The organism is Luteipulveratus mongoliensis, from assembly GCF_001190945.1.
Classification (GTDB): domain Bacteria; phylum Actinomycetota; class Actinomycetes; order Actinomycetales; family Dermatophilaceae; genus Luteipulveratus; species Luteipulveratus mongoliensis.
On record NZ_CP011112.1, the window covers coordinates 1191358 to 1248668 of the forward strand.

Consider the following 57311-nt stretch of genomic DNA (forward strand, 5'->3'; position numbering starts at 1 on the left):
CTCCGCGGCGGATCCGGCTTCGCCGACGACCTCCAGGTCCGGCTCGGCCTCGAGCAGCTCGCGTACACCCCGGCGAACGATCTCGTGGTCGTCCAGGAGGAAGAGTCGGATCGTCATGTGGCCCCTCGAATCAGTGGCTGTCGGTGTGGTGCTGGTCATGCCGGCACCGTCGCCAGCGGTGCCGAGCGCAGCCCGAGGTGCTCCCAGGTGGTCTCGTCGAGGACGACGCGGTCGATGGAGGATGTCGTATCGCGCAGGTTGGCAGCTGGATCATCGGTCAGTGTGACGTCGACACGGACCAGGCATGGCTGCGTCGGTTCAGTGAGCAGCGCCAGGTGCACGGCGTCCCAGGTCTGGGCTAGGACGCATCCGACATCGTGGCGGCCGTCGGCGGCGGCGATGACACGCAAGGGGCGGCCCTGACCAACGGCCTCATGTGCGGCGTACTCCAGCAGGGCGAGGTTGGGTCTGCTGGCATCGTGGGGGACGACGATTGCGCCGGCGTCCTCCGCGTGTCTGGGCCGCCTGGCAGATGGGGGCGTGGGGAACAGCAGGTCTCGCGTGATGAGCGCAGGTGCGTTGGACATTGTGGCCTCCACTCACGTTCAACAGGACTGAGTGCGAGCCTGCGGCCGCCGGCGGCGTCTACACAGGGCCCTTGGTCCCGGCTTGTGCGTTCTCGAGCGGGATGCTCCACACCAGTCGGGTGCCCTGGCCGTGGGAGTCCGTGAGCTCCAGTGTTCCGCCCCGGGTGGTGGCCCGTTGGCGCAGGTTGGCCAGGCCGCTGCCGGGATCGCTGGCCCTGAGGCCTTTGCCGTCGTCGACGATCTCGGTGGTCAGGCGGTCTGGCGATCGATGTAGAGCGACCTGAGCATGCTGTGCATGGGCGTGCCGGGCAACGTTGGCGAGACCTTCGCGGACCACTGCCAGCACGTCGGACTCGACGTCGGCGCCCAGATCGGTCAGGTCGTCGTTGACCTGGAGATCGGGCAAGAACCCGAGGATGTCCGTCGAGTCCTCGACGATGACCTTCAGGTCCTGGCTGAGGTCCTGCGGGGCGTGTGCCCGGTGCAGCTCGAAGATGGTGTGCCTGATGTCCTTGATGGCGCGGTCGAGGTCCTCGACGGCTTCGTCGAGGCGTTCGCGAACGGTGGGATGTGTCGCGAGCCGGCCCGCGGCCTGCAGCGACAGCCCGGTCGCGAAAAGGCGCTGGATGACGTGGTCGTGCATATCTCTGGCGATGCGGTCACGGTCCTCCAGAAGCGCCAGTCGCGACCGGTCCTGTCGGGCTCGAGCGGCCACGAGGGCGAGGCCCGTCTGGTTGGACAGCACGGAGACGAGCTCGACCATCTCCGCAGCGACGGTCTCGCTATCGGGCGGCCAGACCAGGACCAGCACGCCCAGGTTGTCATCACCGATCACGACGGGCAGCAGCGCGGCCGGACTCGTGTCTTCCATGTTCAGGAGCTGTCGTGCCTGACGGGCGAGAGCGTCGTTGCGACCGGACTCCTCGGGCGGCGCCAGCACAGCCCGATGCTCTGAGATCAACAGGTGCCAGCCGGGGTCTCGCAGCCGCGCGCCGACCTCGGAGTCCTTGCCAGAGGAGGAGAGGCTGACAACCCGCAGGTCGCCAGCCGCGTCGTACAACGCGACCAGTCCGCCTGCGGCATATGTGTGTTCGCACGCCTGAGCGACCAGGAACGCCATCGCATCCCGCTCCGCTGTGCCTTCGAGCAGACGTTGGCCGAGCTCGCCGGCTACCTCGAGCAACGCCCGCTGCCGGCGAGACCGCTCGTAGAGGCGGGCGTTCTCGATCGCGATCCCAGCCGCGGCAGCCAGAGCGACGAGGATCGTCTCGTCGTCATCGGTGAAGTCGCCTCCACCGTGCTTCTCCGTCAGGTAAAGGTTGCCGAACACCCGGCCCCGGATGCGGATCGGTGCACCCAAGAAGGTGCGCATCGGCGGGTGGTCGGGCGGGAACCCGGATGCCGCTGGGTGCGCTGACAGGTTGCTGAGGCGGACTGCGTGGGGTTCGCGGATCAGGAGGCCAAGGACGCCGTGGCCGTGCGGGAGCTCGCCGATGGCGGCGCGTTCCTGATCGCTCAGGCCTTGGGTCACGAACTCCACGAGGTGCTCGCGGCCTCGGTCGAGGACGCCCAGTGCGCCGTACTTCGAGTCCATGAGCTCGCACGCCGCTCGAACGATGCGGGTGAGCACGTCGCTGAGCTGGACGTCTGCGGTGACCGCCATCACCGCGTCGAGCAGTGCCGCCACCCGCTGCTGTGCCTGTGTGGAGGCCAGCGCTCGGTGACGGAGTTCTTGGATCAGGTCATCCAGGTCGAGCGCCGCTGTCACGAGCGGCGGCGTCCGGCGTGGATCCGTTGAGGAATCCACCACGCGGCCATCTTATGAGCCCGAGGTCCGGGGCCAGGACCAATGGCCCTGTAGCAGGGCTCGTGGGACGGCCACCGTCATGACTAACAACGCGCTCGTGGGGACGACGACGTTCTGACCGGCGAGGCACGAACGCCCATCGAACGTGTGGACCCGAAGGGGTTGGATCTGAATGACCGACATCATCCGCTGGATCGTCGTTGCCGGCCTCGCGGTCCATGGGCTCATCCATCTGCTCGGGGCGGTCAAGGGCTTCGGTTGGAACGAGGTTGCCCAGCTCAGCGCACCCGTCGGACCTACTGCAGGCGTTCTGTGGCTCGTAGCGGCGCTTCTCGTTCTTGCGGCCGCGGGCCTTCTCGCTGCGGGTGCGCCGACGTGGTGGTGGGCGGTTGCGCTGACCGGCGTGCTGGCCTCTCAGATGGCCATCGCGACCGCCTGGAGTGACGCGAAGGCGGGCACGGCCGTCAACGTCCTGCTCCTTCTCGCCGCCGGCTACGCCTTTGCCGCGGCGGGCCCTGGCAGCTTCCACGCCCAGTGGAGCCAGCAAGCGACCCGCGCCCTGGCCGAAGCCGGACCCACACCGTCACTGCTCACCGAGAGCGCACTGCGGGGCCTGCCAGAACCGGTCGCTGCCTACGTGCGGCGCTCCGGGGCCGTAGGACGACCACGGGTGACCAACTTTTCGGCCACCTTCCATGGCCGGATCCGCGGTGGTCCCACCCAGGCGTGGATGCCGTTCCATGGCACGCAGGTCAACACGTACTGGCCACGGCCACAGCGGGTCTTCATCATGGACGCCACCAAGTCCGGTCTGCCGGTTACCGCGCTGCATCTGTTCGCCGCTTCAACGGCCACCATGCGCGTGAAGCTGCTGTCGTTGGTCACGGTCGTCGACGCGGCCGGACCGGAGATGAATCGCGGTGAGACCGTCACTGTGTTCAACGACCTCGTCGTGTTCGCGCCGGGCGCGATCATCGGTGCCCCGATCCGATGGACACTCTTGGACGCGCAGCACGTTCGTGGTGTCTTCACCGATAATGACCAGAGCGTCTCCGCCGTCCTGACCTTTAACCCTCAGCACGACCTGGTCAATTTCACATCGCAGGACCGGTCGCGGGCCTCCAGCGACGGAAAGTCGTTCACCCGGCAAGGCTGGTCCACGCCCTTGTCGGAGCATCGAGACGTACGCGGTCGACGGGTGCTCGCCGCGGGCGAGAGCCGCTGGCACGCGCCACCACCCGAGGGTGAGTTCACCTACGTGGAGCTCGCCGTCGACGACATCGCGTACAACGTGCATAGCGTCGGCAGCGGATACGAGTCCGGCTTGCGGACTCTGACTGGAACATCGCCGTGACCTCCCCGGGTGTCGACCTCTACCGGATCCCGCTCGGAACCGGCGACCAGGGCGGTGGGTGCGATGGCGCCGGTCTGGGCGCTCGAGGAGCCCGACCGCGGAGTCGTGACCGAAGGTCCAGTCGGCCTGCGATGGCTGGGTCGAGCTCGCCTCTTTCGCTACGAGGTTCGGTGCTGGCGCAACGTCACGATTCCTGACCTGCGGTCGGCGATCGACAGTCCGCGGCGGGTCGGCACCGGCAACCTACAGGCCCATCGTGTGCTCGATCTGGTGCCCTCGTTCCCGTCGGTCATGTGGGGACGCGACGAACAACGTACGGGCGAGATGTGGAACTCGAACTCCCTCACCTCTTGGCTCCTCGCGAGCAGCGGTCACGACGTCACCGCGCCGAGCGCCCAACCGCCGGCATCTGGTCGCGCACCCGGATGGTCGGCCGGCCTGGTCGTCGCTGCCCGCACCGAGCAGTCCGTTCGGGGCTGATGTCCGGTCCCGGGACCAATGGCCCTGTGAGGGCCGCCGTTTGAGGGGCAGCGTGGGGTGGCACAGCACAGATGACTCAAGGAGTACGCCATGACCAGCAGCCCTATCCCTCCCGGAGCGATCGTTGTCGGCCTGGACGGGTCGTCCGAGAGCGTCAACGCACTGGACTGGGCGACCGCCTACGCCGCTGACCGAGACCTGCCGTTGCACCTCGTGCACGCCGACAATCCCGACTGCCTGCCGGAGGATGCGGACGAGGAAGCGCGCTCGATGGATGAGATCTGCCGACGCGGGCTGAGCAGGGTGCAGCGGCGCGAACCCGGTCTGAGCCTGACCTGGAGCCAGCCGCAGACCAGGCCGGCGTCGGCTCTCGTCGCCGCTGCAGACACGGCCACCACCGTTGTCGTGGGTTCCCGGGGTTCCGGAGCTCTGCAGGATGCCCTGCTCGGCTCGGTGCCAATCTCCGTGTCTGCCCTGGCTCGCTGCCCAGTCGTGGTGGTCGGCCCGTCGATATCCGCCGGCCACTCGGCCGGCCCAGTCGTCGTCGGTGTCGATCATGGCCACCGGACTCAACCAGTCCTGCAGTACGCCTTCGAGGAGGCGCGGCGTCGCAGCGTCCCGCTCGTTGCCGTGCACGCCTGGCTGATGGACCCGTTCGCCTACGCGACCGTGCTGCCCACGAGTGCCGAGGACGGAACCGACACGGTCACCCGAGCTCACCACGACCTCGAGCAGATCCTCACCGGCTGGGCCGAGCGCTTCCCGACCGTCGAGCTCCGCCGCCGCGTCGTGCGATCAGACCCGACCGAGGCCCTGGTGAAGTACAGCGCGGACGCCGGCCTGCTCGTCGTGGGCACCCATGGGCGCCGCGCGGTCGGCGGTCTTCTGCTGGGCTCAGTCAGCCAAGGCGCCATGAGAAACGCCAGCTGCCCCGTCGTGGTGGTCCCGACACCGACCGCGGTGGATCAGTCCGTCGCGGACCGTGTCGCGGCCGCGGGCGTCTGAGCAGCAGGCATTTCCCGGTCGCACTGTCCACCAGGACGGTGCGACCGGGACTTTCAGCGCAGGCTCGCGTGGCGCGAGATGACCGGTAGACCCTGCCACCACTGACCGAGTCCCAAGGTGTTGCCCGCGTGTAGGAGTGGCAGTGCGAGCAGGACCATCGCGTAGATGAGGTGCTCGTCCATGAACGGGTTGTTGGCCGGCGGTAGAACCACGGTCCACATCACCACGAGCATCAACGCCCCGGACCATGCTGCGACACGGGTAGCGACACCGAGCACCAACGCGATGCCGATACCGGCCAGGCCGATCATGAACAGCCAGTCTGCCCAGGCGTCCCCGGCGATGCCGTGGTAGAAGCCCTTGAACGGCCCGGCCGCCGAGAAGTGCAGGAACCCGTACGTCGGGTGCCCGCCGTTGACCCAGGCCTGAGCGTTGGTCGTCTCGTGGCCGAGCCCGAAGGTCTTGTCGAGGAAGGCCCACAAGAAGATCCATCCGAGGCTGATCCGGGTGATGGCGGTGAGCCAGTGCAGAGCGGTCGGACTCGGTCGAGCGTGCGAGGGGCGATCGACGGAAACCGAGTCACGATGGACGAGGTGGTTGATGGCATTCACGGGGAGCTCCCTAGCTAGACGCCACGGTGGGCGCATGAATCCTTGATAGGCCCCACGATCCGCCGCTGAGAGGCGACCCGGTAGGGGCCAAGGTCCCTCCCAATAGCGTTCTCTGCCAACGCCATTCGAGAGACATGTCGCGATGTCGACGGTCGCTCAAGACTGATCAGATCGCTCGGGCTCCGGCGACGGTCGCCTCACCGCTCGTGGCATCCGTACGCCCCTGCGGCGTCCGGATGACGACGACCGGGCACGACGCGTGCCGCACCGCCGCGCTGCTGACCGGACCCAGCAGGAACCCACCCCGCGGGCGTCGCCCGCGAGTACCGATCACCAGGAGGCAAGCGTTCTCGCTCTGCCCGATGAGCGCTTCCACGGCACTGGTGCTGACCGTCAGAGGACGGACTTCGACCTCCGAGTACATCTCGACCAACCCCGCCAGTGCCTGCTCGAGGATCGTGTACGCGCCGGCCGGGTCATCATCGGCGTTCGCCTCCTCCTGCCCGCCGGTGGGCGCGTCAGGCTCACGGTCCACTGCGTGCACGGCAACTAACGGCACCCCGCGTGAGGATGCCTCTCGGAAGGCGTACTCGAGCACGCCGGTCAGTCCCTCCCCCTCGTCGACTCCGACCACAACGGGCGCATTCGGGGCTGCTTGCTGCACCGGGGTTCGCACCACGACAACCGGACAGTGCGCGTCTGCTGCCAGCTGCACCTCGACCGAACCCATGAGCGCGCGTTGAATCGCTCCTGCGCCGCTGCAACCAATGACGACGGCCTCCGCAACGGCCGACGCGGAGATCAAAGACCGGATCGCCTTGCCGTGGTCAGGGGCGCGCAGGAGATGAACGGCCAATCCACGCCGCTCACCCTCGAACGTCGCCCATCGCACGGCTGCGTCGCTCTCCGGCGATCCGTCGACCCCGACGACAAGGGATCCGCGTGGAACTTCGTGGGTCTGCATGGCTGGTTCCTTTGCTCGGGCACCACCACCCTGGGCGTGATGTCCGGCCAGCTACAGGGCCGTTGGTCCCGCAGACGGAAGCAGGGCATCAATCGCGCCGATGAGGGGGACCTTGTGCCCTGGGCGTGGCCGTGCTGCGAGTGCACTGTGGACGCACGTTCGCTGAGCTCAGGAGGAACACGATGGCCGCACACGCCGAGGTTCTACCCCGCCCTGCCTATCCCGTACATGTCGACGGTGCCGACAGCCCCGATGCGTCTCGCTGGCTGTGGCTGGTCAAGTGGCTGCTCGTCCTGCCGCACGTCGTCATCCTGCTGGCGCTCTGGGTCGCCTTCATCGTGACCAGCGTTATCGCCTTCTTCGCGATCCTGGTCACCGGGCGCTACCCCCGGGCGTTGTTCGACCTGAACTCCGGCGTGCTGCGCTGGACCTGGCGGGTCGGGTACTACGCGTACAGCGCCAACGGCACCGACCGCTACCCGCCGTTCACCCTGGCAGATGTCCCGGACTACCCCGCTCGCCTCGAGATCGACTACCCCGAACAGCTGTCTCGCGGGCTGGTCCTGGTGAAGTGGTGGCTGCTCGCGGTGCCGCACTACCTCATCGTGGGAGTGCTTCTCGGCGGCGGATCCTGGGCGGCGCGGTCCGATGGTGTCCACTCAGGGAGCGCTGGACTGATCAGTCTCCTGGTCCTGATCGCCGCGATCGCTCTGGCCTTCACCGGCACGTATCCGAGGTCGCTCTACAACCTCATCCTCGGCCTCAACCGGTGGGTGCTGCGGGTGGCGGCGTACGCCGCACTGATGACCGATGTGTATCCGCCGTTCCGTCTCGACATGGGCGCGCACGATCCGGACCTGTCCCTGAGCAACCCGGACAGCCCGATCAGCTGATCGGTGACGACGGCTGAGTGATGCAGGTCACGGAACAATCGAGCCTTCGACAAAGTTGAGCCTAGTAGTAGCAACTTTGCGGAGCGCGGTTTTGACAAGGACCGTTCCGAGGAGTTGAGTCAGATCCGGTCAACCGTGAGGTGACGTACGACGTCACGCGAGCGGCGACGTACAGCATCACCCCACACGCAAGGAGCACACACAACATGGCACGTGCGGTAGGCATCGACCTCGGCACCACGAACTCTGCCGTCTCCGTTCTGGAGGGCAACGACCCCACGATCATCGCCAACGCCGAGGGCGGCCGTACGACGCCGTCCGTCGTCGCGTTCGCCAAGAACGGCGACGTGCTGGTGGGCGAGATCGCCAAGCGTCAGGCGGTCACCAACGTTGACCGCACCATCCGGTCGGTCAAGCGCCACATGGGCACCGACTGGAACACCGAGATCGACGGCAAGAAGTACACGCCGCAGGAGATCTCGGCCCGCATCCTGCAAAAGCTGAAGCGCGACGCGGAGTCCTACCTCGGCGACACCGTCACCGACGCGGTCATCACCGTGCCGGCGTACTTCGACGACCACGAGCGCCAGGCCACCAAGGAGGCCGGTGAGATCGCGGGCCTCAACGTGCTGCGCATCATCAACGAGCCCACTGCGGCCGCGCTCGCGTACGGCCTGGACAAGGGCAAGGAGGACGAGCTCATCCTCGTCTTCGACCTCGGTGGCGGCACGTTCGATGTGTCCCTGCTCGAGGTGGGCAAGGACCCCGAGGACGGCTTCTCCACCATCCAGGTCCGCTCCACCAGCGGTGACAACAAGCTCGGTGGCGACGACTGGGACGACAAGATCGTCCAGCACCTGCTGACGACTGTGAAGAACACCTCCGGTGTCGACCTGTCCAAGGACAAGATCGCCATGCAGCGTCTGCGCGACGCCGCGGAGCAGGCCAAGAAGGAGCTCTCGTCCTCGACGAGCACCAACCTCTCCCTGCAGTACCTGTCGATGGGTGAGAACGGTCCGATCCACCTGGACGAGACCATCACTCGCGCGCAGTTCGAGCAGCTGACCAAGGACCTGCTCGAGCGCACCAAGGCGCCGTTCAACCAGGTCATCAAGGACGCCGGCATCAAGGTGTCCGACATCGACCACATCGTGCTGGTCGGCGGCTCGACCCGCATGCCCGCCGTGGCCGAGGTCGTTAAGGAGCTCACCGGTGGCAAGGACGCCAACAAGGGCGTCAACCCGGACGAGGTCGTCGCCGTCGGCGCGAGCCTGCAGGCCGGCGTCCTCAAGGGCGACCGCAAGGACGTCCTGCTGATCGACGTCACGCCGCTGAGCCTCGGCATCGAGACCAAGGGTGGTCTGTTCACCAAGCTCATCGAGCGCAACACCGCGATCCCGACCAAGCGCTCGGAGGTCTTCAGCACCGCGGAGGACAACCAGCCGTCGGTCGAGATCCAGGTCTTCCAGGGTGAGCGCGAGATCGCCAAGGCCAACAAGCCGCTCGGCAACTTCGAGCTGACCGGCATCGCGCCGGCACCTCGGGGCATCCCGCAGATCGAGGTCACCTTCGACATCGACGCCAACGGCATCGTGCACGTGTCCGCCAAGGACCGCGGCACCAACAAGGAGCAGTCGATGACCATCTCGGGCGGCTCGGCGCTGCCCAAGGAGGACATCGAGCGCATGGTCAAGGAGGCCGAGGAGCACGCGGCCGAGGACGCCAAGCGTCGCGAGGACACCGAGGCGCGCAACACCGCCGAGCAGCTGGTCTACTCGACCGAGAAGTTCCTCGAGGACAGTGGCGACAAGGTCCCTGAGGACACCAAGACGGAGGTCAACACCGCGCTGACCGACCTCAAGGACGCCCTCAAGGACGAGAACACCACGCCCGAGGACATCTCGGCCAAGAGCAAGACGCTCTCCGAGGTCTCCCAGAAGATGGGCGCCGCGATCTACGCCGCGTCACAGGCCGAGGGCGAGGCCGCTCCGGGTGCCGATGCCGGTACGCCGGGTGCTGAGTCGGCGTCCGACGCCGGGTCCTCGTCCTCTGACGATGACGTCGTCGACGCCGAGGTCGTTGAGGACGACGACGCCGAGGGCGACAAGAAGTGACTGATGGACGTTCCTCGGCCGGCTCGCCTGAAGAGCCGGCCGAGGGGCCCATCATCCGCGACAAGCGACGTATTGACCCGCAGACTGGTGAGGTACGCGATCAGACAGCAGAAGGGAGCTCGCCAGTGACGGACGACGAGACCCAACCGCCCGAGGACGAGACTGCAGCCGCACAGCCAGCCGCGGACGTACCGGAGCCCGAGACGGCATCCCCGACCTCGGAAGAGGCTGTTGCCCCTGCCGACACCGACGTGGCCGGGGCCCTGCAGGACGAGCTGCTGCGTGAGCGGGCGGCGTTCCACAACTACCGAGAGCTGATGAAGCGCGAGCGGCCCAAGGATCGCGAGCAGGCCATCGGCACGGTCGTGGAGTCGCTGCTGCCGGTGCTGGACGACATCTATCTCGCCGAGCAGCACGGTGATCTCAAGGACAGCCCGTTCGAGAAGATCGCGGTCAAGCTCGAGACCACGCTGGGCAAGCACGGTGTGCAGCGCTTTGGCGAGGTGGGCGAGGCGTTCGACCCGCAGCACCACGAGGCGCTCATGCACATCGAGGCTGAGGTGCCCGAGGGCAGCGAGGGAACCACGGTCGTACAGGTCATGCAGCCGGGCTACCGGGTGGGGGAGCGCGTCGTGCGTCCCGCCCGCGTCGCGGTCGCGGATCCGCAATAGCAACAACACAACTCGCCGGTCGAGTAGCGCTCCAGTGCTACTCGACCGGCGGGGTTGAAGATGACGGGAAGGAGGCAGGGCTGAGTGGCTAGTCAGGACTGGTTCGAGAAGGATTTCTACGCGACCCTCGGTGTTGCTGAGGACGCGTCCGAAGCCGACATCAAGAAGGCGTACCGCAAGCTCGCCCGCAAGTGGCACCCCGATCAGAACCCGGGTGACGAGGCGGCAGAGCGGAAGTTCAAGGAGATTGGCGAGGCCAACGCGGTCCTGTCCGATCCCGAGGAGCGACAGCAGTACGACGCCGTACGCCAGATGGCCCGTGGCGGAGCGCGATTCACCGCCGGCGGCCCCGGTGGCAATGGCGCGGGCTTCGAGGACGTCTTCGGCTCGATGTTCAACGGTGGAGCGCCCGGTGGTGGCGGCCAGCGCGTCCGTTTCTCCACCGGCGGCGGTGGCCAGCAGGGCATCAACCTCGAAGACCTGCTCGGCGGATTCGCTGGGGCGCAAGGTGGTTCGCCGTTCGGTGGTGGCGGCTACGGCCAGTACGGCGCGCCCGCAGGACCGCGTCCGGGCCAGGACATTCAGGCTCGCACGTCGCTCACGTTCCGCCAGGCCGCGACGGGCGACACCGTCACATTGCAAGGCGTCGACGGCAAGTCGATCACTGCGCGAATTCCCGCTGGTGTCAAGGACGGTCAGAAGATCCGCCTCCGCGGCAAGGGCCACGCCGGCGATCCCGGCGCGCCCAAGGGCGACCTGTTGCTGACGGTCTCCGTGCAGCCGCACCCGGTCTTCGGACGCGACGGCAACAACCTGACGCTCGAGCTCCCGGTGACCTTTGCCGAGGCCGCGCTGGGTGCGACCGTCGAGGTGCCGACGCTGGAGGGCAAGCCGGTCAAGGTACGCGTGGCGCCGGGCACTCCGAGCGGTCGCGTGCTGCGTGTCAAAGGGCGTGGCATCAAAGCGAAGTCGGGCGCGGGCGACCTGCTCGCCAAGGTGAGCGTCGTCGTACCCCAGCGTTTGACCGACGAGGCGAAGGCGGCGCTCGAGGCGCTGCAGGCGCAGGAGCAGGACGTCAACCCGCGCGATGAGCTGAAGGCCAAGGCTTCCTCATGAACAGCAGCGTCGACGATGCCGGATCGACGGAGCCTGCGACGTCGACCGGAGGAGGAGCGGTGCGAAAAGACACAGGGAACCAGCCGGTCTATGTGATCTCGGTGGCGGCCGAGCTCGCGGGCATGCACGCGCAGACGCTGCGGCAGTACGACCGGCTCGGGCTGGTCACGCCGTCCCGGACTCGGGGCGGCGGCCGTCGCTACTCCGCGCACGACGTCGAGCTGCTCCGCGAGGTGCAGCGCCTCTCACAGGAAGAAGGCGTGAGTCTCGCTGGTATCCAACGGATTATGGAGCTCGAGCACCAGGTCGAGGCGCTTCGGTCACGGGTCGCCGAGCTGACGGCCCAGGTCGAGCAGCTGCGTCACCAGCCGGGCACCCGCATCTTCGCGGCCGGCCCGGACGGGCAGATCGTCGCCCTTCGTCCGGGCGAGCGGCCGACCCGACGCCCGGTCAGCACGTCGCTGACCGTATGGCGTCCCGAGCAGTAGGCGTGCGGTAGCGCCAACCTGGGTCAATTCTTGGTCAGGACAATGTCGGTCTCTTGACCAAGTCGTGCGACCTACCTCACACTCGGCGGAAGTCGCCCTGCCGAGGAGAGCTGATGCCACAGCCAAGCCCACGACCTACCCGTCCACCGGCTGGTCTCATGCGAGCCAACCGGCGCAGGCGATCTGAACGGCCGCTCATGCGCAGGACACGGTTGACGGTCGCCTTGTCCACGATGGCGCTGCTGGCGGGCGGTGCGGCCGCCAGCCCGGCTACCGCGAGCACCTCGACACCCACCTATCGCGAGTACGTCGCGTTGGGTGACTCGTGGAGCGCCGACGTCTTCACCACGTTCCCGCCGACGACGGAGTACACCCCGTTCGACTGCGCGCAGTCCAGCAGCAACTATCCGCACCAGGTGGCCACGCTGCTGGGGGTGCAGACCTTCCGAGACGCCACTTGTGGCAGCGCTACGACCGAGGACATGACGCAGCCACAGAGTGGACTGCCACTGGGTGGCACGAACCCGCCGCAGTTCAACCGGCTGACCCCGACCACCGACCTGGTGACGCTAGGCATCGGCGGCAACGACAGCGACTTCGAGGGCGCCCTCGTGAAGTGCCTCAATCTGATTCCGGTGCCGTTGCCGTTGCCGAGCCCGTTGGGCGGATCGTGCAAGACGGCGCTGACCGCTGGTGGTGTCGACCGGGTTTCCCAGGCGATCAGCAAGACCGGGCCGAAGGTGGCCAAGACCATTGCCGGAATCCGCGAGCGCTCACCGCGCGCCCGCATCCTGCTGGTCAACTACCTCAATGGCCTTCCGGCCAACGGCGTCGGCTGCTGGCCGATCGTGCCCATCACCAACGTTGACATGGGCTACCTGCAGACCAAGTTCGTGGAGATGAACAAGATGCTCAGCAGCGTTGCGGCCAGCAGCCACGTGCAGCTGGCGGACACGTACACACCCACTCTGGGACACGACATGTGCAAGTCGCCGACGGTGCGTTACGCCGAGGGGCTGATCCCGCTGTCGGTCCAGAATCCTTTGCTGCTCGCGTTCCCGTTCCACCCCAACCAGGGTGGCGCCGACGCTCAGGCGAAGGCTGTCTACGGCGCCATCACCTCCGGCACGACCTGGCGTGAGCGCTACACCGGTGGTGACAACGGCCGTCAGAAGGTGGGGATCAGGAGCTGATCGCGCGCTGTCCGCGTGGTCGTACTTCCCTGCGATCACGCCGGGGAGTGCAGCTCGGCCGCTCGGTGCCGTGCGATCTTCTTGAGACCGGCCGCAGGTCGAATGGCCTCGGGCCACTTCGGGGCCAGCGCGTCGCCTTCGCGGACGCCGCGCATCCGACGACGCACCAACGGGATCACCTCGGTGCGCACGAACACTCGCTCCTCCGCAACGGCCTGCCGCCAGGTGCGTGGTTCCCACGCCGGCAGCTCGGGCAGCTTGAGCGTGTGCGGGATGCCGAGCGCGTCGAGCACGTGCCCGGCGAGGCGCTTGTGCCCGACCTTCGACATGTGGATCCGGTCGGCGCTCCAGAGGCGACGGTCGTCGTACTCCCGCAGGAGCGTGTGGTCCAGCAGCTGTGCGTCATATGTGCGGGACAGCTCGCGAACACCGTTGTTGAATATGCGGATTCGCCGACGCAGCGGCTCGAGCATCGAGGAGACCTTCATGTCGAACGTCGTGAACACCACCACCCGCGCGCCTGACGAGCTCAGCCGGCCGAGAGCCGCTTCGTAACGCTCCATCACCGACTGCATGTCGACCCGCAGCGACAGGATGTCGTTGCCACCCGCATAGAACGTGATGAGCGTCGGCCGCAGTGCGATGGCGGCGTCGAGCTGTTCAGCGACGACCTCGTCCAGGACCTTGGAGCGGATGGCAAGGTTGGCGTACTCCCACGTGGGGTCGTGCCGCCCCATCTGACGCGCGACCCGATCAGCCCAACCGCGCACGCCGTTGGGATACATCACGTTGTTGTCGCCCACACCTTCGGTGAACGAGTCACCGACGGCGACGAATCGCCCGCCCATCAGGGCCAGACGGTACGCCGGCCGGTCGCCATCACGGAGAACCTCAGGTGACGTGTGGGCGAGTGTCTGGCAACGAGCCGGGGTTGTCGAAAGCGGACACGAATGGTCCGCCTGTCGCTCTAGCGTGAGCGCCATGGACATGAAACTCGAGCTGGTGGCCGTACCCGTGAGCGATGTCGACCGGGCCAAGGAGTTCTACGTCAAGGTCGGCTTCAACGCCGACCACGACAAGGTGGTGACCGACGACCTGCGGTTCGTGCAGCTCACACCTCCCGGGTCGGCCTGCTCGATCTGCATCGGCACCGGACTGACCCAGATGAAGCCCGGCTCGATCGAGGGGCTGCAGATGGTCATCGCGGACGCGGACGAGGCGCACGCCGACCTGAAAGCCCGAGGTATCGAGGTCAGTGACGTCGATGACCAGCCGTGGGGTCGGTTCGTCTACTTCTCCGACCCGGACGGCAACCGATGGTCACTGCAGGAGCTGCCGGACTGGTCGACCGGTGCCGGCGGCGACGGCACCAACCCTTACGTCGCCGACGACAAGGCTTAACCCACCCACCGCCGGTCGAGTAGGCGAGCCCCAAAGGGCGAGCCGTATCGAGACCAGGTGCACGCGCGCACCTGGTCTCGATACGCCTCCGCTGGCGCTCCGGCTACTCGACCAACGGGTGGCCGGGATGTCAGGCGTAGACGCCTAGCTCCCAGATCGAGACGCCGTACGACGTTGCGCGGGTCTTGGCGTAGACCTTCACGTAGCGCGCCGACGTTGGCGCGAACTGCACGACCTCGTGCCCGCCGTCGCTGCCAGAGACCGTCTTGATGGTCCGCCACGTCGTGCCGTCGGCCGAGACCTGGATGTCGTAGTCGCGGGCGTAGGCCGTCTCCCACCGCACCGAAACGCGGCTGACACGCTTCGCCTGTCCGAGATCGACCTGCAGCCACTGCCCGTCCGACCAGTTGCTCGCCCAACGGGTGTCGGTGCGACCGTCGACTGCGTCGGACGGCTGCCGGTTGTTGAACAGGTCGTGCTGGTAGCTGCTCGCCGTGGTCGGCCGCTCGGCCGCGAGATTGACCGCAGGAGTAGCCGATTCGGCGCCGGCCCACGTCCGCAGGTAGGACTCCGGTCCGCGGGCGAGGTCATCGATGATGCCCTGGCCGCCCACGAGGCGAAGGTCCTCGACGTAGTCGGGGATGAGGCCGTAGTGCGCGACGCCATCGGTGTTGATGTCCCACGTACGCTCGCCGGTCCGCTGCTTGTCGATCGTCGACCCGCCGTCGAAGGACTTGAACGGGTACTTCACCGGGTTGGACGCGGCGTCGTCGCGCGGTGGGGGAGTGCCGCCGAAACCGTTCATGTCGAAGCCGAACCCGATGCCGACGCCGTACTTGTTCCGGATGGGTGCGGTCCGCTTGTACTCGTCCACAAAGCCCTTGGACGCGTGGCCATAGATCGTCGAGAAGCCGCCGAGTCCGTACAGCCGGTCGAGGTAGCCCTCGTCCATCCACGAGTGCGAGGCGAGCACGCCCGGGTACTTTGCCTCTTCGAGAATCGACAGCGTCTGACCCGCGGCCTTGGCGCTCATGTGGTCGACCTCGACCATCATGCCGCGCTTGACCATGCCCTTGACCGCGTACGACCCGAGGTCGGTGAGGCCGCGCGTGTTGCACAACGTGCCCGAGCCGTAGACGGGCAGGATCGGCGGCAGCAGCTTGGCGAGGTCGGGCGGGAGCACGCCGCCAGCCGGACTGTTGTCATGGGGCTTGCTGGCGTCGCACGGCTTGGCGTCCCACCAGGTGCCGGTCGACAGGAACTGGCCTGCGTTGATGATCGCTCCCTGCGTGCCACCGTCGAAGCGCACGCCGCACAGCGCGTTGTCGAACTTGTGGCAGGGGAACATCGATCGCACGCCGAGTCCGTAGAGCTCGTCCAGACCCTTGTCGATGTCGGTCTTGGAGCACTGCGCCACACCGAGAATCTGCTTGCACCCGAACGGTTCTGACGTCTCCACGCCCAGCACGACCGCGAGCTTGCCGGCCTTGACGACGTTGCGCGCTTCGCCGCTGCTCTTGACGATCCGGAACCAGCCCTTGCCCGGTCCGCCGTACTGGTTGTCGATGAACGTCTGCAGGGCGTACGTGTCCTTGGCCTGCAGTCGGATCGCGTCCATCTCGTTGCACGACTGGTAGGTGCCGGGGTTGATCGAGCAGAGGACGCCGTTGCTGACCAGGTCGTTGACCATGATGCGCTGGCCGCCACGCCACGCCCGCTCGACCCATCGGTAGTACATCTGCTGATGCGTCAATGAGTTGTACGCCGGCCAGTCCTTGAACGTCGGCCAACCCGTCACGTCGTGGGTGCCGAACGGGTTGCCACCGTTAGTGAGGTTCTCCAGGAGGGCGAACTCGCCGTGTGGGCCGTGCGAGGCACAGTCCTTCAGTGCATCGGCAATTCCATTGTCGGAGAACACTTTTCCGCAGACAGCAGCGCCGCCCATGCCGTCCTGCATGAACAGGTGGGTGTGGGCGTCAATGAGTCCGCGGACGGTGCCGTCAGGAGCCGTGCCGGTGAACGGGGTGCCCGTCACGTTCACCTCCGACTCCGGTGACGGGATGTTCGGTCCGGCGGCGTACGACGGTGCGCCGGCGAACGTAGCGGCCGTCAGGGCGGCCGTGACGAGGCCGAGACTGACACGGATGCGGCGTGAGCTCATCATTCCTCCTGGGTGCGGGTCAGGCGGGTTGGCGTGCGGTGAGGTGCTGCTGGAACCAGTGGTAGGAGTCCTTGGGTGTGCGAGTCAGTGAGTCGAAGTCGACGTGGACCAGGCCGAACCGCTCCTCATAGCCCTCCGCCCACTCGAAGTTGTCGAGTAGTGACCAGGCGAAGTAGCCGCGCACGTCGACGCCGACATCGATCGCCTCGGCAACAGCGCGAAGGTGCTTGGCGTGGTAGGAGATTCGCGCCTCATCGTGAACCGCGCCATCCGAGCCGACCACGTCGTGGAACGAGCAGCCGCTCTCTGTGATGTAGATCGGGGGCAGGCGATCGCCGTACCGCTCCTTGAAGGTCACCAGGATCTCGCGCAGCCCGTTGGGCACGATCGCCCAGCCGAAGTCGGTGGTCTCGTGCCCTGTCGCCTGGCTGACCTGGAACGGGAGGTCGGCCGGGAGGGCCACACCTTCGCCGAGCGAGGGTCCGGCGAGCTCGCTGCCCGGTGCGGACACGACAGCCGGCTGGTAGTAGTTGATGCCGAAGAAGTCCAGGGGACTGCTGATGGTCTTGAGATCCTCCTCGACCGGCCCGGGCATGGCCTCGGCGAAACCGTCGGGGTACGTGCCTTTGAGGATCGGGTCGGCGAAGAGCCAGTTGTAGATCGAGTCGTACAGCTCCGCGGCACCCTTGTCCTCGTCGGAGTCCGAGCCTGCCCAGGTGGGAGCGTGATTCGACGCGATGCCGATGTTGGTGGCGCCGGCCGCCCGCAGTGCCTGCACGGCGAGGCCGTGGCCGAGCAGCTGGTGGTGCGCGATGGGCAGGGCATCGAAGCCGAGCTCAAGTCCGGGCGCATGGATGCCCAGCGCGTGGCCCATCAGGGTGACGACAACGGGTTCGTTGAGCGGCATCCACATCGCGACCCGGTCGCCCAGCCGGTCGGCGACGATGGTGGCGTAGTCGGCCAGTCGCTGCGCGGTCTCACGGGACTGCCAGCCACCCGCATCCTGCAGTGCTTGGGGCATGTCCCAGTGGAAAAGCGTTGCGGCTGGGGCGATCCCGGCGGTGAGGAGTTCGTCGACCAGCTTGTCGTAGTAGTCGAGGCCGGCCTCGTTCGCAGGACCCTGACCCGTCGGCTGGATGCGCGGCCACGCGATGGAGAACCGGTAGGCATCGAGGCCGAGGTCCTTCATGAGGGCGACGTCCTCGCCGTAGCGGTGATAGCTGTCGCATGCGACGTCGCCGGTCTCGCCGTTCTTGATCCTTCCGGGCTCACGAACGAAGGTGTCCCAGATCGAGGTACCGCGTCCGCCCAGCTGGACGGCCCCTTCGATCTGGTACGACGCCGTCGCCGCTCCGTAGACGAATTCGGCTGGCAGCTGGGGGAACTCAGACACGACAACAAACTCCTCAATCAACGGACTTGATGAAACGAACGAGTACGGCGCCGACCGCGCTGACGATGCCCGAGATCAGGAAGAGCATCGGATAGCCGCCGACATGGGTGACGACGACTGCGGCGATCGCCGGAGCGAGAACCTGTGGGAGGGAGGACGCAATGTTGAGGACGCCCATGTCCTTGCCGCGTGCTGCGGCAGCCGGCAGAACTTCGGTGATCAGGGCGAAGTCGACGGACGTGTAGACACCGAAGCCGATGCCGAGGACGAACGCCGTTGGGATTGCCATGGCCCAGGTGGGGGACACGGCCAGCATGACGCCGGCCGCAGCCATGATCACGCCCGAGGCGGTGACGAACACCTTCCGTCGTCCGAGCCGGTCGGACCAGACACCGGAGACCACCACGGCGAGGACAACGCCGACCGCATTGACGGCACCCAGGATCAGGACGCCCGTCTCGGCGTTATCGCGGTTGAGCTCGTCGCGCAGGAAGTAGAGCAGATAGACGAGCGCCGCAGCGTTGCTCAGGTTGAACAGGAATCGCGTCAGCCAGGCCCAGCCGAAGTCGGGGTAGTCGCGCGGGTTGATCCAGAAGCCCCGGACGAACCCGCCCCAGCTCCACGACGGTTGTTGCGACTTCGGCAGCACGGAGTCCTGCCGACGGCGTACGAAGGGCACGAGGACGAGCAGCATCACGACCGCGCATGCCGCGTACCCCGCGACGCCGGGCAGCACGGTCGCCACGCCTATCGCGATGAATGCGCCGAGCATCTGGGCAAGTCCGAGCCAACCGGCCGCTGAGCCACGTTGAGGCGCTGGCACCTGGTCGGGCACAACTGCGGTCAACGCGGCCCACGGTGCGTTGAGGGCGGTCTGCACCACGCACCATCCGAGCGCCATGAGCAGCACGCTCGAGGTCGCTCCGACGCCGACGAGGGCCATCGCACCGACGACCGCGCCGACCACAATCCACGGCATCCGACGACCGAAGCGCGACGTCGTACGGTCCGACAACGCGCCCCACAGAGGGTTGGCGACGGTGGAGCACAACGCACCGAGGGCGGTGACGAGCGCGAGGATGAACTCCTTGTTGGCCGGGTCGATGTTCTCGGCCTGGTTGGGCAGCAAGATCTGGATCGGCCCGAACAGCCCGATCATGATGCCGACCCACGCCAGGTTGAACCGCCACATCCAGCCCCGGCCGACCGGTGTGGTCGGTTCGGCGGTCGCGGACAGCGTGGGCGCGGTCATCACTGGCTCGCGATCAGCTGCTGGAACCACGCGTACGAGTCCTTGGGCGTGCGCTTGAGCGTCTCGTAGTCGACATGGACCAGTCCGAACCGCTGGGTGTAGCCGTGGGTCCACTCGAAGTTGTCGGTGGGTGACCAGACCCAGTAGCCACGGACGTCAGCACCGTCGTCGATGGCCCGGCGTACGGCTCGGATATGGCTGTCCAGGTACGAGATTCGGCCGTCATCGTGAACCTTGCCGTCGTCGCCAGGCTCTTCGGTGCCTGGCTGCTGGGACGTGCCGTTCTCGGTGATGACCAGGGGTGGCAGGGCGTCGCCATAGCGCTCGGTCAGAGTCACCAGGATCTCGCGCAGCCCGTCCGGGTTGATCTCACCGCCCAGACCTGTGGTGGGTCCCTCGGGCTCCAGCACGGTGAAAGGGATGTCCGCCGACAGCTCGTACCCGTTGATCGCGGAAGCCTCGCCCGTCGGTGCGGAGATGCGGGAAGGGCTGTAGTAGTTGACGCCGTAGAAGTCCAGGGGAGAGGAGATGACCTTGAGGTCGTCCTCGACCGGGCCGGGCATGGCGTCGGCCCAACCCTCCGGATAGGCGCCACGCAGGATCGGGTCCGACCACAGCCAGTTGTTCAGCGTGCTCGAGAGCTCGGCCGCCTCGACGTCGGCAGTGGCGTCGCTGGCCGGCCAGTTGGGCGCGTGCGGGTTGGCCGTGCCGATGCCGGATCCGCCGGCCGCTCGGATCGCTTGCACTGAGAGGCCGTGCGCGAGCAGCTGGTGGTGCACCGTCGGCAGGCTGTCGAACATCATCGCCTTGCCGGGGGCGAACTGTCCGAGGGCATATCCGAGGAACGTGAGCACCACCGGCTCGTTCAGCGGGATCCAGTAGGCCGCCCGGTCGGCGAGGCGCTCGGCGACGACGGCGGCGTACTCACCGAACCGCAGGGCCGTGTCGCGGTTCATCCAGCCGCCGGCCTCCTCCAGAGGGGAAGGCGTGTCCCAGTGATAGAGCGTCGGGGCCGGCTTCAGACCCGCCGCGCACATCTCGTCGACGACCCGGTCGTAGAAGTCGAGACCGGCCTTGTTGATCTCGCCCGAGCCGGTGGGGACGATGCGTGGCCACGCGACGGAGAAGCGGTAGACGTCGGCACCGAGGTCACCCACCAGGCCGACGTCCTCGGCGTACCGGTGATAGAAGTCCGCGGCTGTCGCCGGGGTGTCGCCGCCGGCAATCCGACCGGGCTCTGCGCAGAAGTCGTCCCAGACCGAGCGGCCCCGGCCACCGGCCTGCAGTGAACCCTCGGTCTGGAAGCCGGACGCGCCGACGCCCCACTCGAACGATGACGGGAACGCAGGCGGATTCTCCATGGCGCGGGCCTTCTCTCGATGGTGACTGGGATCACAGTAGCGCCAAAACCGACTGGCCGTTAGGTTTTCACTCACCTAAACTTCTCCGCATGTCAGCCGAGCCGATCAGTCGTGGGCCGTACGCCAAGTCGAAGGGTCAGCGGCGCCGCATTCTTGATGTCGCCGTAGACGTCTTCGGCCGATTCGGGGGTCGCGGTGGCTCGTTGAAAGACATTGCCGATCGCGTCGGAATGAGCCAGGCGGGTGTCCTGCACCACTTCGGGTCCAAGAACGACCTGCTGCTCGCGGTGCTGGAGCGGCGTGACGATCAAGGGCGCGTCCTGACGCCGGATGCCACCCTCGAGGAGGGCGTCGAGGCCGCTCGTGAGCTCTTGGAAGAGGGCAATCGCAACCCGGGCCTCTTCCAGCTCCACGTCACCCTCTCGGCCGAGGCGACCGACCCCGCTCATCCCGCACACGAGTTCTTCGTCGAGCGCTACGCCCGGGTCTCCGAGCAGTTCACTGCACCGTTGCGGGCCGCGGCTCGCGACGGGCGGCTGTCGGACGACGCCGACCCCGAGGCCATCGCGCACCTGGTCATGGCGGCCATGGACGGGCTCCAGCTGCACATGCTGCTGAACGATGACGTCGACGTCCTGAAGTCCTTCGATGTCCTCATGGACGCGGTGGCATCCAAGTACATCCGCCCCGACGAGGGCTGACCGCCGCGCCGCTCCGAGATCGACGCGCCCCCTACTAGGTCAGATGTCTTGGACGGGCTAGGCTTCCGCATGGAAGGGGTGATCGCGCATGGCGCGCATGTCAGCAGACGAACGACGAGAACTTTTGGTCGAGGCGGCGATCCGGGTGATGACGCGGGACGGCGTCGCCAAGGCGACGACTCGATCGATCGTCGCCGAGGCCGATATGCAGCTCGGCATGTTCCACTACTGCTTCCGCTCCAAGCAGGAGCTGTTGGAGCAGGTCATCGAGGCGATCACGGGGCACTCGCTCGAACGCGCCGGCACCCTCCTGCAGCAGCGGACGACCGTTCGCGACACGCTCCGGGCGGCCATGCAGATGTACTGGGACCACGTCCTGGCCAATCCCGATGAGCACCAGCTCACCTATGAGCTGACCCAGTACGCCCTCCGCGAGCCAGGATTCGAAGGGCTTGCTCGCAAGCAGTACGAGTTCTACCTCGAGACCTTGGTTGACCTGTTGGACAGCTCAGCGAAGGAACTCGATGCCGAGTTCACCATTCCCACAGCGGTTCTCGCGCGCTACCTCATCACGATCATCGACGGGCTGACGCTCAACTGGATCGTGCTCCGCGACGACAAGATTCCCGAAGCGGTGCTCGACGAGGCAGCCGATCACATCGGCAGTCTGAGCCGCCCGGCCAAGCGTTCGGCCTGACCCAGGCTCACCCGTGAGCGGCCACCGGGTAGTGGTCGGTGTACGTCGTGCCGCCGGACGACCAGGGCGGTGACGTCGGTGTGAGCACCGTGTTGCTCCAGGTCGTACTGCTCGCGTGGCCGCGTCGGAAGAGCACGTAGTCGAGGTACTGAGGTGCGTCGTCGGGATAGCGGTTGGCGTTCAACGAGTTCGACTTCGGGTCCCAGCTGTACGGATGACCCTTGTACGCCGCCGGTGCCGTCGCGTCGAGCGCCTGCAGCATGCTCGGGTACTCGGCGGATGCCTTGACGACGTTGAGATCGCCTGCCATCACTACTGATTCGGATGCAGGAATGTGCAGCCCGTCCAGGAAGGCGTCCAGCTCCGCGAACTGTGAACGACGTACGGACGGCGCATCTGAGCACAGGCTGTCATCGGCCTGAGCATGGCTGCCGACCACGTGGACCTTGCGGCCGTTGACCTTGAGCTCGACGTAGACGAAACCCTTGTTGGAGAACCAGTCTGCGCCGCAGCCCTGCTTGTAGACGTACTGCACCTTGCGCGTGATGGGCCACTTGCTGACGACGGTAACCCCGCCGTCCTCCGGTGTGAGCGCGGAGTAGGCGCCGAGGGTCTGATCCCAGCCGGACTTCGACCGGCCGAGAACCGGTGTCTGGTAAGGGTATTGGCGAGACAAGCCGGTCTTGAGAGTCTCCGACGGACCGTTGTCGAACGCCTCCTCGAAGATCGCGACGTCGTACCCCTTGACGTAGTCGGAGCTGGCGATCATGGCCGCTCGAGTCTCGTTGGCGTAGTTGCCGCCGACGATGCTCGGCAGCATCATCACGTTGTGCGTCAGGACCCGGAGGGGCGGCGCAGGAGGTGGGACGTCGGCGGAGGCTGAAGGAGCGGTCAGAGAGACCGATGCCGCCAGAGCTGCTGCGAGGCCGACCACTGTTCGCGAGTTCATGTCAGCTCACCGCGAAGGTGCGGCTCGTGCCGGTGAACTTCGAGATCGTCCCGATGAGCGGCGCCTTGGCTGCGCCGTGATGAACGATGCGATACGTCCCGGCTTTGGTCTCGGCCGGGATGTCCCAGGTGACAACGGCATTCGACTCGCCAGTCAGCACGTTGGTGCGCTTCCAGCTGAAGGTCGCGCTGTGGTCACCATCGTCATGGACCCGCTTCCACAGGCCACCCGCAACTTGGCGCTGCACCTCGATGTAGGTGCCGCCGAGTCGGAGGTCATTCTTGGGGTGACCCGTGACGAAGACGGCCGTGACCTTGGCTCCTCGCCCGTACGACGCGGAGGGCTCGGTCACCACATCGCCGAACTTCTTGAACAGCGGTGGGTTGTCGTAGACCACGCCCGGCTGCAGGTTGAGGAATCCGAGCGGTGACGGCGCCCCGGCGCTGCCGAGCGGCACCGTCTGTCCCGCGCGCAGCGCGTTGCCCAGCCGTGAGAGCTCCTGGGCGTACATGCAGGTCGTGTAGCGCCCGTAGAGGGTGTGCCCACCCTCGTAGTCCTGCTGGTCGTACTCCTCCGGCGTGGCTGAATAACTCGTGTAGCCATTGGTGTACGTCTGAATCAGCACGTTCTCCAGGGGCGCGCCGACGGCGGCAGCCACGGCCCGGCGTACGCGCAGCCCGGCCACCACGGTCATCTCACCGGGCTGGCAGGCCAGATAGATCTGGCCGAGCTTGATCACCTGGATCATCGCCTTGTTGGGCATAGCGCCGATCAGCCCGACCGGGATCAGGCTGACCTTGGGCGACTGGGCCTGCTCGAGCCAGGTCGGCACCGTCTGGTTGAGCACCTTCCAGAACGGAGCCAGGATGTCGGGCCAACCCTCGGGGTAGCCCAGGCCAGGTCCGTCCTCGGTGCTGCCGGCCAGCATCGCCGGGCCGATCGTGCCCGAGACAGTGTGGTGCTCCTTGCCGTCGGGGGCGTACTCCGGAGCGACGATCGTGTTGGCCAGGTCGACGTAGCGGGCGATCGATGAGATCGAGCCGGTGACAGGGGTGTCGGCGTGGCTCCAGGCTCGCTTTGCGGCGTCCTTCTGCCGGTCGCCGATGATCTGCATGTTCTTGACCGGGTCCTCGGTCGGCCCGCTCCCAGGCTTGAGGTTGAGGTTGGGCGACATGTCGCCCGCGGCCGCCTGCGCGAAGGCCGCGACGAAGCCTGGGCCTCCGCCCAGGTAGTCCTGGCCGAGGTCTCCACGCTCCCAGGAGTAGGCGGCGTACCCCTTGTTGTCGCCGCTGACGAGCGTGTTGGTGTTGGGCAACGACGTCGAGTGCACCGGGAACCAGGAGATCGTCCCGACATCCTTGGCGCCCTGCTTGAAGCGCAGCACCGTCATGTTCGGGTCGATGCCGTCGGGGAAATGGTCCTTGTCCGCCTGCGGGTTGAGGTCGAAGGCACGCTTGGACCGGTTCACGCTGGCGTTGGTCAGGGTCGTCCGTCCGATGCTGAGCGAGCCAGGCTTGAGGTCGGCGTGTGCTGCGGCGATCGCTTCGACGTAGCCGTCGACGAGCGCATCGAACGTCTGCTCCTGGAAGCCCAGGAGCGTCAGGTTGTAGAAGAGGTCGTGCGAGCAGCCACCCGGTGAGGCATGCGTGTGGGTTGCGGTGACGCAGATGTTGGTGGCGTCGTACATCCCGGGGAAGCGAGCGCTCAAGCGCTGCACGATCGCTCCGTGCGCGGCCACCGGGACCATGGCGTGGTCGCCGACACACCAGGCGACCCGGTTGCCGGATGCCTGGTCCACGATGACGAATGCGCGAGTACGTAGCCGTTGCTGGATTCCGGTCGAGCTCTGCCCGGGCTTGGAGTAGCCCATCAGCCCGTTCTCGGCGGCCGGGCCGGTCGAGTCGGCGATGCCGCGGCCCACGAGGTAGGACGAGACGTCGGGCTCCGTTGCTGCGGAGGCACTCGATGGGGCGGCGAGGGCGACGGCACCTCCTGCGGCGGCCGCGCCCATCAGGACGTGCCGGCGGGTCGGGGCTGGGCGGGGGTTTTGCTGCGTCATCGGGTCTCCTCGGCGGGGTGGCTCCCAGTGGAGTGTGATCCAGGTCGCACGACTTGGTCAAGCGTCCGATTGATTTCTGGGGAGCGAAAGTCGACTGTTCGGCGCGGCCTGCGACGCGGAACAGTCGACTTTCGCGGGGTGGGTGGACGAAGCCGGCGCCCGACTCGTGCCAGGGTGGGCGGGTGCTGGACTACCTGCTCGTCTTCCCTGACCGGGCCGTCGCGGAGACGGTCGCCGAGGAGCTCACTGAGGACGACTTTCCCCTCGTGCGCGTCGTGCGTGAGGCGCTCGCAGGTGAGGACGACTCGGAGGCCCACGACTGGGCGGTGCACGTCCAGGTCGAGACGCTCAAGGATGCCGCCGGCGCTCCGGCTCGCGCGTTGTCCGAGCGGTTCAGTGCCCTCGCCCAGGAGCGCGGGGGCTGGCTGGATCAGGGGGCGTAGCCAGCGCGCGTTCGAACGCGCGCAGCGCCTTCTCTCCGCGGAGGACGAAGCGCACCAGGTCCAGATGAGTCAGCAGCGCTGACGAGCGCACGGTCCTGACAGCGATCTCGGCGACCTCGCGGACATCCCATCCGTACACCCCGGCGCCGACCGCAGGGAAGGCGACTGATCGGCCGCCGACGCGTACGACCTCGCGTAGTGACGACTCGAAGCACGACGCCATCGTCGTCGGATTCGTTTGTCCTGCACGGCGATTCGGCCCCACTGCGTGGACGACCCACCGGCTCGGAAGGTCACCGGCTCCCGTAGCGATCGCGTGTCCGGCCGGTAAGCCATCGAGGTAGCGCGTCCGTCGCAGCTCCTGGCACTCAGCCAGCAGCGCCGGGCCGGCCGCGCGATGAATCGCCCCGTCGACGCCACCTCCGCCGAGCAGGGAGGAGTTGGCGGCATTGACGATCGCGTCGACCTGCTGGGTGGTGATGTCGCCCTCGACGGCCTCGATGGGAGGCGGGACCGGTCGGCGTACGGACATCTCCCCACCCTGGCGTCTGGGCGACGAGAGTCAAGCCAGTCGGGTCGTGACCTGGGGTGTGACGGTGCTGATGCCCTGCAGGATGCAGGCGATGCCGTAGTCGAACCGGTCGCCCTCCTCGCCGGACATCAGCTCGTCGAGGTGCTGGTGCGTGAGCGGGAAGTCTTCGGCCGGGAGCGCCTCGAACCGCTCGCGCAGGTCGTCCAGTGAGTCCTTCGCGTCGGCGTACTGGGCGACCCACAGGCTCTGCTCGTAGCAGTAGCCCGTGATGTAGAGGGCAAGCAGATCGATCCCCCATGCGGCACTCTGCGGACTCAGCCTGCCGGCGAGCATGATCGCGAGCATGCCCTCGCTCATGCGTACGAGGTCGGGATGCGTTGGTACGACGGCGAATACGGCTCGTGCCAGACCCGGGTGGCCGACGTAGAGGTCACGCATCTGTCGGCTCAGCTCGATGACCTGCTCGCGCCACCGGTCGGGGTCGGGAGCCGGGACCGGGAGGTCACGGACGAGGCGACCGAGCATCTCCTGGTCGAGGTCGCGCTTGTTGGCGACGTGGGCGTAGAGCGAGGCCGGTCCGGTGTCGAGGGCAGTGGCGACCCGGCGCATCGAGACGGCCTCGTAGCCCTCGGTCCGGACGAGGGCGAGGGCCGTGTCGACGATCCGGTCGAGCGTGATCGCGTCACGGCCGGGCGTGCGGCGGCTCGGCATGGGGCTTCCTTCCTCGGCGGTCCGGCGTCAGGTTATCCCGCCGATGGGCTTGACACGAACGCCGTTCGTTTGTAGAACAGTGTTCGTTCACCTTCAACGAACATTGTTCGTTCTCAACTTCTCCTCGGGAGCCCTGATGACCACCATGACCGCAGAGTCGGAGGCCTCACCGCCTCGCTCCGCCCACCGCTACCGCTGGCTCGTCCTTGCCGTCATCCTCGTCGCCGACGTCATGGACCTTGTCGACGCCACCGTCCTCAACCTCGCGATCCCGTCCATCCAGACCGACCTGCACATCAGCGGCTCGTCGGCGCAGTGGCTGCTCGCGGCCTACACCATGACCTTCGCGATCGGCCTCGTGACGTCGGCGCGCATCGGAGACGTGCTCGGACGGCGTGAGCTGTTCCTCATCGGCATGGCCGGATTCACCGTCGTGTCGCTCGCCTGCGCCCTCGCCCCCGGCGCAGGTTGGTTGATCGCCCTCCGCGCGCTGCAGGGCCTGTTCGGCGCGGTGATGATCCCGCAGGGCCTCGCGCTCGTGAAGGCCGCGTTCCCACCGGAGGAGCTGGCCAAGGCATTCGTCCCGTTCGGTCCGATCATGGGCCTGTCCGCCGTGCTCGGTCCTATTCTCGCCGGCTTCCTGCTCGACGCGAATCTCTTTGGTTCTCAATGGCGTTCGATCTTCTTCATCAACGTGCCGATCGGCATCGCCGCGTTCGTCATGGCTGCTCGAGCCCTGCCGCGGATCGAACGTCAGCCTGGCGCTCGACTCGACATCGGTGGCATGGCACTGCTCACCGTCGCTTCCACGATGCTCATCTATCCGCTTGTGCAGGGTCGCGAGGCCGGCTGGCCCTGGTGGGCATACGCGCTGATCGCCGGCTCGCTCGTCCTCTTCGGGGCTTTCGCGATCAGCGAGCGACGCAGCCGCCACCCGGTCATCGAGCCGTCGCTGTTCGCCAACCGAGGCTTCGTGGTCGGTCTGTGCGTGCTCGCTGCGTTCTTCTCGGCCATGACCGGCTTCATGCTCGCCTTCAACCTGCACCTGCAGGGCGGCCTGCACTTCTCGCCCCTGCATGCGGGTCTCACCCTCGTGCCATGGGCGCTGGGTACGTCGCTCGGCGCCGTCGCAGGCGGCGTCTACCTTGCCGAACGGCTCGGGCGCGCCAGCCTGCACCTCGGCCTGGCGATCGCGACGGCCGGCATGGTCGGCCTGTGGTGGACGGTCGAGCACTTCGGTGCTGACCTGACGTCCTGGCAGCTGGTGCCCGCCACGCTGGTGATCGGCTTCGGTCTGGGTCAGGTCTTCGTCCCGCTGTTCGGCTTCGTCCTGGGCGACCTCGACGACCGTCAGGTGGGCACGGGCTCAGGGCTGCTCAACGCGGTGCAGCAGTTCTTCGGCGCAATCGGTGTGGCGGCGCTCGGCACGTTGTTCTTCCAGCGGCTGCCGGCGCACGGCTTCGTCGACACGACCGGGCTCGTGATCGCGGCCTCCGCGGTCCTGTTCGTGATCACGTTCGGGCTGGTGTTCGCCCTGCCCAGGACCGCCCGCGGGGGAAGTGGGGGAAGTGGAGGGGAGGGGGTCGCCCAGTGAGGCGGTCGCTGCCTCGGGAGGGCGAGCACTGATCGAGGGCGGGTGTTGGGCCGCGGGCCGTCGGGTGGTCGTGAGACGCTGTATCGACCAATACGAGTGATTCCGCGCGGCGCGGACGAGAGGTTGGATCGATGGTCACTGGCCGAGGTACAGGCGAGCCCAAGCTGGTGTGGGAGCGTCCCGAACCCCCGACGCGTCCGGCGCCGAGCCCGCTGAGTCGGGACCGCATCGTGCAGTCCGCGATCCGGCTCGCGGAGGCGGACGGGCTGGAGGCGGTGTCCTTGCGCAAGGTCGCGGCCGACCTCAACGCCGGTCCGATGCGCCTGTACGGGTACCTCGCCACCAAGGAGGAGCTGCTCGACCTGATGGCGGACGAGATGTACGGGCAGCTCCCGCGCCCGGAGTCGGGCGCCTCGGCAGGGTGGCGCGAGACGCTGCGTTTCCTGGCCCAGGGCCTGCGTGCCACCGCCGTGGAGCACGAGTGGTTCGCCGACCTGCTGGGTGGCCGACCGCACCTGGGCCCCATGGCGCTGGACTACCTGGAGGCCTCGCTCGCCGCGCTCATCGCAGCCCCGGAGCTGAGCGATGTTGCGCTCACGGTCCAGGTCCGGGACGCGGTCAACGCCTATGTGATCGGCGTGGTGCGCAGCGAGATCGCCGAGCGCCGAGCAGAGCGCTCCAGCGGCATGGACAAGCAGCAGTGGCAGGCCGCGTCCGGTGCGTACATCGCCCAGGCGTTGGCAACGGGTCGGTACCCGACCGTCGGCCAGGTCGTCGCGCGCACGGAGTCGCGCGACTTCGAGGCCAAGTTCAACCTCGGGCTGGAGTGGATGCTCGACGGCGTGGAGGGTCGGCTGAAGGGCTGATCGCGGCGTGTCGTGACGACGCGCCGACGGAGACTGTGGCCTCGGTCACAGTCTCCGTCTTTTTGTGCCCTACGCGCGTCCCGGGAAATACGGTGTACTTCACGAGAGGCCGTAGCGGGCTGAACGGCGTACGGCGTGGGAGGCGCCGTACGCCGTCTCAGGGCTCGCGACTCTCTCGGCTGTACCTGTCGGACCTTGTCTCGCGCTTCGAAAGCCATCCCTCCCGTCCTTGCTCAACCCGTGATGGAGGCTTCATGGAACACCGCACGAGTACGACCAGCACCGATGTCCCTGCGTTTCCGATCGGACGCACCTGCCCCTTTGCGGTGCCCGACGTCTACGAGCAGCTGCGCGACGGCGAGCCGATCAGCACGGTCACGATGTCCGACGGCCGCAGTGCCTGGATCCTGACCCGACACGACGACGTGCGCCGGCTGATGATCGATCCGCGCTTCAGCTCCGACCGGGCTGACCCGGGCTTCCCGGCGATGTCTGGCGGTGGCAAGCAGGCGTTCGACCACTTCGCGAAGTTCCTCATCTCGATGGATGGCGAGGAGCACTCGGCCGTACGCAAGCCTCTGATCAGCCAGTTCTCGATGCGGGCGATCGCTGCGTTCAGGCCCCGCATCCAGCAGATCGTCGACGAGGCCATCGACGGCATGCTCGAGCAGGGGCCGCCGGTCGATCTGGTCGCACACCTGTCATCGGTGGTGCCGTCGCGGATCATCGCCGAGCTCATGGGTGTCACCCCTGCGCACCTGACGACGTTTTACGAGCTCGCCGCTCAGTTCCTGAACCGCGAGACGACTGCGCAGGAGCGCGACGGGATCGCTCGTGGGATGCGCAGCAACATGGATGCGCTGGTCGAGCTGAAGGAGCGCGAACCCGGTGAGGACATCCTGAGCCGAGAGATTGCTCGGCAGCGCGCCGAACAGGGTGAGATCGATCGTCCGGGGCTGGCCAGCCTCGCCCAGCTGATGCTCCTTGCCGGGCACGAGTCGACCGCCGAGATGATCTCGCTCGGGGTGGTCGGGCTGCTGTCGCATCCGGACCAGCTGCGCGTCATCCTCGACGACCCGTCCAAGACGCCTGCGGCGATCGATGAGCTGTTGCGTTACTTCTCCGTGGTGGAGATCGGCATGGCTCGAGTTGCGTTGGAGGACGTGGAGATTCGCGGTGTTCAGATCAAGGCCGGCGACGGCGTGATCGCGTCCAACATCGCGGCCAACCACGATCCCAGCGTCTTCCCTGACCCTGGCGCGCTCGACCTGCAGCGCGACGCGCGTCAGCACGTCGCGCAGGGCTTCGGCGCCCATCAGTGCATCGGGATGAATCTCGCGCGTACCGAGCTCGCGGTCATCTACGACACGTTGTTCAAGCGGGTCCCGACTCTTCGCCTGGAGTCACCGGCCGAAGAGCTGCCCTTCAAGTACGACGGCCTCATCTTCGGCCTGCGCAGCCTGCCCGTCTCCTGGTAGCCGACACGCCACCTGTCTACGCCGTCCGAAGGGCGCGCGAACCGTCATCCACCGATCGTCATCTCTCCCAAGGAGTTTCGTATGTCCACCACCATCTCCCACGACACGAGCAGCCGAGTCAGTCGAGAGGAGGTCAGCGCCGAGGTCGCGCTGATCGCTGAGCGCCTCCGCGCTGCCGACCACCTTCTCCTTCCCCTCGACCAGGAGCTGGAGCTCCTGGAGCAGCTGCAGGACTTCGAGTTCGGCCGTTTCCTGCTGCGCAACAAGGGGCTCAACGGCTACTGGACGTCGTACGTCTTCGGCTACGCGGACGGCGACGCGGTGGAGTCCTCGCTGGAGAAGTGGCTACTGACGTCTTCCCTGCTGCCGGGGATCCGTGAGCGGTTCGGTCGGTTCAAGGTCGAGGTCGCGAAGTATGTCCGCGACGACGCCGTCTTCGCCTCCGTCCCATGCGGACTGATGGGGGACCTGCTGCAGCAGGACTACTCAGGGGTGGACGGCGTACGGCTGATCGGTGTCGACATCGACCCCGAGTCGGTCCGGCTGGCCGAGGCCGAGGCGATCCGCCGTGGCCTCGTCGACCGGTGCCAGTTCCTGCTGCGTGATGCCTGGACGCTGGGTCTCGACGGTGATGTCGACCTGCTGGTGAGCAACGGCCTGAACATGTACGAGCCCGAGCGCGAGCGGCTCGTCCAGCTGTACCGCGGATTCGGCCGGGCGCTGCGACCGGGTGGCCGCCTGCTGATCAGCTTCATCCCGGCTCCGCCGCCGCTGCCGTGGCTGGACGCGAGCGGCGCCGAGGTGTGGGCCAAGTTCGGGATGGGCGAGGCCGATCTGCGCCAGGACCTTGCGATCTTCGGCGACATTCTGGGCGGCGCCAAATACATGAACTTCACCAGCGAGGACGAGCTGCGCGCGCAGCTGCAGGAGGCCGGGCTGCGGGTCGACGAGGTGTCCTACAGCGAGGCCGGCGTGCTTCCGATCGCCACCGCAACGCGCGCCTGACGTCTCCGTCCTCGCTCGAGGCGTGGCCTCGCACCGCTCTGCGATACAGTGTATTGACAAATACGATGTATCAGATGGGAGTACGTCATGACGACATCTACCTCTACCTCAGGAAGTCCCCCGGTCGACCGACCGTGGCGCGCGCTCGCAGCCATGATGTTCGGCTTCTTCATGATCATGCTCGACACCACGATCGTGGTCGTCGCGATGCCGAAGCTGTCGGCAGATCTGCAGGGCGACATCAGCAGTACGACCTGGGTGACCAGTGCGTACCTGCTGGCCTTCGCCGTACCACTGCTGGTCGCTGGACGTCTCGGCGACCAGTACGGCCCGAAGCGGGTCTACATGGTCGGCATGGTGATCTTCACGATCTCCTCGCTGCTGTGCGGGGTCTCGGCCTCCATCGGTCAGCTGATCGCGTTCCGGGCGCTGCAGGGCATCGGCGCCGCGCTCATCTCGCCGCAGTCCATGGCCACCGTCGGCAAGCTCTTCCCCAAGGATCAGCGTGGGCGAGCGATGTCGTACTGGGGCATGGTCTCGGGCGTCGCGATGCTGCTGGGGCCGGTCACGGGCGGATTCCTCGTGGACACGCTCGGCTGGCGCTCGATTTTCTTCATCAACATCCCGTTCGGGATCATCGGCATCTACACCGCGCACCGTTTCGTGCCCGTCATGGCCGGTGACCGCCACAAGCTGGACCTCGGCGGCGTTCTGCTGAGCGGTCTGGCCGTCTTCTGCCTCGTCTTCTCGCTGGAGAACGGCGCTGGCTACGACTGGGGCACCATCACCGACGACCTCGGCGTCCTCGGCCTGCAAACCGGGCTGTCCGTCACGGTGTACGAGGTCCTGGGTCTGGGAGTGGTGTCCGCGATCCTCTTCGTGATCTGGGAGGCCCTGCGCAAGGAAGAGCCACTCGTACCTCTCGGCATCTTCCGGTCCCGGACCTTCTCGGTCGCCAATCTGGCCATCGTCATCGCCGGCTTCTCGCTGACGGCCGCGACGTTCCCAGGCACGCTGTACTTCCAGGCCGGCCGCGGTATGACGCCGACCGAGGCCGCGTTGATGACGCTGCCGTCGGCCTTGGTGTCCGTACCGCTCGCGCCACAGGTCGGCAAGATCGTCGACCGGTACGGGCCGAAGTGGCCGGCGTTCACAGGTCTGACGATCTTCAGCGTGGCCCTGCTCGTGCGCTACTTCCTGATGACGCCGGACATGCCTCTGGCGGCCCTGCTCGCCCAGGCGATCATGATGGGCGCCGGCAGCGTCCTGATGATGAGCCCGCTGGGTGTCGCGGCCATGCAGAGCGCGGGACCGCGGCACATGGGAGCGGCGTCCGGGTTGTTCAACACCGCGCGGCAGCTGGGGTCCACGCTGGGCTCCGCCGCGGTGGCGAGCCTCATGACGATCCAGCTGCGTGACCAGGTGATCGAGCATCGCGATGAGCTGCCGCCGGGGCAGTCACCCGGTCCGATCTCCTTCGACCAGCTCACGGGAGCCGGGGGCCAGGCGAACGAGTTCGTCCGCACGGTTGCCTGCGCCACGATGGCCAACCTCACGCTCTTTCCGGCGTGCACGTTGGCCGCAGGCAGCCTCCTCGTCTTCTTCTTGCTCAAGAACCCGACGCGGCGCGGCCCCGGCCCCGGTGGCCCGAAGCCGGCCGCCGTGAGCGTCGAGACCACGTCACCGCAACCAGCACCGGCTCGAGGCCGGTAGCGCTCAGCCCGACCGTTCCTGCGCAGGCGCTCAACGTCGTACGCCGACCGCAACCCGACGAGGTACGACGACCAACAGCGCACAGCTCCGATCAGCGCGCGCTGTGACCCGACCACCCAGGCCCCACCACGCTGACGGAGGAAGGCATGAACAGGCGAAACCCGCATCCTGGGCCCACTGGTGACGAGCGCGCTGGTCCCTCGATACCCAGCACCGAACCCGGCGAGCGCCTGCTCGTTATCGAGCCGGACGATCGCGAGGCCGAGCGCCTCGTCGTGGAGCTGCATCGGCAGGGCTTCCACGTCGAGGCGGTCTCGACCGGGCTGCAGGCTCTGGCGAGCACGCAGGCCTGGGACGCGGTCCTGATGTGTCAGGACCTGCCCGATCTGGACGGGCTCGCGGTGTGCCGTGAGCTGCGGCGATCCAGCGACGCCGTGATCGTGATGGTGCTGCCCGAGCCGAGCGAGCTGAACTGCATCCTGAGTCTCAACGCGGGGGCAGACGACTGCGTCGCGAAGCCGTACGGGCTGCGTGAGCTGGTCGCTCGACTCGCGGCGATCCGGCGGCGGATGGAGCGGGAGCCGTCCTCGGACTCGACGGTGCGCCGGGGTGACATCGAGATCAGGGTGAGCCGCCGCGAGGTCGTTGTCGGCCAGCAGCGCGTCGATCTGACCCGCAAGGAGTTCGATCTGCTCGTGCTGCTGGCCGAGGCGAGTCCGACCGTGGTCAGTCGCGATCTCATTGCGGAGCGAGTCTGGGGCCGTACCTGGTCCCAGCGGACGATCGACACACACATGTCCAGCCTGCGTTCCAAGCTCGGCTGCCCGGGGGCCATCGTCACCGTCCGTGGCGTGGGATTCAGGCTGGACGCCTCGGCCGCGCATCCGTCCGAGCCAGCGAGCACGCGGGTCCTGGGGGCTCCCGCGGGCGCGGACCTCCGGCGGGTACCCGCCGCACCACGAGCCCACATCTGAGCTCTTGGGCGCGCTGCGCCCACTCCGCCGATCCGGCATACCTCGTCCTTGCCTGGACCTGGCTCGAATCTGATCTGAAGCTCGGCGGATTTAACAAAGACCTGACATTCAAACTATTGCTTCTCTATGGCTTGGCGGCCACATTTGTTGCAGGCGACGGGGGTCGCAAAGAAACGATCTTGGGGAGGTGATGATGATGCGTAAAATCCTGATTGCTGATCGTGGCGTGATGGCCGCTCGTGTTATTCAGGCGTGCCGGGACGAGGGCATTGAGAGCGTCGCGGTATATGCCGGATCAGACCTGTTTTCCGTGCATTCACAAAGCGCGAATGAGGCGTACGAGCTGTCCGGTGCGACGTCTGCCGAGGGTTACCTCGACGGCGACCAGATCCTCGCGGCCGCCACTCGAGCCGGTGCGGACGCGATTCATCCGGGCGGCGGCGCGTTCGGCCAGGACGCCGGTTTTGCCGGTGTTGTGACACGGGCCGGCCTGACCTGGATCGGACCCTCGCCGAAGGCGCTCGAGAGGTTGAACGACCTGGACCGGTTGCGTGCCCGAGCCGCGGAGTGCGGTGTCGGCATGGCCTCTCGCGACGGAGCGCGGGGCGAACGATCCACGGCTCGACGGATCGAGGTCCCGTGCCTGGTCGACCGTGCGCAGCGGGTCGTGACGGTGTCCACCCGTGACGCCTCGCTGCGTACCCCTGCGCAAACGCTGATCGCCGAGGCACCCGCCCGAGGGCTCTCGGCCGCGCAGGAAGGTCTGCTCCGCCGCACTGCCGTGGCGGTCCTGCGCGATGCCGGATATGTGGGCGCGGCGACCTGCTCGTTCGAGGTCGACCAGGACTCCATCTCGCTCCTGGGCGTCACCGCTGGTGTGCCGGTCGAGCATCAGGTCACCGAGGAAGTGACCGGCCTCGATCTCGTCCGTGAGCAGCTGCGACTGGCCAGGGGTGAGCTACTGGGTGACGACGATCCGACGCCGGTCGGGCACGCCCTCCACCTGCGCATTGACGCCCGTGACGCGGTGTCCGGTTTCGGTGCCGAGGCCGGCGCCGTCACTCGTGTCGTGCCCTCGCTCGGGCCGGGCGTCCGGCTGGACCTCGGTGTCCAGGCCGGCTCGCAGGTCGAGCCCGGGACGGACCCGCTGCTCGCCGGGCTGGTCGTGCGCGGGAATGACCGGAAGCAGATGCTCGAGCGCGCTCGACGGGCCGTCGGTCAGCTGATCCTCGACGGTCTGCCGACCCTCATCGCCTTTCACCAGGCTGTGCTGGACGGGCCCTGGCTCCGCGATGCGTCGGCGCCTGTCGGCACGGCATGGCTCGAGGAGCACCTCGACTCATTGGGTCTGCGACCGCAGACAGAAGCGGTGTCCCAGGATGCCCTGCTGCCCGCGCGCGAGACGTTGGTCCTGGAGATCGGGGGGCGCCGGGTCGAGGTCACCGTGCCCTGTGGCCGGGGTCCCGGCGGCCGATCCCTGAGGCGGACGCGCGAGCGTCGAGGGCCGCGCATCACATCGAGCCAAGCCTTGGCCTCGCCCATGCACGGCACGGTCAGGCAGGTCGCGGTCAAGGAGGGGGACCGTGTCGTCGCCGGTGATCTGATCGCCGTCATCGAGGCCATGGAGATGGAGCAGCACATTGCTGCCCATCGCCACGGACTGATTCAGCAGGTGCATATCTCCGAGGGAGATCAGATAGGCCGCGACGCAGCAGTCTGCGTCATTGTCGGCGACGCCTGAGAATTCCATCGATTGTGAGGGAGCGATCCAAATGGGTGTGGATGTGACCGTCGTACGTCTCGCTGAGGGTGAGGCTGCGCAAAGCCATGTTGTTGAATTCTTGAAAAAGGAGTACGCGGCCGAGACGTGGGATCGAGGTGTGACCCGGATCGAGCTGTTCTCTTACAAGGACCTGGTTCTCCTCCTGGCTCAGGGCGAGCCCGACGCGAGCGCCGGCGCGCACCGGCTGATGGAGCAGGCGCTGACTACGCAGGGTGTCCCGCACGAGACTTTCCGGCCGAAGCCGTTCTACTCGTGGCTCAGCGCGGACGGTGTCGGGCAGGGGCTGCTGTCGGCCATCGTGGTCAACCGGATGGAGCCGCGGTACGCCGATCGCGTCGCGGGCCTGTTCGCCGATCTCGACGCCACGGACTTTCCTGCCCGGATGGGCACGCGGCGACGTGAGCTGTTCGCCTTCGACGGGGTCTACCTGCACATCCAGGACTTCCCGGACTCGGACGGCCTGGCCGTCATCGACGAGGCCTGGCGCGATGCCGACCCGCGCTTCGTGAAGATCTGTGCGGACCTCACGCCCATCGTTCCGCCGTACGACGACACCTGTGTCGCGCACGAGGATCACATCGCGGTCCGGTCCTACGCGTGGGAGCAGTCATGAGCGCGCGACGCCGAGTCGTCGTGACCGGACTGGAAGTCCTCGCGCCGGGCGGTCTCGGCCGAGACAGCTTCTGGGACATGATGACCGCCGGTCGAACGGCTACCCGCAAGATCTCCTTCTTCGACCCGGCACCATTCCGGTCCAAAGTCGCGGCCGAGGCCGACTTCGACGCCCGCGACTTCGGTCTCACCTCGCGTGAGATCGCCCGCATGGGACGTGCCGCGCAGATGGCTGTCGTCGCCTCCCGCTCCGCCGCGCAGCATGCCGGCCTGGAGCCCGAGGACATCGCACCGTCCCGGATGGGCGTCACGATCGGCACCGCCGTCGCGGCCACCATGGACTTCGAGGAGGACTACCGCGTCGTGAGCGACGACGGTCGCCAGTCGGTCGTCGACCCGTCGTTGACGGGCAAGTACTTCTACAACCACTTCGTTCCGACGTCGTACGCCCGTGAGGTCGCCATGAAGGTCGGCGCACGCGGACCGTGCACGGTCGTCTCGACCGGATGCACCTCGGGGATCGACGCGATCGGTCACGCGGCGGGCCTGATCCAGGAGGGCAGCGCCGACGTCATGATCGCGGGCGGCGCAGACGCGCCCATCTCGCCGATCACGATGGCCTGCTTCGACGCCATCCGGGCGACCACGCCGTACGACGAGGATCCGGCGACGGCGTCCCGACCGTTCGATGCGAGGCGCAGTGGGTTCGTCCTCGGTGAGGGTGCGGCGTTCTTCGTGCTGGAGGAACTGGAGCACGCACTGCGGCGGGACGCCACGATCTACGGAGAGGTTGCCGGCTACGCCTCGCGGTGCAACGCGTATCACATGACCGGTCTGCGGCCGGACGGCAAAGAGATGTCGGACGCGATCACCAGCGCGCTCGATGAGGCGCGGCTGCCGGGCACGTCCATCGGCTACATCAACGCGCACGGCTCGGGCACCAAGCAGAACGACATCCACGAGACGGGTGCGTTCAAGGACAGCCTTGGGCACCACGCGTACGACGTGCCCGTGAGCTCGATCAAGTCGATGGTCGGCCACTCGCTCGGTGCCATCGGCGCGATCGAGATCGGTGCCTGCCTGCTCGCGATGCAGAACTCGGTGGTCCCGCCGACGGCCAACCTGCACGAGCGCGACCCGAAGTGCGACCTGGACTACGTCCCGAACGAAGCCCGCGAGCACAACGTCGATCACGCGCTCACCGTCGGAAGCGGCTTCGGCGGCTTCCAGAGCGCGATGGTCCTGAGCCGCACCCCGGAGGTCAGTCATGTCTGAGCCGATCGTCATCACAGGAGTCGGAGCGGTCGCACCGCACGGTTGGGGTGAGGGGTTCTGGACCGCCTCGCTGGAAGGCCGCGGCGGCATCGGCCCGATCACCCAGTTCGACGCGACGGACTACCCGTGTCGGCTCGCGGGCGAGATCGAGGACTTCGACGAGGCCAGGTTCGTGGGGCGACGGCTCGTCCCGCAGACCGATCGTTCGACCCGGATCGCGCTGGCGGCAGGACAGCTCGCGCTGGAGGACGCGGCCGTCGACCTCACCGCGATGGACGAGTTCGACATGGGCGTTGTGACCGCCAACTTCACGGGCGGTTTCGCGTTCGGCCAGAAGGAGCTGCAGGAGCTGTGGAGCAAGGGGAGTGAGTACGTCAGCGCGTACCAGTCGTTCGCCTGGTTCTATGCGGTCAACACCGGCCAGCTGTCGATCCGGCACGGCCTGAAGGGGCCGAGCGGTGTCGTCGTCACCGACGAGTCCGGGGCCCTGGACGCGCTCGCCCAGGCCAGGCGCAATGTACGCCGCGGAGCCAAGGCCGTCCTGGCCGGTGCCATCGACTCCTCACTGTGCTCATGGGGTGTCGCCGGCCTCTTCGCCAGCGGCCGGGTGACCCGCAGCGAGGACCCACGGGCGGCGTACCTCCCGTTCGACAGCCGCGCGACCGGCCAGGTCCCCGGTGAGGGCGGGGCGATGTTCGTGCTCGAGCCGGCCTCGGCCGCAGTCGAGCGAGGACACCGGCCGTACGCCGTCCTCGCAGGGCACGCGTCGACGTTCGACCCCGAGCCTGACAACCCGTCGGGGCTGATCTCGGCCGCGACGCTCGCCCTGCAGGACGCCGGGCTGCAGGCCGAGGACGTCGATGTCGTCTTCGCCGACGGCGCGGGTCAGACGTCGCTGGACACGAGCGAGGCGGAGGCGATCACCAAGATCTTCGGCGCGCGCCAGGTGCCGGTGACCGTCCCCAAGACGATGACCGGTCGTCTCCACTCCGGCGGATCGGCGGTCGACGTCGCCTGGGCGTCCCTGGCCCTGCGGCACGGCGAGATCCCGCCGACCATCAACGTCACCACTCCGGACGACCACGTCCTGGACCTGGTGACGGAGCGCTCCCGTACGACCTCGCTGCGCACCGCGATGGTGCTCGCGCGAGGCGCCGGCGGCTTCAACTCAGCGGTCGTCCTGACCGCTGCGTGACCCTGATTCACCCACCACCTGAAAGGCATGTCATGGCTACTTTTGCGTTCGAAGATCTCGTCCGGGTGCTCAACGAGGGGGCCGGCCTCGAGGAGGGTGTCGAGCTCACGACCGACGTCCTGGACACCCCGTTGAGCGAGCTGGGCTACGACTCGCTCGCGCTCCTGGAGACCGTCGGTCGTGTTGAGCGTGAGTACGGCGTCACCCTCGATGAGTCGAGTGCATCCGAGGAGCTGACGCCGCGCGACTTCCTCGACGTCGTCAACGCTGCGCAGCCGGCTGTCGCAGCAGCGCCATGAGCGGGTCCGAGGCCGCGGCCGACCGCGGTCACGTCGCGGTTATTACGGGCGGTACCAAGGGAATTGGGCTGGCCTGCGCGCAGCTTCTCGCAGGACAGGGCATGCAGGTCTTCATCGGGGCGCGCTCCGCGGATGACGTGCAGGACACCGCGGCCAAGCTCACCGCCGAGGGCGGCGGAGTGGTCCGCGGCGCGACCGTCGACGTCACCAGCACCGACGCGGTTCGGGAGTTCGTCAGCCGCGCCGTGCACGAGTTCGGACCGGTCGACGTCCTGGTCAACAACGCGGGCATCAGCGGCGGTGGCGTCACCGCCGACCTGACCGAGCAGACCTGGGACTCCGTCCTGGACACCAACCTCAACGGCGTCTTCCGGATGACGCACGCTGCCCTGAACGAGGGCGGAATGCGCCACCTGTCCTGGGGTCGGATCATCAACATCGCCTCGACGGCCGGCAAGCAGGGAGTCGTGCTCGGTGCGCCGTACTCCGCCTCCAAGCACGGCGTCGTGGGCTTCACGAAGGCACTCGGCAACGAGCTGGCGCCGACGGGGATCACCGTCAACGCGGTGTGCCCCGGATATGTCGAGACACCGATGGCGCAGACGGTGCGCGGCAACTACGCCCGGGCGTGGGGCATCTCTGAGGATGAGGTGCTGCGCAAGTTCGAGGCGAAGATCCCGCTCGGTCGCTACACCACCCCCGACGAGGTCGCCGGTCTCGTCGGCTACCTCACCTCAACGACGGCCGATGCCATCACTGCCCAGGCGCTCAACGTCTGCGGCGGGCTCGGCAACTTCTAGGAGACGGAGCGATCATGCAAGGACAGCTCACCGAGGTGGAGCACACCATCGACGTGTCCGCCGATGCGGACGAGGTCTACGCGACGCTCGCCGACGTCAGCCAGTGGCCGCGAACCTTCCCGCCCACCATCCACGCAGAGCAGGTCGAGGTCGACGACTCGCTGGAGCGCATCCGCATCTGGGCGCGCGCCGGCGACGGGGTCAAGGCGTGGGCGTCCATTCGCGACCTGGACCCCGCGGGCCGACGGATCGAGTTCCGTCAGGAGCGCAGCCAGTCGCCGGTGGCCTCGATGGCCGGCACCTGGATCGTCGAGCCGACCGCCGAAGGCTCGACCGTCCGGCTGCTGCACGCGTACGCCGCGGAGCAGCCGAGCGACCAGGCCTGGCTGGACCGTGTGGTCGACGAGAACTCCCGTGCCGAGCTGGCCTCCCTCAAGGAGAGTCTCGAGGCCGGCGCCGAGGCGCAGGGGCTCGCGACCGTGTCGTTCGAGGACACCGTCGAGATGGACGGGGACCCGTCGGAGGCTTTCGCGTTCATCGACCGGGCCGAGCGGTGGCAGGAGCGGCTGCCCCATGTGACGCGGGTCAGGTTCGCCGAGCTCGGCCACGGTGTGCAGGACCTCGAGATGGACACGCGGTCACCGGACGGCAGTGCGCACACGACCCGGTCGTACCGCGTGGTCCTGGACTCTGGCGACATCGTCTACAAACAGGTCACGCTCCCGGCTCTGATGGCGGTGCACACCGGCCGCTGGAGCTTCCGGGCACAGGGCGACGGCGTCGCGGTGACCTCACAGCACACGGTGGTCGTACGCCAGGACCAGATCGCGAGCGTCCTCGGACCGGATGCCACGCTCGCGGACGCGACCGCCGCCGTACGAAAGGCGTTGAGTGCCAACAGTCTTGCCACTCTGGGACTGGCCAAGCAGTCGCTCGAGCAGGCCCAGGTCGCCGAGGCCAGCTGATGACCGCCATTCCTGCGACGCTGCCCAGGCGGGCCGACCGGTACCCCCGACCGGTCCGCCTGGACGCCGGTGAGGCGACGCTGTCCGGCGTGGTCGCCGAACCGGTCGACCAGCCGCTGCGCGGTTTGATCGTGGCGATCCACGGAGCGGGTATGGACGCGCGCTACTTCGACGCCCCATCCGCGGCGGAGGCATCGCTGCTCGGTCTCGCCCCGCGGCTCGGGTTCGCCGCGCTCGCGATCGATCGACCGGGCCACGGTGCAACCTCCGGTGGGCAGTTCGTGGATCGCAGTATCGAGGGTCAGGCCCACGCGTTGGGCCAGGCGATCAGTGCCTACCGGGAGCGCGCGGACATCGGCGCCGGCGTCTGTCTGCTCGGACACTCCTTCGGCGGCAAGGTCGCGGTGACGCTCGCGTACCAGGGCGACGCCGATCTGGTCGGGCTCGACATCTCGGGCTGCGGGTTCCACTACCGCGGTGGCACGCTGCAGCACCTGGACGGGCGTCGGATGTCCCGCCTGGGCTGGGGCCCGCCCTCGTACTACCCCGAAGGCACCTTCACCGCGATGCGGGGAGCCACGTCGGACTTCGATGCCGGCGAGGTCGCACAGGCGCAGGACTGGCCGTACGCCTTCGAGCGCGTCGCCGCGCAGGTGCGAGTGCCGGTTCGGATGACGTTCGCGGAGCGCGAGCCGTGGTGGCGCTCCGATTCCGACGAGCTGGCGGCGATCGAGCGGGCGTTCGTCCGCGCGCCGTCGGTGGAGATCTCGACCCAGCCGTACGCCGGCCACAACCTCAGCCTGGGCCTGGCCGCCAGGTCCTACCACCTGGCTGCCGTGGCCTTCTTCGAGCGCTGCCTGCTCGCCCGTCAGCTCCACCGCACGCGACCTTAGGGAGGATCAGATGACTGACACACTGCCCGATCGCCGGACCAGACCCACCGCCAGGACCCGCACCACGGGTTCGCTCGCAGCGCTCAAGGAGCTCGTCACGCTCGGGGAGGACCCGGCCGCTACCGAGCGCCAGCACTCCAAGGGCAAGCTCACGGTGCGCGAGCGCATCGAGCTGCTCCTGGACCCGGACTCGTTCAACGAGGTCGAACCGCTGCGACGTCACCGGGCGACGACCTTCGGGATGGAGGCCAAGCGGCCCTACACCGACGGTGTCGTGACCGGCTGGGGCACCGTCTTCGGCCGCACGGTCTTCGTCTTCGCCCACGACTTCCGGATCTACGGCGGCGCGCTCGGGGAGGCGCACGCCGAGAAGATCCACAAGATCATGGATATGGCCATCGCGGCCGGCGCACCGCTCGTCTCGCTCAACGACGGTGCGGGCGCCCGGATCCAGGAGGGCGTCACGGCGCTCGCCGGGTACGGCGGCATCTTCCGTCGGTCGGTGCAGGCGTCCGGTGTCATCCCGCAGATCAGCGTGATGCTCGGCCCTTGCGCCGGGGGAGCGGCGTACGCGCCGGCGCTCACGGACCTCATCTTCATGGTGGGCGGGACGTCGCAGATGTTCATCACCGGGCCCGACGTCGTACGTGCCGTCACAGGCGAGTCGATCTCGCAGAACGACCTGGGTGGCAGCGACGCGCACACCCGGACGTCGGGCGTCGCGCACTTCGCCTACGCCACCGAGGAAGGCTGCCTGGAGGACGTCCGCTACATGCTGTCGATCCTCCCGACCAACAACAAGGAGCTGCCGCCGCACGCTCCCACCGACGACGACCCCGAGCGGCGGTGCGATGCGCTCAACGACCTGGTGCCCACCGACCCGACGCAGCCGTACGACATGCGCACGGTGCTGGAGGAGGTCGTCGACGACGGTGAGTTCATCGAGGTGCAGGACGCCTGGGCCGGCAACATCATCACGGCCCTTGGGCATCTCGACGGTGAGCTGGTCGGGTTCGTGGCGAGCCAGCCGATGGTGCTGGCAGGGGTGCTCGATATCGACGCGAGCACCAAGGCGGCGCGATTCGTGCAGATGTGCGACGCGTTCAATATCCCGATCGTCACCCTCGTCGACGTGCCCGGGTTCCTGCCCGGTGTGGACCAGGAGCACGGCGGCATCATCCGGCACGGAGCCAAGCTCCTGTACGCCTACTGCAACGCGACCGTGCCGCGGATCTCGCTCATCGTGCGCAAGGCCTACGGCGGTGCCTACATCGTCATGGACTCCCGCAGCATCGGCGCCGACCTGTCGTACGCCTGGCCCACCAACGAGGTCGCGGTCATGGGTGCCGACGGTGCGGCCAACATCATCTTCCGCCGCCAGATCGCCGACGCGCTCGATCCTGAGGCGACTCGTGGACAGCTCATCTCGGAGTACAAGGAGGAGCTGATGCATCCCTACTACGCCGCCGAGCGTGGTCTCATCGACGACGTCATCGAACCCGCCGACACCCGACGGACCCTGGTTCGGGCCATCCGGATGCTGCGAACCAAGGATGCCGATATCCCGGCACGCAAGCATGGGAACCAGCCGCAGTGAGCGGCACCAACGGCGTTGTGCCGCAGACAGATCCGGCATTCGTGACTGACGCGGTGCTCGACGAGCTGGAGGTCGTCGCGGTCGCGGTCGCCGTCCGGCGTTATGCCGAACGCTCCACGGCACCTACGGCTCGCCGACGCCGACTGCTCGACGAGTTCGCGGGCAGTCGTGGTGGGCGTCGTACGTGGTCGGTCCGGCCTCGGGAGAGGTCGGACCCGTGAGTGCGCCGGCAGGAGTGACCGTTTGGGTCTTCGACACAGCCCCCGAGCGGCTCGTGCAGGCGACTCTGAGCGACTCGGAACGCGCCCGGATCGGTCGCAGCCGCGTGCGGGACTCGGGACTCGGCTACGCGACCGCTCGAGTTGGCCTGCGTCACGTGATGAGCGCCGAGATGGCTTGCAGCGCAAAGGAAGTCGTGTTCAAGCGCGCCAGCTGCCCGCAGTGCGGTGGTGGCCATGGCAAGCCATTCGTACGACGTGGGCCACGGTTCTCGGTCACGCACACCGGGCGCGTCGCGGCCGTCGCGGTCTGTGCCGACAGAGAGGTCGGCCTGGACGCCGAGCTGCCTCGTGCGTGGCCGCGTACCCCGTCGTGGCTGGGACGGCTTCCCGCTGCCGAACGCAGGCGCCTCTCGACGGCGCGCGACGGCGCTCAGCGAGCCGACCTGGTCCGCGACTGCTGGGTGCGCAAGGAGGCCGCGCTGAAGCTCCTCGGGGTCGGCCTCTCGCACGGCCTCGACATCCCGACCGGGTTCTCCGACCAGGACATTCAGCCTGGTCCAGACATCCGACTGCACATGCTGCGGCCACGAACCGATGTCCTGGCTTGTCTCGCCACAGCCCCGGACACCCCCGTCACGATCCGTTCCTGGAGGTGGTGAGCATGGTCGACCCATCGGTCTACATCCAAGGCGTCGCCAGCGACGTACCCGATCCTCAGGAGGTCGGTCCGAACCCACCTCTTGCCCAGGTCGACGTCGTCAGCGTGGCGCACAGTGACGTCCCCGCACCGGTCATGGCGGCCACTGCGGCTGGCAAGGCGCTGGCGGTGAGTGGCGTTGGGGGCGCTGATCTTTCGCGCATCTTGTACGCCTCGTCGTTCGAGCGTACCGCTGACCTGTGGTCACCGGCGGCGTACGTCGGTGACCAGGTGGGCGCGACCTGTCCCGCTCTGCAGATCGATCAGATCTCCAACGGCGGGATGGCCGGACTCGAGCTGGCCCACGGGCTGCTGCAGAGATCATCGGGACCGATCCTGATCAGTACGGGCGACCGCTTCCACGAGCCCTGGGTGGATCGGTGGCAGGGCGATCCGGGCACCGTGTTCGGCGACGGCGGGACGGCCATGGTCGTCGGCACTGAGCCCGGTCTGGCGCGGGTGCTGAGCGTGCACACCGAGTCACGGCACGAGCTCGAAGGGATGCATCGCCGCGGCATGGAAGCAGAGGCCGGCCCGCTCGATCTGGGTGGCTGCAAGCGCGACTTCATGAAGGAGTTCGGCGCCTCGTCTGCGGTGCGAGCACTGCAGGCGGGTCAGGCAGCTGCGGTCGACCGCGCGCTCGAGCTGGCCGGGGTCACTTTCGCCGACGTCTCGTGGTTCGTTCTTCCGCATCTGGGTCTGCGGCGGCTGAAGGCCGCGTTGATCGTGCCGTTCGGCATCGAAGTGGACCGCACGACCTGGAAATGGGGCCGGCGCGTGGGACATCTCGGACCTGGTGATCAGATCTATGGCCTCGAGCAGCTCTGGCGATCGGGGGACACCGAACCCGGCGACATCGTGCTGATGATCGGAATCGGCTCCGGATTCAGCTGGACCTGCGCGGTTATCCAGATGGCTGACTGAACTCATGCCATCCGTAGGAATTCTAGACGATATCGGGGGTTGATCATGCTAGACCCACAGAACTCAGTGTGCTTCTTGCTTCCTGGGCAGGGATCGCAATTCCCAGGAATGGCTGCCGGGCTGTATGAGTGGGACCCGGTATTCACGCGCTCCATGGATGAATTCTTCGATGCATGGGGTGATCGTGGGCGCACTCTTCGGCAGTTCTGGCTGACCGACGAGGACGAGTGGCGCATGGCGGACGTACGCCATGCCCAGCTGTTGCTGCTCGCGGTGGATCACGCGTTGGCTTGCACAGTGCTCAGCTGGGGCGTGACGCCGTCGCTGTTGCTGGGTCACAGTGCAGGTGAGTACGCCGCGGCGGTCCTGAGTGGCGTGATGCCTTTGGCCGAGGCGGCGCGATTGGCTGCTCTGAGGGTCGACGTCCTGGCCGGGGCGCCTGCCGGAGGCATGCTCGCCGTGGTCGGCACCGTCGAGGAGGTCACGCCGTACCTGTCTGGCGGCGCGGCCGTGGCGGCGATCAACGCGCCCCGCCAGCTGCTGGTCGCGGGAGCGGACGAGTCGCTCCAACGTGCAGGCGCCGCACTGCGATCCGCCGGTATGACGGTGATGACGGCGCGGGCGCGCACGGCCTTTCATCACCCCCTGCTCGAGCCATGGTGTGCCGAGGTTCTCGCGGAGCATGCGCGTACTGATCTCGCGGAGCCCACGATCCCCGTCGTGAGCGGCTACAGCGGGACGATGCTGGGCGCCGAGTTCGCGGACCCGTCGTTCTGGGCCCTGCAGCCATGCCGGCCCGTGCAGTTCTCCGCAGCGCTGCAGAGCTGTCTCGACCAGGGTGCGTCGACCTTCGTCGAGTGCGGCCCCGGTCAAGGGCTGACCGGCCTTGCCGCGCGGCGCCGAACGGCTGCTGGAGGACGCCCCACGGTTATTGCGATGACACCCCGTGGCGTAACCAGCATTGCTCGCCAGCGGGGCGTTATGCTGCGTGCGCGGGAATTGCTGTGTGAGTTTGATATCCCATCTCCCGCGGTGGCGCGATCGTTCTCGGCCGGTTGATATGGCGACGAATCGTTCACGCCCAGGTGGACGATTTGCCTTCAGCGCCGGCGCACCCAAGGACACAATGGAAAACCCCTTTTCGGAAGCTCACCACAATCATGCTGCATCCTTCATTCCGACCTATCTGGGCGACCGGTACAGCCTCGTTGTCCCAGGCGAGGATCTGATCCGTAATCTCTCCGCGACGCCCGACGGCCGCCTGTTCGTGGCCGCGACGGGGCAGGTCTCGTTGGTGCGGTGGGCGGAGCGCATCGGATGGATGCTGGTCGCTCGGGGCTATCGCGACTCGGCTGGGCGGCTGACCGTGACGTTCCAGGCGCCGGACCCCGCGGGAGAACCGACCCTCTATCTCGAGCTGGAGAGTCACGTGAGCGTCGTGCGATCGGTCCATGCGTGCCGTATGCGGTTGAGCTCGGCCAGTGGGCCGGGAGCGCGGGTCTCGGAGACACTCGAGGATCCGACCGACGAAGAAATCGTCGTCTGGATCATGCGTATGCACCATTTCGGTTGACTGCCGCTAGGCGCCGCGTTCGCAGCGGCGTTCCGGGGCGGAATAGCGTAGTGGCCAATTGCGTGACGTGGGGGGCAAGAAGTCCTTACAGTTCAGCCACCCCATGCCGCGAAGTCTCGATGCGGCGTGTTCATGCGAGGAGAGCCCGTGCGCCCCAATCCGTCCCAACCACGATCACGAAGGCGCGCGGCTTCGGTCGCCCTCGCGGTGACCGGCCTCGCGGCCGCGCCGCTCGCCGGACTGGCGTCGTCATCCGCTGATGCCGCATCGTCCGCCCCCACCGCCCGCTACATCGTCCAGGTGTCCGGCGCACCGATCGCCAGCTACACCGGAGGCGTCTCCGGTATCGCGGCCACCAAGCCGAGCAAGGGCAAGAAGCTCAACCGCGCGAGTGCCCCGGCGAAGTCGTACGCCGGACACCTCAAGAAGGTGCACGGCGACGTGCTGAAGTCCGCCGGCGCGTCCAGCTCGGCGATCACCCGCGAGTACAGCACTGCGTTCAACGGCTTCGCGGCCAAGCTCACCCCGGCCCAGGTCGCCAACCTGCGCAAGTCGTCCAAGGTGGTGCGCGTCTGGAAGGACGAGGTGCGTACGGCCGACACGACCACCACCCCGAAGTTCCTCGGGCTCGACGGCCCGACAGGCGTCTGGCAGAAGAAGTTCGGCGGCACGGCCAACGCCGGCAAGGGCATCATCGTCGGCGACATCGACTCGGGCATCTGGCCCGAGAACAAGTCGTTCGCCGCCACGACGCAGACCCCGGCTGAGGCCGCCGTCATCAAGGCGAAGTTCAAGGGGATCTGCGACGCCGGCACTGACACCAACGGCGCACCCTTCAAGTGCAACAACAAGCTCATCGGCGCCCGCTACTACAAGGACAACGCCACGGTCATCCCCGAGGAGTTCCTCTCCCCGCGTGACTACAGCGGCCACGGCTCGCACACCGCGTCGACCGCCGCCGGCGACAGCGGCGTCCCTGCCTCGATCAACGGGACGTCGGTCGGCAACACCAGCGGGATGGCACCCGGCGCTCGCATCGCGGCCTACAAGGCGCTGTGGGAGAAGGCCGACCACTCCGGCGCCAGCGGTAGCACCAGCGACCTGGTCGCCGCCATCGACGACGCGGTCGGCGACGGCGTCGACGTCATCAACTACTCGATCTCGGGCTCGCGCGACTACGTCGTGGGCGCGGACGAGCTGGCGTTCCTCGGCGCTGCGGACGCGGGCGTCTTCATCTCGACGTCGGCTGGCAACGAGGGCGACACGATCGGTGTCTCCAGCGTCGCGCACAACGCGCCGTGGACGATGACGGTCGCAGCCAGCACGCACGATCGCGCAGTCGAGAAGACCATCACCCTCGGCAACGGCAAGAAGTACACCGGTGTCGGCGTGGGCGTGGCGGTCGGACCGGCCTCGCTGGTCAACTCCTCCACGCTGGGCGCCGCAGGTGTCCCCGCGACGGCGGCCGACCTCTGCTACAGCGACGTCGACCAGGACCCCTCCAACGGCGTACAGCCGGCGCTCGACCCGGCCAAGACCAAGGGCAAGATCGTGGTCTGCACGCGTGGCGGCAACGCCCGCCTCGACAAGAGCGCGGCGGTCAAGGCTGCCGGCGGTATCGGCATGGTCCAGGCCAACCCGAACGCCGGCCAGTCGCTGGACGCTGACTTCCACACCGTGCCGACCATCGCGGTCGACAACATCGCAGGCGCACCGATCAAGGCGTACGCCGCGACCGCAGGTGCCACCGCAACGATCTCGGCAGTCTCGACCACGCCGGCGCGCGCGCCGGAGATGGCCGGGTTCTCGTCGTACGGACCGGCCACCGCCGGTGGTGGTGACCTGCTCAAGCCCGACATCACCGCTCCGGGCTCGGGTGTCATCGCGGCCGTCGCGCCTCCGGGCAACAACGGCAACAACTTCGACGCCTACTCCGGTACGTCGATGTCGGCTCCGCACATCACCGGCATCGCCGCGCTGGTCCGGCAGGCGCACCCCGACTGGTCGCCCGCCGCGATCAAGTCGGCTCTCATGACGACGGCGACCACCCTGGACAACCAGGGCAAGCCGATCCAGCGCGCCGGCAAGAACGCGACGCCGCTGGACTACGGCTCTGGCCACGTCCGCCCGGCGCAGTCGTTCGACCCGGGCCTGGTCTACGACGCCAACTCGACCGACTGGCTCAAGTACGCCTGTGGCATCGGTCAGCTGCAGCTGGTCTCCGACCCGGAGGCCTGCGACACGATCGGCAAGATCGACCCGAGTGACCTCAACTACCCGAGCATCTCGGTGGGCGACCTGGCCGGCAAGCAGACGATCACGCGCACGGTGACCAACGTCAGCAACCAGACCGGCGTCTACCGCACGCAGGTCAAGGCGCCGGCCGGCTTCACCGCGTCGGTCAGCCCGTCCATCCTCGCCGTCCCGAAGGGCCAGTCGCGCAGCTACACCGTGACGCTGACCCGCAAGGACGCGGCGTACGGCACCTGGGCGTTCGGCACGGTCACCCTGGCCGGCTTCGGCACCTCGAAGTCGACCGTCGTCAGCCCGATCGCGGTGCGTGCAGTGGCCGCGTCGGTGCCTGGTGAGAGCGTGCAGACGAGCGCGTCCGGGACGGCGACGTTCCCGGTCGTGAGCGGCTTCACCGGCACCCTGGGTGCGAAGGCCGGCGGGCTGGTGCCCAGCACCGTGCAGGTCGCGCCGACCACGCAGGCCAACAACAGCACCGTCACGGTGACGATCCCGGCCGGCACGAAGGTCGCACGCTTTGCGACCTACGACGCCGACACGCCTGCGGGCACGGACATCGACATCTCGGTCAGCAAGGACGGCGTGGACGTGGGTGACAGCGGCGGCGGCACCGCTGAGGAAGCGGTGACGCTCAACAACCCGGCGGCCGGCACCTACACGGTGACCGCGGATCTGTTCGCAGGTCCGACGTCCTTGGACGTCAAGGTCCACTCGTTCGCGGTCCCGGCCACGGCTGCGGGCAACCTGACCGTGACGCCGGCGACCCAGCCGGTCACGACCGGTGGCTCGGCCAGCGTGAAGGCCACCTGGAGTGGTCTGACCGCCGGCCAGCACTACCTCGGCGCGGTGTTCTACGCGCAGGGCACGGCGGAGGTTGGTCGCACCCTGGTCACGGTCAACCCGTAACCCGAACGCCGGTCGAGTAGGCGAGCCCCTGGGCGAGCCGTATCGAGACCCGGCAACGCGTACGCCGAGCCGGCCCCGGACCATTGCGGTCCGGGGCCGGCTTTGTGCCCAGAAAGTTGAAGTTGAGCGGAACAGACTCAACTTTGCTGTCGTTTGCACTAGAGGAGATGTACGCGGCGGTTCAGCGACGATGCCGGGTGGGTGAGCCTGCGAATCCAGCCGGAGAAGGAGTTGAACCCAAAGACTCAGGACGGGCAGGCTGTCCGAGAGCCCGCTGTCCGGCGTACGGCACGTTCTGATCATCGACACAGAGGGGTAACCACCTTGGACCTGCAGCTCACCACGAAGGCGCAAGAGGCGCTGTCCTCCGCCGTCCGCCACGCGACATCGTCCGGCCACCCACAGGTGGAGCCGGCGCATCTGCTGCTTGCGCTGACCGAGCAGACCGACACCACGACCGCGCCACTGCTCGAAGCCGTCGGTACGACGGTCGCGGCTGTCCGGGCCACGGCTCAAGCCGCGGTCGATGCCCTTCCGTCGGCGACCGGCGCCTCAGTGGCGCAGCCGTCGATGTCCCGGGCGATGCTCAACGTGCTGGAGCAGGCTCGTGAGCTGATGACCTCGATGGGGGACACCTACGTCTCCACCGACCACCTCCTCGTGGCGACCGCGCGGATCGGCGACTTCGGTTTGGACGCAACGGCTTTGGAGCAGGCGCTGCCCGCCACGCGCGGTGGTGCGAAGGTCACCTCGGCCGAGCCCGAGGGCACGTTCGACGCGCTCGAGAAGTACGGCACTGACCTGACCGACGCGGCCCGCGAAGGTCGCCTGGACCCGGTCATCGGCCGCGACTCCGAGATCCGACGCGTCGTGCAGGTGCTGTCCCGACGTACCAAGAACAACCCGGTTCTCATCGGTGACCCGGGCGTCGGCAAGACGGCTGTCGTCGAAGGTCTGGCCCAGCGCATTGTCGAGGGCGACGTCCCAGAATCGTTGCGGGACAAGCGTTTGGTGTCGCTCGACCTCGGTGCGATGGTCGCGGGTGCGAAGTACCGTGGCGAGTTCGAGGAGCGGCTCAAGGCCGTGCTCGAGGAGATCAAGGGCAGCGGTGGCCAGGTCGTCACCTTCATTGACGAGCTGCACACCGTGGTCGGCGCGGGGGCGACCGGCGAAGGCGCGATGGACGCCAGCAACATGCTTAAGCCGATGCTGGCCCGTGGCGAGCTGCGACTCGTCGGCGCGACGACGCTGGACGAATATCGCGAGCACATCGAGAAGGACGCCGCGTTGGAGCGGCGCTTCCAGCAGGTGTTCGTGGGTGAGCCGTCCGTCGAGGACACCATCGCGATCCTGCGCGGACTCAAGGAGCGCTACGAGGCGCACCACAAGGTCGCGATCGCGGATTCCGCTCTCGTTGCTGCGGCTTCGCTGTCCGACCGCTACATCACCTCGCGTCAGCTGCCCGACAAGGCGATCGATCTGATCGACGAGGCGGCATCGCGGCTGCGCATGGAGATCGACTCCTCGCCGGTCGAGATCGACGAGCTCCGACGCGCGGTCGACCGGCTCAAGATGGAAGAGCTGCACCTGCAGAACGAGTCCGACGACGCCTCGCGCGAGCGGTTGCGTCGGCTGCAGTCCGACCTGGCCGACAAGCAGGAGCAGCTCGCTGCGCTGACGGCTCGATGGGATGCCGAGAAGGCCGGCCTCAACCGGGTCGGTGACATCAAGGCGCGCATCGATGAGCTGCGCACTCAGGCGGATCGCCTTCAGCGAGAAGGAGATTACGCCGGCGCGTCCAAGCTGCTGTACGGCGACCTCCCGGCTCTCGAGGCCGACCTCACCTCCGCGCAGGAGGCCGAGGCGACCTCATCGACGGCCGGCGGAGACGACCCGATGGTCAAGGAGGAGGTCGGCGCCGACGACATCGCCGACGTCATCTCGTCCTGGACCGGCATCCCGGCCGGGCGCCTCCTGGAGGGTGAGACCGAAAAGCTCCTCAAGATGGAGTCGGTCATCGGTGAGCGGCTGATCGGCCAATCTGAAGCAATCGCAGCGGTTTCCGATGCCGTACGCCGGTCGCGCGCCGGTGTGGCCGACCCGGACCGGCCGACAGGCTCGTTCCTGTTCCTCGGTCCGACGGGTGTCGGCAAGACCGAGCTGGCGAAGTCACTCGCCGACTTCCTGTTCGACGACGAGCGGGCGATGGTCCGCATCGACATGTCGGAGTACTCCGAGCGGCACGCGGTGGCGCGGCTGATCGGGTCGCCTCCCGGCTACGTCGGCTACGAAGAGGGAGGCCAGCTGACGGAAGCGGTGCGGCGGCGGCCGTACAGCGTGGTCCTGCTCGACGAGGTCGAGAAGGCGCACCCGGAGACGTTCGACATCCTGCTGCAGGTGCTCGACGACGGGCGGCTGACCGATGGGCAGGGACGCACGGTCGACTTCCGCAACGTGATCCTGGTGATGACGTCCAACCTGGGCTCGCAGTACCTCATCGACCCGACACTGTCCGACGACGCCAAGCGCGAGTCGGTGATGGGCGCGGTGCGGCAGGCGTTCAAGCCGGAGTTCCTCAATCGGCTCGACGAGGTCGTGATCTTCGACCCGCTGTCGCAGGAGGAGCTGGCCCACATCGTCGACCTGCAGGTCGCTGAGCTGGGCTCCCGGCTCGCGGACCGGCGGATCACGCTGTCCGTGACGGATGCCGCTCGTGACTGGCTGGCCGACAAGGGCTACGACCCGGCGTACGGCGCCCGCCCCCTGCGGCGGCTGGTCCAGAAGGAGGTCGGCGACCGGCTCGCCAAGGCCCTCCTCGCCGGTGACATCCGCGACGGCCAGCAGGTCACCGTCGACAAGGACCCCGACGCGGACACCCTCACCCTCACCTGACCCGCCCTCCCGCACAGCCTTCGCCGAGAGGCATACCTATCGCTCGAGAGGCACACCCGCGAGGTGTGCCTCTCAGTGCGTTGGTTTGCCTCTCGGCGTCAGTGGCAGAGCCAGGTATCGACGGGTATCGGCCGCAGACCACAGGCGTCCATCACCTGACGGAATCGTTCGAGGTGGTACGCGTCGTCCCAGACCCAGCGTCTGACCCGTCGTTCGCCGGCACTGAGGCGGTCCTCGCGCTGCTTCTCTTTCCAGAGCACGGCCGAGGCCTCATCCGCGGACGCGCCCTCTGGCACCCGGTACTTCACTCGACCGTCGAACTCACCGATGAGCGCATAGCCCTCCCACCAGAAGTCGACGCGCCCGATCAGACCGCGCGCATCGGTGAAGTTGATCTGGAGGACCGGCTTGGGCGGTCCTAGCTGGTACATCCGGACTCGACTCAAGGACTCGCCCACGGACTCCGACAGCGGATCGGCCAGGCACACGACTCGGCGCGCGTTCCGTTTACGGCGTGCGCCCTTGGGTAGGAGATCGCACTCAGCTTGCAGCTCCTCGACCGTGCAGAGTTCGAGTCGCAGGGCGTGGTCGGCTGCGGCTACTGCCGATTCGAGCCGGACCTCGCGCGCGAGATCGATGACGGTACGCGCTGGTGCGGTGACGAGGACGTCGTCCTTGATGACGCCTTCGGGCAGGTTCTTCGCGCGTCGTCGACGGACGCCAGGTGTGCGACCTGCGGTGCCGGCGGGCGTGGTGTGCTCCACGAGCTCGGGCCACTGCCCGATGATCGGAAGTCCCCAGAGTGCCGCAGCGCTGTGGTGTGAGAACAGGTGATCGTCCTCGGCCAAGCAGTCGACGGCATGGACCCGCAGCGCCAGCTGCTCCCGGGGCTCGAGTGCCTGCCATGTGGTGCGGTCGACATAGGTGCCCTGACGTAGACGCTGGTGCTCCGGCTGTGCGCCGGTTGACGCGACTCCCGCACGGTGCAGTGTGCCCACCGGCCACAGCAGCTCGCGCAGACTGGTGCTCGGTTCATCCGCTGAGGTCATGGCCGAAGGGTGGCAGGGAGTCCGAGCCCTCACCTGACCCGCCCTCCCGCACAGCCTTCGCCGAGAGGCAAACCGATCGTTCGAGAGGCACGCCCGCGAGGTGTGCCTCTCAGTGGGTTGGTTTGCCTCTCGGCGAGACGGTGGTGGGGGGTGAGGGGACGAGAGCGCCGTGCGGGGGCGCGGGCTAGGGGAGGAGCGCCGAGGCCAGCAGGTCGGGCACCTCGTACGGCGTCATATGCCCCACCCCGTCGAGCACGTCCAGCCGCGCGCCCGGGATCGCGGCCGCCACCCGTTCGCCGAGCTTGACCGGCGTCAGCACATCGCGCCGACCGACGACCACCGTCACGGGCACCTTCCCAAGCGTCGAGGCGGCCGCGGACTCGTCGTGCTGCATCAGCGCCGAGAAGAACGTGCCGTACGTCCCCACGCGCGCCCCACCGAGCATCGCCCGAGTGGCGGCCACGTCGGCGGCCTCCGCGGCGTCACCGAACTGCCGCCGCGCGGCATTTACCGAGACGAGTCGCCGAGGTCGACCGGGTGCGCGGGTGACGAGGGTCATCAACTGACGTTCGAGCGGCAGTCCCGGTCCGCGCAGACCACCAATTGCCGTTGATGCCAACAGAACTCGCTCGACCCGGCCATCAAACGCCGAGGGGTGAGCACCGGCGTACGCCATGACGGTCATCCCGCCCATCGAGTGACCACCGAGCGTCAGCGGCGACGCGGCCGGCACCACCTGATCGACGATCGCCGCGAGATCCGAACCCAGCGCCCGCACCGACTCGCCCTGCGGGCGGAGCGAGCCACTGGCGTACGTCGACGAGCCGTGACCGCGCTGGTCCCACGCGACGACCCGCACGCCACCGTGGGCGGCGAGACGCGAGATCACGGGCAACCACGAGCGGTACGTCAGCACCCACCCGTGCGCGAGCACGACCGTCGGTGCGCCGGCGGGTAGCGATCGCGGCTCGTGGACGTACGCCGACAGCCGGGCTCCGTCGGCCGCGGTCACCTCGCGTCGCTGCAGGGTCAAAGGCATGCCGAGGACATTACCGCCGAGTAGATCGAGGAGTGAGAGGCTGTGCCGCATGACGCAGATCGGTACGCCGGGTGGCTCGCCCGAGCGTCCAGCGGTGTTCTTCGCGGACGCCGCCGAGTGGCGGCGCTGGCTCGCGGCCAACCACGCGACGGAGACGCAGGTGTGGATGGGGCTCTACAAGAAGCACGTCCCCGATCGCGTCCTGACCTGGGAGGACGCCGTCGTAGAGGCGCTGTGCTTCGGGTGGATCGACAGCGTCGCCCAGCGCATCGACGAGGATGCCGTCCGGCAGCGCTTCAGCCCGCGCAAGAAGGGCAGCAACTGGAGCGCGGTCAACCTGGACACCGTGCAGCGGCTCATCGCCGATGGTCGGATGGAGCCGGCCGGTCTGGCGGTCTACGAGGCGCGTCGTCCTGACCGCGAGCGGGTCTACACCTACGAGAAGGCCGACGCGGTCTGGCCGGAGGCGTACGAGCAGCAGCTGCGCGCGCACGACACGGCGGCTGCGTTCTGGGACCTCGCGACCCCGGGCTACCGCCGGATCGTGACCCACTGGGTGACCAGCGCCAAGCAGGAGGCCACGCGGGACAAGCGGCTGGCCACCCTGATCGAGGACTGCGCGGCGGGTCGACTGATCAAGAGTCAGCGCTACGGCGACGAGCCGGGATGGGTGCAGCGCGCCCGCACGACACTGAACCTGAGATGAGTCTGAGATGACGCGGAACCATGTCGCGCTCTTCTCCGTCGAATCCTGCGGTCGACCTGTCATCCTGCTCCGTGAACGTGCGGTCCAGGCGACGGCCGCACCTGCCCTGACCGACGACAGATAGGTTCCACCATGCTCGTACGGCCCACTTCTCGCGCCGCTCATGGCGTGGCGGCTGCGCTGGCCGTTCTGGCGCTCGCAGCCTGCAGCAGCGGCTCGGACGACAAGGGCAAGGACACCGGCTCGCCAGCCGCCAAGGTCACGCCGGCCCAGCGACTCGCCCAGTCCAAGCAGGTCATGGACAAAGCGGCCTCGATGCATCTGACCCTGTCGTCGCAAGGCGTCCCGAGCAAGGCCAACGGCGTGCTCGGCGGTGAGGGTGTCGGCACCCATGCGCCGGCCTTCAAGGGCAATCTCAAGGCCCAGCTCGCCGGCATCCAGGCCGATGTGCCGGTGGTCGCCGCCAACAACAAGGTCTGGGCCAAGCTGCCGATCTGGCCCAACATGCGCATCATCCAGCCCAAGGACTACGGCGCACCCGACCCGGCGATCCTGTTCTCCACCGACCGCGGTCTGTCGAGCCTGATGGTCAAGACCACCAACCCCGCCTTCGGCGAGGAGAAGCGCGACGGCAGCGATGTCGTACGCCTCATCAAGGGCAAGGTCGCCGGGCAGGACGTCACCGCGGTACTGGCGATCGGTGACGCAGCGGTGCAGTACGACGCGACGTACGCCGTCACGGCCAAGAACGAGATGCGCACCATGACGCTGACCGGCAAGTTCTACAACGACGCGACGTCGACCTACACGCTGCGTCTGGACAAGTACGGCGAGACGGTTGATATCAAGCCGCCGGCCTGAGGCGCTGCTGGCGACCGCGTCCATCGCGGTCGCCCTCGCCGCGGCTGACACCTATGTCGTCGTCCTCGCGCTCGAGGACATGATGTCCGGGGTGGGTCTGGGCATCGATGCCCTGCAGAAGGCCACCCCGATCATCTCCGGCTTCCTGCTGGGCTACATCGCGGTGCTGCCGCTCATCGGTCGCCTCGCCGATCTCGTGTC

54 protein-coding genes (2 of these 54 only partly in view) are annotated in these 57311 nt (G+C 67.6%); 38 read left to right on the plus strand and 16 right to left on the minus strand.

Annotated features, from left to right (window positions below; translation table 11 throughout):
* The 3 genes in view from VV02_RS05590 to VV02_RS05600 are tightly spaced (at most 58 nt apart) and all read right to left on the minus strand, a layout consistent with a single transcriptional unit that may run on beyond the window.
* Window positions 1-159, minus strand: the beginning of a protein-coding gene (locus tag VV02_RS05590; RefSeq protein ID WP_281177286.1) for a response regulator. It extends 534 nt beyond the left edge of the window; only the first 159 of its 693 coding nucleotides appear in the window; the start codon lies at window positions 157-159; its stop codon lies beyond the left edge, outside the window.
* Window positions 156-587 carry a hypothetical protein gene (locus tag VV02_RS05595; protein WP_052590371.1) on the minus strand — a complete coding sequence of 144 codons (432 nt, stop codon included), beginning with the start codon at window positions 585-587 and terminating at the stop codon, window positions 156-158. The genes VV02_RS05590 and VV02_RS05595 overlap by 4 nt, the downstream gene beginning before the upstream one ends.
* A gap of 58 nt (window positions 588-645) precedes the next feature.
* Complete coding sequence (locus tag VV02_RS05600) at window positions 646-2394, minus strand: sensor histidine kinase (protein ID WP_169787645.1); 1749 nt, start codon at window positions 2392-2394, stop codon at window positions 646-648.
* Between the two features lie 172 nt (window positions 2395-2566).
* On the opposite strand from VV02_RS05600, the gene VV02_RS05605 reads away from it, so the two are divergent.
* The 3 genes from VV02_RS05605 to VV02_RS05615 all read left to right on the plus strand — a co-directional run bounded on the left by VV02_RS05605 (window position 2567) and on the right by VV02_RS05615 (window position 5233).
* Window positions 2567-3748, plus strand: coding sequence for a DUF6544 family protein (locus VV02_RS05605; RefSeq protein ID WP_052590373.1), 1182 nt, complete (start codon window positions 2567-2569; stop codon window positions 3746-3748).
* Window positions 3749-3811: 63 nt separating this feature from the next.
* Window positions 3812-4228 (plus strand): hypothetical protein, encoded by a 417-nt coding sequence (locus VV02_RS05610; RefSeq protein WP_157063282.1) that lies wholly within the window; start codon window positions 3812-3814, stop codon window positions 4226-4228.
* 90 nt (window positions 4229-4318) lie between these two features.
* On the plus strand, window positions 4319-5233 hold the full coding sequence (locus VV02_RS05615) for a universal stress protein (RefSeq protein ID WP_052590375.1): 915 nt from the start codon (window positions 4319-4321) through the stop codon (window positions 5231-5233).
* Between the two features lie 53 nt (window positions 5234-5286).
* Here VV02_RS05615 and VV02_RS05620 read toward each other — a convergent pair whose 3' ends face one another.
* Window positions 5287-5844 carry a DoxX family protein gene (locus VV02_RS05620; protein WP_218917352.1) on the minus strand — a complete coding sequence of 186 codons (558 nt, stop codon included), beginning with the start codon at window positions 5842-5844 and terminating at the stop codon, window positions 5287-5289.
* Window positions 5845-6010: 166 nt separating this feature from the next.
* The gene (locus tag VV02_RS05625; RefSeq protein ID WP_052590377.1) at window positions 6011-6808 is read right to left on the minus strand and encodes a universal stress protein; all 798 of its coding nucleotides are present in this window, start codon (window positions 6806-6808) and stop codon (window positions 6011-6013) included.
* Window positions 6809-6990: 182 nt separating this feature from the next.
* On the opposite strand from VV02_RS05625, the gene VV02_RS05630 reads away from it, so the two are divergent.
* The 6 genes from VV02_RS05630 to VV02_RS05655 all read left to right on the plus strand — a co-directional run bounded on the left by VV02_RS05630 (window position 6991) and on the right by VV02_RS05655 (window position 13283).
* Window positions 6991-7701 carry a DUF4389 domain-containing protein gene (locus VV02_RS05630; RefSeq protein ID WP_052590378.1) on the plus strand — a complete coding sequence of 237 codons (711 nt, stop codon included), beginning with the start codon at window positions 6991-6993 and terminating at the stop codon, window positions 7699-7701.
* Between the two features lie 206 nt (window positions 7702-7907).
* The gene (dnaK, locus tag VV02_RS05635) at window positions 7908-9815 is read left to right on the plus strand and encodes a molecular chaperone DnaK (RefSeq protein ID WP_052590379.1); all 1908 of its coding nucleotides are present in this window, start codon (window positions 7908-7910) and stop codon (window positions 9813-9815) included.
* A 125-nt stretch (window positions 9816-9940) separates the two neighbouring features.
* Entirely contained in the window at window positions 9941-10486 is a 546-nt protein-coding gene (locus VV02_RS05640) for a nucleotide exchange factor GrpE (RefSeq protein ID WP_245633002.1), read from the plus strand.
* A gap of 84 nt (window positions 10487-10570) precedes the next feature.
* Window positions 10571-11602 carry a DnaJ C-terminal domain-containing protein gene (locus tag VV02_RS05645; protein ID WP_052590381.1) on the plus strand — a complete coding sequence of 344 codons (1032 nt, stop codon included), beginning with the start codon at window positions 10571-10573 and terminating at the stop codon, window positions 11600-11602.
* A gap of 59 nt (window positions 11603-11661) precedes the next feature.
* Window positions 11662-12090 (plus strand): heat shock protein transcriptional repressor HspR, encoded by a 429-nt coding sequence (locus VV02_RS05650; RefSeq protein WP_052596573.1) that lies wholly within the window; start codon window positions 11662-11664, stop codon window positions 12088-12090.
* Between the two features lie 197 nt (window positions 12091-12287).
* The gene (locus VV02_RS05655) at window positions 12288-13283 is read left to right on the plus strand and encodes an SGNH/GDSL hydrolase family protein (protein WP_169787646.1); all 996 of its coding nucleotides are present in this window, start codon (window positions 12288-12290) and stop codon (window positions 13281-13283) included.
* A gap of 35 nt (window positions 13284-13318) precedes the next feature.
* On the opposite strand, the gene VV02_RS05660 is transcribed toward VV02_RS05655, so the two are convergent.
* A complete protein-coding gene (locus tag VV02_RS05660) occupies window positions 13319-14131 on the minus strand; it encodes an SGNH/GDSL hydrolase family protein (RefSeq protein WP_052590383.1) in 813 nt (270 codons plus the stop codon).
* A 133-nt stretch (window positions 14132-14264) separates the two neighbouring features.
* Here VV02_RS05660 and VV02_RS05665 point away from each other — a divergent pair, with 133 nt between their 5' ends.
* Window positions 14265-14684, plus strand: a complete 420-nt coding sequence (locus VV02_RS05665) for a VOC family protein (protein ID WP_052590384.1) — start codon at window positions 14265-14267, stop codon at window positions 14682-14684.
* 130 nt (window positions 14685-14814) lie between these two features.
* On the opposite strand, the gene VV02_RS05670 is transcribed toward VV02_RS05665, so the two are convergent.
* Genes VV02_RS05670 through VV02_RS05685 form a run of 4 tightly spaced genes read right to left on the minus strand, consistent with a single transcriptional unit; the run spans window position 14815 to window position 20851 of the window.
* Window positions 14815-16845, minus strand: a complete 2031-nt coding sequence (locus VV02_RS05670; RefSeq protein WP_218917353.1) for a galactose-binding domain-containing protein — start codon at window positions 16843-16845, stop codon at window positions 14815-14817.
* A 19-nt stretch (window positions 16846-16864) separates the two neighbouring features.
* Entirely contained in the window at window positions 16865-18238 is a 1374-nt protein-coding gene (locus tag VV02_RS05675) for a GH1 family beta-glucosidase (RefSeq protein ID WP_052590385.1), read from the minus strand.
* 13 nt (window positions 18239-18251) lie between these two features.
* Window positions 18252-19520, minus strand: a complete 1269-nt coding sequence (locus VV02_RS05680) for an MFS transporter (protein WP_218917355.1) — start codon at window positions 19518-19520, stop codon at window positions 18252-18254.
* Window positions 19490-20851, minus strand: a complete 1362-nt coding sequence (locus tag VV02_RS05685; RefSeq protein WP_052590387.1) for a GH1 family beta-glucosidase — start codon at window positions 20849-20851, stop codon at window positions 19490-19492. The genes VV02_RS05680 and VV02_RS05685 overlap by 31 nt, the downstream gene beginning before the upstream one ends.
* A gap of 89 nt (window positions 20852-20940) precedes the next feature.
* On the opposite strand from VV02_RS05685, the gene VV02_RS26305 reads away from it, so the two are divergent.
* Complete coding sequence (locus VV02_RS26305) at window positions 20941-21552, plus strand: TetR/AcrR family transcriptional regulator (RefSeq protein WP_052590388.1); 612 nt, start codon at window positions 20941-20943, stop codon at window positions 21550-21552.
* 88 nt (window positions 21553-21640) lie between these two features.
* Entirely contained in the window at window positions 21641-22249 is a 609-nt protein-coding gene (locus tag VV02_RS05695) for a TetR/AcrR family transcriptional regulator (protein ID WP_052590389.1), read from the plus strand.
* 7 nt (window positions 22250-22256) lie between these two features.
* Here VV02_RS05695 and sph read toward each other — a convergent pair whose 3' ends face one another.
* Together sph and VV02_RS05705 are read right to left on the minus strand one after the other, a co-directional pair.
* Window positions 22257-23198, minus strand: a complete 942-nt coding sequence (gene sph / locus VV02_RS05700) for a sphingomyelin phosphodiesterase (RefSeq protein WP_052590390.1) — start codon at window positions 23196-23198, stop codon at window positions 22257-22259.
* A gap of 1 nt (window position 23199) precedes the next feature.
* Window positions 23200-25257, minus strand: coding sequence for a neutral/alkaline non-lysosomal ceramidase N-terminal domain-containing protein (locus VV02_RS05705; protein WP_218917356.1), 2058 nt, complete (start codon window positions 25255-25257; stop codon window positions 23200-23202).
* 182 nt (window positions 25258-25439) lie between these two features.
* Between VV02_RS05705 and VV02_RS05710 the strand changes: the two genes are divergently transcribed.
* Window positions 25440-25700: a hypothetical protein gene (locus VV02_RS05710; RefSeq protein WP_052590392.1), complete on the plus strand. Its 261-nt coding sequence runs from the start codon at window positions 25440-25442 to the stop codon at window positions 25698-25700.
* Here the strand turns inward: VV02_RS05710 and VV02_RS05715 are convergent.
* Together VV02_RS05715 and VV02_RS05720 are read right to left on the minus strand one after the other, a co-directional pair.
* Window positions 25651-26232: an O-acetyl-ADP-ribose deacetylase gene (locus tag VV02_RS05715; RefSeq protein ID WP_052590393.1), complete on the minus strand. Its 582-nt coding sequence runs from the start codon at window positions 26230-26232 to the stop codon at window positions 25651-25653. The genes VV02_RS05710 and VV02_RS05715 overlap by 50 nt on opposite strands.
* A gap of 30 nt (window positions 26233-26262) precedes the next feature.
* The gene (locus VV02_RS05720) at window positions 26263-26943 is read right to left on the minus strand and encodes a TetR/AcrR family transcriptional regulator (protein WP_052590394.1); all 681 of its coding nucleotides are present in this window, start codon (window positions 26941-26943) and stop codon (window positions 26263-26265) included.
* Between the two features lie 136 nt (window positions 26944-27079).
* On the opposite strand from VV02_RS05720, the gene VV02_RS05725 reads away from it, so the two are divergent.
* The 22 genes from VV02_RS05725 (at window position 27080) to clpB (ending at window position 53455) form a co-directional block, all read left to right on the plus strand.
* Entirely contained in the window at window positions 27080-28537 is a 1458-nt protein-coding gene (locus tag VV02_RS05725) for a DHA2 family efflux MFS transporter permease subunit (RefSeq protein WP_052590395.1), read from the plus strand.
* A gap of 131 nt (window positions 28538-28668) precedes the next feature.
* Window positions 28669-29403 carry a TetR/AcrR family transcriptional regulator C-terminal domain-containing protein gene (locus VV02_RS05730; protein ID WP_052590396.1) on the plus strand — a complete coding sequence of 245 codons (735 nt, stop codon included), beginning with the start codon at window positions 28669-28671 and terminating at the stop codon, window positions 29401-29403.
* Window positions 29404-29657: 254 nt separating this feature from the next.
* Window positions 29658-30881 (plus strand): cytochrome P450, encoded by a 1224-nt coding sequence (locus VV02_RS05735; protein WP_083449945.1) that lies wholly within the window; start codon window positions 29658-29660, stop codon window positions 30879-30881.
* A gap of 81 nt (window positions 30882-30962) precedes the next feature.
* A complete protein-coding gene (locus VV02_RS05740; protein ID WP_052590397.1) occupies window positions 30963-31886 on the plus strand; it encodes an SAM-dependent methyltransferase in 924 nt (307 codons plus the stop codon).
* A gap of 87 nt (window positions 31887-31973) precedes the next feature.
* Window positions 31974-33599 (plus strand): DHA2 family efflux MFS transporter permease subunit, encoded by a 1626-nt coding sequence (locus tag VV02_RS05745; protein ID WP_083449946.1) that lies wholly within the window; start codon window positions 31974-31976, stop codon window positions 33597-33599.
* 146 nt (window positions 33600-33745) lie between these two features.
* The gene (locus VV02_RS05750; protein ID WP_083449947.1) at window positions 33746-34573 is read left to right on the plus strand and encodes a response regulator transcription factor; all 828 of its coding nucleotides are present in this window, start codon (window positions 33746-33748) and stop codon (window positions 34571-34573) included.
* 196 nt (window positions 34574-34769) lie between these two features.
* The gene (locus tag VV02_RS05755) at window positions 34770-36314 is read left to right on the plus strand and encodes a biotin carboxylase N-terminal domain-containing protein (protein ID WP_281177333.1); all 1545 of its coding nucleotides are present in this window, start codon (window positions 34770-34772) and stop codon (window positions 36312-36314) included.
* A 31-nt stretch (window positions 36315-36345) separates the two neighbouring features.
* A complete protein-coding gene (locus VV02_RS26310; protein WP_157063284.1) occupies window positions 36346-36969 on the plus strand; it encodes a TcmI family type II polyketide cyclase in 624 nt (207 codons plus the stop codon).
* Window positions 36966-38243 carry a beta-ketoacyl-[acyl-carrier-protein] synthase family protein gene (locus VV02_RS05765; RefSeq protein ID WP_052596581.1) on the plus strand — a complete coding sequence of 426 codons (1278 nt, stop codon included), beginning with the start codon at window positions 36966-36968 and terminating at the stop codon, window positions 38241-38243. Before VV02_RS26310 ends, VV02_RS05765 begins: the two co-directional genes overlap by 4 nt.
* Window positions 38236-39438, plus strand: a complete 1203-nt coding sequence (locus tag VV02_RS05770; protein ID WP_052590400.1) for a ketosynthase chain-length factor — start codon at window positions 38236-38238, stop codon at window positions 39436-39438. The genes VV02_RS05765 and VV02_RS05770 overlap by 8 nt, the downstream gene beginning before the upstream one ends.
* A gap of 32 nt (window positions 39439-39470) precedes the next feature.
* A complete protein-coding gene (locus tag VV02_RS05775) occupies window positions 39471-39737 on the plus strand; it encodes an acyl carrier protein (protein WP_052590401.1) in 267 nt (88 codons plus the stop codon).
* Complete coding sequence (locus VV02_RS05780) at window positions 39734-40537, plus strand: SDR family NAD(P)-dependent oxidoreductase (RefSeq protein WP_052590402.1); 804 nt, start codon at window positions 39734-39736, stop codon at window positions 40535-40537. The genes VV02_RS05775 and VV02_RS05780 overlap by 4 nt, the downstream gene beginning before the upstream one ends.
* Before the next feature lie 14 nt (window positions 40538-40551).
* Window positions 40552-41502, plus strand: a complete 951-nt coding sequence (locus VV02_RS05785) for an aromatase/cyclase (protein WP_052590403.1) — start codon at window positions 40552-40554, stop codon at window positions 41500-41502.
* On the plus strand, window positions 41502-42395 hold the full coding sequence (locus VV02_RS05790; RefSeq protein ID WP_052590404.1) for an alpha/beta hydrolase: 894 nt from the start codon (window positions 41502-41504) through the stop codon (window positions 42393-42395). Before VV02_RS05785 ends, VV02_RS05790 begins: the two co-directional genes overlap by 1 nt.
* Before the next feature lie 10 nt (window positions 42396-42405).
* Window positions 42406-43992 (plus strand): acyl-CoA carboxylase subunit beta, encoded by a 1587-nt coding sequence (locus VV02_RS05795; RefSeq protein ID WP_052590405.1) that lies wholly within the window; start codon window positions 42406-42408, stop codon window positions 43990-43992.
* The gene (locus VV02_RS05800; protein ID WP_052590406.1) at window positions 43989-44213 is read left to right on the plus strand and encodes a hypothetical protein; all 225 of its coding nucleotides are present in this window, start codon (window positions 43989-43991) and stop codon (window positions 44211-44213) included. The genes VV02_RS05795 and VV02_RS05800 overlap by 4 nt, the downstream gene beginning before the upstream one ends.
* Window positions 44210-44872, plus strand: coding sequence for a 4'-phosphopantetheinyl transferase family protein (locus VV02_RS05805; RefSeq protein ID WP_157063285.1), 663 nt, complete (start codon window positions 44210-44212; stop codon window positions 44870-44872). The genes VV02_RS05800 and VV02_RS05805 overlap by 4 nt, the downstream gene beginning before the upstream one ends.
* 2 nt (window positions 44873-44874) lie before the next feature.
* The gene (locus VV02_RS05810; protein ID WP_052590408.1) at window positions 44875-45834 is read left to right on the plus strand and encodes a ketoacyl-ACP synthase III family protein; all 960 of its coding nucleotides are present in this window, start codon (window positions 44875-44877) and stop codon (window positions 45832-45834) included.
* Window positions 45835-45879: 45 nt separating this feature from the next.
* Entirely contained in the window at window positions 45880-46893 is a 1014-nt protein-coding gene (locus tag VV02_RS05815) for an acyltransferase domain-containing protein (RefSeq protein WP_157063286.1), read from the plus strand.
* Between the two features lies 1 nt (window position 46894).
* Window positions 46895-47407: a hypothetical protein gene (locus VV02_RS05820; protein WP_157063287.1), complete on the plus strand. Its 513-nt coding sequence runs from the start codon at window positions 46895-46897 to the stop codon at window positions 47405-47407.
* Between the two features lie 147 nt (window positions 47408-47554).
* Window positions 47555-50563: a S8 family peptidase gene (locus tag VV02_RS05825; RefSeq protein WP_218917357.1), complete on the plus strand. Its 3009-nt coding sequence runs from the start codon at window positions 47555-47557 to the stop codon at window positions 50561-50563.
* Between the two features lie 324 nt (window positions 50564-50887).
* Complete coding sequence (gene clpB / locus VV02_RS05830; RefSeq protein ID WP_052590412.1) at window positions 50888-53455, plus strand: ATP-dependent chaperone ClpB; 2568 nt, start codon at window positions 50888-50890, stop codon at window positions 53453-53455.
* A gap of 98 nt (window positions 53456-53553) precedes the next feature.
* On the opposite strand, the gene VV02_RS05835 is transcribed toward clpB, so the two are convergent.
* Entirely contained in the window at window positions 53554-54504 is a 951-nt protein-coding gene (locus VV02_RS05835) for a hypothetical protein (protein ID WP_052590413.1), read from the minus strand.
* Between the two features lie 184 nt (window positions 54505-54688).
* Window positions 54689-55543: an alpha/beta fold hydrolase gene (locus VV02_RS05840; protein WP_052590414.1), complete on the minus strand. Its 855-nt coding sequence runs from the start codon at window positions 55541-55543 to the stop codon at window positions 54689-54691.
* A gap of 49 nt (window positions 55544-55592) precedes the next feature.
* Between VV02_RS05840 and VV02_RS05845 the strand changes: the two genes are divergently transcribed.
* The 3 genes from VV02_RS05845 to VV02_RS05855 form a co-directional block, all read left to right on the plus strand.
* The gene (locus VV02_RS05845) at window positions 55593-56249 is read left to right on the plus strand and encodes a YdeI/OmpD-associated family protein (protein ID WP_052590415.1); all 657 of its coding nucleotides are present in this window, start codon (window positions 55593-55595) and stop codon (window positions 56247-56249) included.
* Window positions 56250-56381: 132 nt separating this feature from the next.
* Window positions 56382-57110 carry an LppX_LprAFG lipoprotein gene (locus VV02_RS05850; protein ID WP_052590416.1) on the plus strand — a complete coding sequence of 243 codons (729 nt, stop codon included), beginning with the start codon at window positions 56382-56384 and terminating at the stop codon, window positions 57108-57110.
* Window positions 57088-57311, plus strand: partial view of an MFS transporter gene (locus VV02_RS05855; protein ID WP_083449951.1) — the 5' end (the start) only. It continues 1501 nt past the right edge of the window; 224 of the gene's 1725 nt are visible here — the first part of the coding sequence; the start codon lies at window positions 57088-57090; its stop codon lies beyond the right edge, outside the window. Before VV02_RS05850 ends, VV02_RS05855 begins: the two co-directional genes overlap by 23 nt.

Coding starts and splice junctions, on each gene's coding strand:
- VV02_RS05595 (WP_052590371.1), bottom strand. CDS start 587: ATGTCCAACGCACCTGCGCTCATCACGCGAGACCTGCTGTTCCCCACG.
- VV02_RS05605 (WP_052590373.1), top strand. CDS start 2,567: ATGACCGACATCATCCGCTGGATCGTCGTTGCCGGCCTCGCGGTCCAT.
- VV02_RS05610 (WP_157063282.1), top strand. CDS start 3,812: ATGGCGCCGGTCTGGGCGCTCGAGGAGCCCGACCGCGGAGTCGTGACC.
- VV02_RS05615 (WP_052590375.1), top strand. CDS start 4,319: ATGACCAGCAGCCCTATCCCTCCCGGAGCGATCGTTGTCGGCCTGGAC.
- VV02_RS05625 (WP_052590377.1), bottom strand. CDS start 6,808: ATGCAGACCCACGAAGTTCCACGCGGATCCCTTGTCGTCGGGGTCGAC.
- VV02_RS05630 (WP_052590378.1), top strand. CDS start 6,991: ATGGCCGCACACGCCGAGGTTCTACCCCGCCCTGCCTATCCCGTACAT.
- dnaK (WP_052590379.1), top strand. CDS start 7,908: ATGGCACGTGCGGTAGGCATCGACCTCGGCACCACGAACTCTGCCGTC.
- VV02_RS05655 (WP_169787646.1), top strand. CDS start 12,288: ATGCGCAGGACACGGTTGACGGTCGCCTTGTCCACGATGGCGCTGCTG.
- VV02_RS05660 (WP_052590383.1), bottom strand. CDS start 14,131: ATGGGCGGGCGATTCGTCGCCGTCGGTGACTCGTTCACCGAAGGTGTG.
- VV02_RS05665 (WP_052590384.1), top strand. CDS start 14,265: ATGGACATGAAACTCGAGCTGGTGGCCGTACCCGTGAGCGATGTCGAC.
- VV02_RS05670 (WP_218917353.1), bottom strand. CDS start 16,845: ATGAGCTCACGCCGCATCCGTGTCAGTCTCGGCCTCGTCACGGCCGCC.
- VV02_RS05685 (WP_052590387.1), bottom strand. CDS start 20,851: ATGGAGAATCCGCCTGCGTTCCCGTCATCGTTCGAGTGGGGCGTCGGC.
- VV02_RS26305 (WP_052590388.1), top strand. CDS start 20,941: ATGTCAGCCGAGCCGATCAGTCGTGGGCCGTACGCCAAGTCGAAGGGT.
- VV02_RS05695 (WP_052590389.1), top strand. CDS start 21,641: ATGGCGCGCATGTCAGCAGACGAACGACGAGAACTTTTGGTCGAGGCG.
- sph (WP_052590390.1), bottom strand. CDS start 23,198: ATGAACTCGCGAACAGTGGTCGGCCTCGCAGCAGCTCTGGCGGCATCG.
- VV02_RS05705 (WP_218917356.1), bottom strand. CDS start 25,257: ATGACGCAGCAAAACCCCCGCCCAGCCCCGACCCGCCGGCACGTCCTG.
- VV02_RS05715 (WP_052590393.1), bottom strand. CDS start 26,232: ATGTCCGTACGCCGACCGGTCCCGCCTCCCATCGAGGCCGTCGAGGGC.
- VV02_RS05720 (WP_052590394.1), bottom strand. CDS start 26,943: ATGCCGAGCCGCCGCACGCCCGGCCGTGACGCGATCACGCTCGACCGG.
- VV02_RS05725 (WP_052590395.1), top strand. CDS start 27,080: ATGACCACCATGACCGCAGAGTCGGAGGCCTCACCGCCTCGCTCCGCC.
- VV02_RS05730 (WP_052590396.1), top strand. CDS start 28,669: ATGGTCACTGGCCGAGGTACAGGCGAGCCCAAGCTGGTGTGGGAGCGT.
- VV02_RS05735 (WP_083449945.1), top strand. CDS start 29,658: ATGGAACACCGCACGAGTACGACCAGCACCGATGTCCCTGCGTTTCCG.
- VV02_RS05740 (WP_052590397.1), top strand. CDS start 30,963: ATGTCCACCACCATCTCCCACGACACGAGCAGCCGAGTCAGTCGAGAG.
- VV02_RS05745 (WP_083449946.1), top strand. CDS start 31,974: ATGACGACATCTACCTCTACCTCAGGAAGTCCCCCGGTCGACCGACCG.
- VV02_RS05750 (WP_083449947.1), top strand. CDS start 33,746: ATGAACAGGCGAAACCCGCATCCTGGGCCCACTGGTGACGAGCGCGCT.
- VV02_RS05755 (WP_281177333.1), top strand. CDS start 34,770: ATGCGTAAAATCCTGATTGCTGATCGTGGCGTGATGGCCGCTCGTGTT.
- VV02_RS26310 (WP_157063284.1), top strand. CDS start 36,346: ATGGGTGTGGATGTGACCGTCGTACGTCTCGCTGAGGGTGAGGCTGCG.
- VV02_RS05765 (WP_052596581.1), top strand. CDS start 36,966: ATGAGCGCGCGACGCCGAGTCGTCGTGACCGGACTGGAAGTCCTCGCG.
- VV02_RS05770 (WP_052590400.1), top strand. CDS start 38,236: ATGTCTGAGCCGATCGTCATCACAGGAGTCGGAGCGGTCGCACCGCAC.
- VV02_RS05775 (WP_052590401.1), top strand. CDS start 39,471: ATGGCTACTTTTGCGTTCGAAGATCTCGTCCGGGTGCTCAACGAGGGG.
- VV02_RS05780 (WP_052590402.1), top strand. CDS start 39,734: ATGAGCGGGTCCGAGGCCGCGGCCGACCGCGGTCACGTCGCGGTTATT.
- VV02_RS05785 (WP_052590403.1), top strand. CDS start 40,552: ATGCAAGGACAGCTCACCGAGGTGGAGCACACCATCGACGTGTCCGCC.
- VV02_RS05790 (WP_052590404.1), top strand. CDS start 41,502: ATGACCGCCATTCCTGCGACGCTGCCCAGGCGGGCCGACCGGTACCCC.
- VV02_RS05795 (WP_052590405.1), top strand. CDS start 42,406: ATGACTGACACACTGCCCGATCGCCGGACCAGACCCACCGCCAGGACC.
- VV02_RS05810 (WP_052590408.1), top strand. CDS start 44,875: ATGGTCGACCCATCGGTCTACATCCAAGGCGTCGCCAGCGACGTACCC.
- VV02_RS05815 (WP_157063286.1), top strand. CDS start 45,880: ATGCTAGACCCACAGAACTCAGTGTGCTTCTTGCTTCCTGGGCAGGGA.
- VV02_RS05820 (WP_157063287.1), top strand. CDS start 46,895: ATGGCGACGAATCGTTCACGCCCAGGTGGACGATTTGCCTTCAGCGCC.
- VV02_RS05835 (WP_052590413.1), bottom strand. CDS start 54,504: ATGACCTCAGCGGATGAACCGAGCACCAGTCTGCGCGAGCTGCTGTGG.
- VV02_RS05840 (WP_052590414.1), bottom strand. CDS start 55,543: ATGCCTTTGACCCTGCAGCGACGCGAGGTGACCGCGGCCGACGGAGCC.
- VV02_RS05845 (WP_052590415.1), top strand. CDS start 55,593: ATGACGCAGATCGGTACGCCGGGTGGCTCGCCCGAGCGTCCAGCGGTG.
- VV02_RS05850 (WP_052590416.1), top strand. CDS start 56,382: ATGCTCGTACGGCCCACTTCTCGCGCCGCTCATGGCGTGGCGGCTGCG.